Here is a 56,621-nt window from a genome sequence, read left to right as displayed (position 1 = left end):
GGGAGACCGCGTACACGATCGGGATCGTGGCCTGCCCGCCGCACGTGATCATGTTGACGTTGGGTGCGCCGAGGTGTTCGCGCAGATTGGCGGGCGGGACCACGGCCGGTCCGACGGCGGCGGGGGTGAGATCGATGGCGCGGATTCCCGCGGCCTCATACCGTGGTGCGGCCTCACGGTGCACGTACGCCGACGTGGCCTCGAAGACGAGGTCGGGTTTCTCCGGCTGGTTCAGCAACCAGTCGACGCCCTCGGCGGACGTCTCCAGCCCCATCGTGCGGGCCCGTGCCAGGCCCTCGCTCTCGGGGTCGATCCCGATCATCCATCGGGGTTCGAGCCACTCGGATCGCTGCAGCTTGTAGAGCAGGTCGGTGCTGATGTTGCCCGAGCCGACGATCGCCACACTTGCCTTGGTCATGAACAAACTCCTACTTGAACTGCAGGGATACGGTGCCGAGCCCACTGAACTCGGCGCGGAAGTGATCGCCCGGGTGCGCGTCGATGGCGCGGGTGCAGGAGCCGGGCAGCACGATGTCGCCGGCCTTCAACCGCACGCCGAAGCTCTCGACCTTCTGCGCGAGCCAGGCGACGGCGGTCACCGGGTTGCCGAGCACCGCGTCGCTGCGGCCCTCGGCCTTGATCTCGCCGTTGCTCGTCAGGACGGCGTCGATCGCCTTGATGTCGATGTCCGCCGGCCGCACCCGGTTCTTGCCGAGCACGAAGCCGGCGGACGACGCGTTGTCGGCGATCGTGTCCGGCAGGGTGATCTTCCAGTCGGTGATCCGGCTGTCGATCAGTTCGATGGACGGCGCGAACGCCACGGTGGCGTCGAGGACGTCCTGTTCGGTGCAGCCTGCGCCGGGGAGGTCGGCGCCCAGCACGAACGCGACCTCCACCTCGACGCGCGGGAAACAGAACCGGGCGGTGTCGACGGGCTGGTCCTCGAACACTTCCATGTCGGCGAGCAGGTGGCCGTAGTCGGGTTCGTCGACGCCCATCATCTGCTGCATGGCGAGGGACGACAGGCCCACCTTGTGCCCGACGACCTTCGCGCCGTCCTGCAGCCGGCGGCGGATGTTGATGAGCTGGATCTCGTAGGCGTCGACGACGTCGATGTCGGGATGGTCCGCGGTCAGGGGGCCGATGGGAGCGCGGCCGCGTTCCGCGGTGTCGAGCTGATCCGCCAACTCGGTGCGTAGTTGCGTCGAGAGCATGGTGCGAGGCCTTCCCTGAAGTTCGTGTGCGTGCGCACGCCCACCGGTTTCCACTGCAACGTGTTTCGTTCTTCTTCGTTGTCGTCAGTAATACTTCCTGGCAGAAACGATGGACTGACAACCCCATCATTCTATAACGTGTTCTACATGAGCAAGCACGAATACGACATCGTGGTCGTCGGTAGCGGTGCCGGTGGAATGACCGCGGCCCTCACCGCGGCCCACAAGGGACTCAGCGTCGTCATCCTCGAAAAGGCAGCGCACTTCGGTGGCTCCACCGCGCGCTCCGGCGGTGGCGTCTGGATCCCGAACAACGAGGCGCTGATCGCCGCGGGCGTCGAGGACACCACCGACGCCGCGCGGACCTACCTCCACAGCATCATCGGCGACGTCGTCCCGAAGGACCGGATCGACGCCTACATCGACCGCGGCCCCGAGATGCTGTCGTTCGTGCTGAAGAACAGCCCGCTGAAACTGCAGTGGGTGCCCGAATACTCCGACTACTATCCGGAGGCGCCCGGCGGTCGGCTCGGCGGACGGTCCGTCGAGCCGACCCCGTTCGACGGCCGGAAACTCGGCGCCGACCTTGCGAAGCTCGAACCCGATTACGTCAAGGCCCCGTCGAATTTCGTGATCACCCAGGCGGATTACCGCTGGCTGAACCTGCTGATGCGCAACCCGCGCGGTCCGCTGCGGGCCGCCCGGGTCGGGCTCCGGTTCCTCGGCGCCAAACTCACCGGCAAACGCCTGCTCGTCCGCGGTCAGGCCCTCGTCGCCGGATTGCAGGCCGGACTGAAGGCCGCCGGCGTCCCGATCCTGCTCGACACCCCGCTCACCGACCTGTACGTGGAAGACGGTGTGGTCAAGGGCGTCAACGCCACGGTCGACGGACAGCCGCAGGTGTTCCGGGCGCGCCGCGGCGTGGTGATCGCGTCGGGCGGCTTCGAGCACAACGACGAGGCCCGCAAGAAGTACCAGCGGGCGCCGATCGGCACCGAGTGGACCGTCGGCGCGAAAGCCAACACGGGCGACGGCATCTGGGCCGGCGAAAAGCTCGGTGCCGCGCTCGATCTGATGGAGGACGCGTGGTGGGGGCCGTCCATCCCGCTCACCGGCGGACCGTGGTTCGCGCTGTCCGAGCGGAGCCTGCCCGGCTGCATCATGATCAACGAATCCGGCAAGCGCTTCGTCAACGAATCGGCACCGTACGTCGAGGCGACGCACGCGATGTACGGCGGCACGCACGGCCAGGGCGACGGGCCGGGCGAGAACGTCCCGTGCTGGCTCGTCCTCGACCAGCGATACCGCGACCGGTACGCGTTCGCCGGCGTCACCCCGCGGTCCCCGTTCCCCGGTCGCTGGCTGAAGGCCGGTGTCATCGTCAAGGCCGGCACCGTCGCCGAGCTGGCCGGGAAGATCGGCGTGCCCGTCGACGCACTCACCGAAACGGTCTCGCGCTTCAACACTTTCGCCCGGAACGGCAAGGACGAGGACTTCGGCCGCGGCGAGAGCGGATACGACCATTACTACGGGGATCCCCGCAACAAGCCGAACCCGAGCCTCGGCGCGCTCGAGAAGGCGCCGTTCTTCGCCGTCAAGATGGTTCCGGGCGACCTCGGCACCAAGGGCGGGCTCCGCACCGACCGCAACGCCCGCGTGCTCCGGGCGGACGGCAGCACCATCGAGAACCTCTACGCGGTGGGCAATGCCAGCGGTCCGGTGATGGGCCACACCTACGCCGGCCCCGGCGCGACCATCGGTCCGGCGATGACGTTCGGCTACCTCGCGGTTCTCGATATCCTCGAGAAGTCCGCCCAGTCCGACTCGCCGACGTCACTGACCGGAGACGCCACCAATGCCCATTGATCCGAACATCGCCATCGGGGCCGAACTGCCCAACCAGGAGTTCTCCTGGACCAGTTCCGACGTCCAGCACTACCACCTCGCTCTCGGCGCCGGGTCGCGCCCGCTCGACGAGAGGGAGTTGCGCTACCTGACCGACGGGACACCGCAGGTGCTTCCGACGTTCGCCACGGTCGCCGCGAACTTCCACGCCACCGAGGCGCCGAGCGTGTCGTTCCCGGGAGTCGAGATCGACCTCGCCAAGGTCGTCCACGGCACCCAGGAAGTGACCGCGCACCGGCCGATTCCCCCGGAGGGCAAGGCCCGCACCACCACCCGCATCGCCGAGGTGTGGGACAAGGGCAAGGCCGCCGTCATCGTGCAGGAATCGGTGACCACCGACCTCGACGGCACTCCCCTGTGGACCGGGCGGTCGTCCATCTTCGCCCGCGGCGAAGGCGGTTTCGGCGGTGAGCGCGGACCGTCCCAGTCCGTCGCGTTGCCCGACCGGCCCGCCGACGTCGAGGTCGACACCCCCGTCCTCCCGCAGCAGGCACTGATGTACCGGATGTGCGGTGACCGCAACCCCCTGCATTCCGACCCGAAGTTCGCTTCCGCCGCAGGGTTTCCCGCCCCCATCCTGCACGGCCTGTGCACCTACGGAATGGTGTGCAAGGCGGCCGTGGACGCGGTCCTCGACTCCGACGCAGCGCAGGTCGCGGGGTTCCGGGTCCGGTTCGCCGGCGTCGTGTTCCCCGGCGAGACACTGCACACGCGGATCTGGAAGGAACAGGGAAGACTCCTCATCTCGGCGACGGTCCCCCAGCGCGATCACGCCCCGGCCCTGGCCGACGTGGTCCTGACCCTGACCGAGGGGTGACAGTTACCGAAATTTGACCGAATTCGCCCAGTTCCAGCGGATATTCGCAATTGCCAGGCACGACGCCGCAACACTTTGTACGCTGTCCGTGACCTCATCGAGACGTGTCAACCGATGGTCGGGGCGGTTCCACGGCTCTTCACGAGCAGTAGCGAACAAAGGGGGGACCTCGTGTCCCAGCGCAGACCTCTCCGTCCCGTGCGCCGTGCCGCCGTTGCCGGTGCTCTCGCGTTCTGTGCGACCGCTCTCGTCGCTCTTCCCGCGAATGCCGCACCGGTGGCGGGCAGTTCCGACAGCGGCAGCACCGGCGGCAGTTCGATGGGTTCGTCCGTTCTCCCGACGCCCATTCCCACTCCGACGGGGCTGGCCGCGCTCGCGGCCGCGACGACCCAGACGGGCAAGCCATATCTGTGGGGTGGGACGGGTCCGGACGCGTGGGACTGCTCGGGTCTGGTGCAATGGGCATTCCGGCAGGCCGGGGTGAACCTGCCGCGCACTACCTGGGAGCAGGCCGAGGTCGGTGCCCACATTCCGCTGTGGGCGCTGGCTCCCGGCGACATCGTGGTGCTCAACGACGACGCGTCGCACATCGGTATCTACGCGGGCTTCGGTCAGGTCTTCAATGCGTACGGGCGCGGCGTGCCGGTGGGTCTGGCGCCGCTGTCGCAGTTCCACATCTACGACATCCGGCGGTTCTGACGGTCGCCGACGTACGGCCACACCGCGACGACGAACAGCACCACCACCGCGACCGGTCCGAGCAGGGCCGCCCACGCGGGCGCGTCCGGCAGTGCCGCCGCCAGCACGGCCACGGCGCCGGCGGCGACCGCCCCCAGCAGGAGCGTCGGGATTCCCCGGGCGGGGCCGACGTAGGCGACGAGCAGCAGTGCCGTCGCCGCGACGCCGGCAGCGGCCGCCGCGGGCGCGGACGCGTCGCCCAGGACGAGCGCGATGAGCGCCCCCTGCACCGCGAGCACCGCAACCCATCTCATCGGTGCGCTCCCGACAGCCTGCGGGCCCGGTCCGCGAGGGCCAGCGCCAGATCCAGTGCCGAATCGTCCTCCCACTCCACCACCGGGACCCCGAGGACACCCATGTTCCGGTACATGTTCCGGCGCTCGAGCCGCCACATCCGGCCGGTCATCGGATCGAGTTCGTGCTCGAACGGCGGACCGCGGAGGACGTCGACGGCCACGACGACGTGACCGCGCCTCCGCAACTCCAGCAGCGACAGCGCGAACCCGGTGTCCAGCATGGTGGAGAACGCGATGACCACCGCCCGCGGCGGCAACGCGACCCGCGGGACCAGCGTGCCCTCAGCCGCGCCGCCGGCGTCGAGGACGGTGTCGAGGATCCGGTAGAACTGCCTGCGCCCGATGTCGGCGCCGAGCCACCGCAGCCGGAGACCGTGGGCGACGACCCCGGCCCGATCGCCGCGTTGCAGGGCTGTCTGCACCACCTGCGTCGCCCCGCGGACGGTGCGGTGCAGACTCTCCGACGCCGGGCCGGGCGCCTGCGGGGTGGTGTCGAGTACGGCGACGACGTCGGCGGCGCGGTCCATGATCCGTTCGGTCACGTGCAGCCTGCCGCGCCGTGCACTGACGGGCCAGTTGACGCTGCGCAGCGGATCTCCCGGGGCGTGCGGCCGGATGTCGCCGAATTCGACTCCCGAACCGAATCGTCGGGTGCGGTGTGCGCCGATCCGGTCCGGAAGCGGGGAGTGCGGGAGTGGCGTCGGCGTCGGCGGTGCCAGCGGAAAGATCCGCAGTTCCGTGGCGGGAACCCGCGCCGTCGCGGTCAGCAGGCCGCCGCCCGCGCGCGCCGTGACGATCAGTGCGGGTTCGTATCGACCCCACCGGTCCGCGGACAGCAGGTACTCGCCGTCGCCGGTCTGCTCGACCCGGTAGCTGTCGGACGGCGCCGGTGTCACCGTCAGTTCCGCCGCGCCGCCGCACGTCGTCACGTCCACCGAGAACTGCACGGATTCGGATTCGAAGCACCGCACGGTGCCGCCCGAACTGTCGACCCGCACTCCGGTGGCCGGTCGCGGCAACCACGTCAGCGCACCGAGCGCGCCCAGCATCGGGGCGGCGAACACCATCAGTTCCCACCACCGCCCCACGACGCCCACGGTCAGTGCCACGGCCGCGCAGGTCGTCAGGGCGAGGGCCGCCGGCGACGCCCGCCACGTCAGCGGGTGCTCCGTCATCGTTCCCTCGGCGTCATCGTGCCCTCGGCGCGGGGAGGCGGCGCAACAGTTCGGCGAGGACGTCGTCGCTGCGGATGCGGCGCACCCACATCTCCGGCCGCAGGCTGATGCGATGCGCGACGGCGGGAACGGCCAGCGCTTTGATGTCCTCGGGAATGACGAAGTCCCGGCCGGAGAGGAGGGCGCGTGCCCGCGCCAGTTGGACGAGGTCGAGTTCGGCGCGGGGACTGGCCCCGACCTCGACCTGCGGGTGGTGCCGGGTGGCGTTCGCGAGTGCGACGACGTACCCGAGGACGTCGTGATGAACACTGACCTGTTCGAGCGACTCCCGCATCGCCAGGAGGTCGGCGGCATCGACCACCTGCTCGACGACGACGGCGGCGGATCCCCTGTCGAGCCGGCGGCGCAGCATCTCGTGCTCGTCGGTCTCGGTGAGGTACCCCAGTCTCAGGCGGAGCGTGAACCGGTCCAGCTGCGCCTCGGGCAGCGGGTAGGTGCCCTCGTATTCGATGGGGTTGTCGGTGGCGAGCACGACGAAGGGTCGCGGCAGGATCCGGGTGGTGCCGTCCACGCTGACCTGCCCCTCGGCCATGGCCTCGAGCAGAGCGGCCTGGGTCTTGGGCGGGGTGCGGTTGATCTCGTCGGCCAGGAGCAGGTTGGTGAAGATCGGGCCCGGACGAAACTCGAAGCGTCCCGACGGCATGTCGTAGATGGTGGCGCCGAGCAGGTCGGCGGGCAGCAGGTCGGGGGTGAACTGGACGCGTGTGAAGTCGAGTCCGAGCGCGGCGGCGAAAGAGCGGGCCACCAACGTCTTTCCGAGTCCGGGCAGATCCTCGATGAGCACGTGTCCGCCCGCGAGCACAGCGAGCAGAATCGACGTGAGTTCGTCGTGCTTGCCGACCACCGCCCGTTCGACCTCCGCCAGCACGGCGTGGGCGCGCGCGGTGGTGACCTCGGCGGGCATCGTCACAGCTGCTCCAGTCGTTGCAGGATCCGGTCGAGGACGTCCCGGCCCGGACCGGGCTCCGTCCTGTCGACGCGCTGGACGCCGTCGGGATCGACCCACCGCCACAGGTCGCCGAAGAACACTTCACCCGCGGCGGCGGTGTCGGCGGGGTCGAGTCCCTGGCGCTGTCCGGTGGACTGCTGGAATTCGCGCGCCAGCAACGGACGCAGATGGTGATCCCAGTCGCCGCGGGTACCGTCCGCCCAGCTGATCAACGATTCCGTCCGCGCCATCCAGCGGGCCGTCGCCTCGGCCCGTTCCGCTTCCAGACCCGACGTGTCGCCGTCGACGTCTGCCGGTGCCATCCGTCGCCGAATCTCGAAGAGCACCAGCGCCGTCACCGCTCCCGCAATCAGCACGGCGGCGCCGTACCGGCCCGCGGCCACCAGCGGGACCTCCACGGCCAGTACCACTCCGACCCCGATTACCGCGACGGCGAGCACGCATCGCTCCCCAGGTCGGCGAGCACGCGCCGGAGCAGGTCCGCGGCCTCGTCACGGTGCTGTTCGCCCATCGGATGCAGGCTGAACCGCGCCTCCGAGAACAGCCGCACCAGCGGCGCCGCCGCCTCGAAGCGCAGCGCTCCGAGTTGGACTGCGCGAGCCAGTACTTCGGACGGTGTGTCCGAATCCCGCGGCTCGGCGCCCGGCGCCGTCCGCAATGCGTCCTCCATGGCCGCGTAACTGGCGATGATGGCCTCGCGCGGCGGCAGACTCGGGGCCACGACCACGGCGAGACCTTCCTCCGCGGCCCGGGCCAGCGACTGCGCGCCTGCCGGAGCGTCGGGGGAACTCGCCGCGGTCCAGGCGCCGACCCGAGCCCGGAGGGGGCGCCTGGCCACGGCGCCGAGGATCAGCAACGTCACCAGCATCGGCCCGACAATCGCTGCCGCGGTCCATAATTCCGCCAGGTCCTCGCGGGCCTCGGCAACCGTGTCGGGCGGCGGGACCGTCTCGCCGGGCACCACCTGGTCGGTGCGGTCGGCCCCCTCGTCGGCGGCCTGGGTCGCCGTCGGCCGCTGACGGCCCGGGGGTTCGTCGCCACGGACGGATCCGAGGAGGAACGCCGCGGCCACGAGAAGGGAGGCGAACACCGCCCACCCGACCACGTGCCGGCGGGAGACCGAGGACCCGGTGTTCCCGGTCGGCCCGACCGTCGGCGGGTCCGGGGCGACCCGTGGCCGGCCGCCGCGCACGGCCGACGCGAGCGCCACGGCCGCGGCGACGACGGCGATCGCCGAGAGCACGACCAACGCGCGCGTCGCCCCCGCACCCGGCTCCGCCGTGGCGGGGGTGTCGGGCGCGGGGACCGCCCTGACCACAAGGGTGACCGTCACGACGGCCGCCAGCAGGGCGACCGTGTGGACGACCCTGCTCATCACCCGACGGTCCGGCATCCTCACTCCCGAGTTGCCCCTCCATCGTGACACGCGGAGACGAGGAAAATCACTCGTTCACGGCGGCGGACGGCGCAGCATGTTCGGGATGCACCCGTCCACGAAGGAGAGTTACTTGACCATGTCCCCGGTAACCGGAGCCGAACTGGCTCGTTCATTGGAGCCTCTGGGGGTTGCGGTCCCCTCGGCCGTTCCCACGCATTGGTACAACCTGACGGCGGATCTTCCGGAACCCGTTCCGCCGCATCTACATCCGGGCACCCGCGAGCCGCTGGGACCGGAGGACCTGGCGCCGCTGTTTCCGGCGAGCCTGATCGAGCAGGAGGTCGCGACCGACCGCTACATCGAGATCCCCGAGACGGTTCGGGAGATCTACGGCATGTGGCGCCCGTCGCCGCTGGTGCGGGCGCATCGGCTCGAGCGGGTGCTCGGCACCCCGGCACGGATCTACTACAAGTACGAGGGTGTGAGCCCGGTCGGCTCGCACAAGCCGAATACGGCTGTCGCGCAGGCCTACTACAACGCCCTCGAGGGCACCACCAAGCTCACCACCGAGACCGGCGCCGGCCAGTGGGGCGCGTCGTTGTCGTTCGCCGGTGCGCTGCTCGGTCTCGACGTCGAGGTGTGGCAGGTTCGCGCGTCCTACGACGCGAAGCCGTACCGCCGACTCCAGATGGAGGCGTACGGCGGCATCTGCCATCCGTCGCCGTCCGACCTCACCGAGGCGGGACGGGCGATTCTCGCCGAGCACCCCGACACGACCGGTTCGCTGGGCATGGCGATCAGCGAGGCCGTCGAGGTTGCCGCCAAAGACCCGCGCGCACACTACTCACTGGGCAGTGTCCTCAACCACGTCATGCTCCACCAGACCGTGATCGGCCAGGAAGCGATGGCCCAGCTGGAGGAGGCGGGCGAGCCGGTCGCGCACACGGTATTCGGTTGCGCCGGCGGCGGTTCCAACCTTGCCGGCCTGACGTTCCCGTTCCTCGGCCGCAACTTGCGCGAGGGCACCACCACCCGCCTCGTCGCGTGTGAGCCGGCGGCCTGCCCGTCGCTCACACAGGGCGAGTACCGCTACGACTTCGGAGACGTCGCGGGTCTGACTCCGCTGTTGAAGATGTACACGCTGGGCAACGACTTCGTTCCGCCTGCAATCCACGCGGGCGGTCTGCGGTACCACGGCATGTCGCCGATGGTCTCGCACGCCGTCGCCCTCGGACTGATGGAGGCGACCGCGATCGAACAGGACGACGCACTTACCGCGGGCCTGCTCTTCGCCCGCGCCGAAGGCATCATCCCCGCTCCGGAATCCACGCACGGCGTGGCCGCGGCCATCGCGCATGCCCGCACGGTCACCGAACCGGAGGTCGTGGTCATCGGACTGTCCGGCAACGGCCAGCTGGACCTCCCCGCGTACAGCCGGTACGTCTGATCGATGTGCCGAGGCAGACCCCCGGGTCCGCCTCGGCGGTCACCGGCGCAGCGTCGACAACCTGCTCACCAGGCGGTCGACGTCGAGGGTGCCCGCGAGTCCGCTGAACATGCCCTCCCTCGGCGAGTCCGCCACGACGGTCAGCGCGGTGCCGCGGTCGTACAGCACGTCGACGACGTTCGCGAACCGTCGCACGGTGTCCGGGCCGGCCTCCCGCAACCGGGGCACACCGGTGATCACCCAGCAGCCGTACCGCTCGGACAGGTCGAGGTAGTCGGCGGGCGCGGTCGGGGTACCGCACAGCGCCGCGAACTCGAACCAGACCGTCCGGTCGCGTACCGCCGCTGCCGTCACGGTCCGCGTGCCGACGGTCAGGGCGACCCGCTCGCACAGGGCCGGAACCTCCACTTCGGACGCATTGGCGAAGCGGCCGGCGGCGAATCCGGCAGCCGGCGCTCCCGCGGTGCGGTAGTCGACGGGTCCGGCCACCCTCACGACGGTCAGATTCTGCTGCAGCACGGTGATCGTCGGCTCGAACAGGTGATGGAATAGCGGGTTGGGCAGCAGTCCTTCGGGCGGATAGTTCGACGTCACCACCAGCGTGATGCCGCGGGCGAACAGCGCCTTCAGCAGCCGCGCCACCAGCATCGCGTCCCCGACGTCGTGGAGGTGGAACTCGTCGAAGCACAGCAACCGGACGTCACCGAGCGCCGCGTCGATCGCGAGGTCGATGGACCCCAGCGCGTGCGCGTCGGCGTGGAGGCGGCGGAAGAACGAGTGAAAGTGCACGCGCCGTTTCGGGACCTCGGAAGCCGCGTGGAAGCGATCCATCAGCCAGGTTTTGCCACGTCCGACGGGCCCCCACAGGTACACGCCGCGAACCCCGGGTCTCCCCTGCGCCAGGCCGTCGGCGGTCTCGTCCAGGACAGCCGCGGCCGAGCGCTGCGCGTCGTCCAGCAGAACCTCTACATCCACGGAAGGAGACACTACGAACGGGGAGTCTCGGGCGACAAGCAGATGTGAGGAGGGCGACTGCGCGGCGCGACGGCCCGAAGGAGGCAAGTGGGGCGACGAGAAGCCCGCATTTCTGCGAAGATCGTGACGTGAACCCCCAGTACCTCAGCCGTCTCCCCGACAGCGGTTTCGACCGCGTCGACGCACTCCTCGCGCCCGTGGACAGCGACCTCGCGGCGGCGTTTCCGGGTGATCGGCAGCAACCGCAGCCCATCCACACCGTCTACGTGAGCGCGGCGGACGCCGGCCCGGACACCCCGAGGGTGTGGGGTGAGCAGGCTGTCGAACTGCTGGACAGGTACACCGAGGCACTGTCCGAAATCGGCACGACCGGTGCACTTCCCGACGTGCGCGCGACGCTCGAGCGCAGTCCGATCCAGGATCTGCGGATCGACTTCGAGGACGGCTACGGCTGGCGGAGCGACGACGTCGAGGACGCGGCCGCACTGGAGACGGGTCGCACGCTGCGACAGCTGTCGTCCGACCTGTCCGGACCGCGGTCGCTGGGGATCCGCGCGAAGGGCCTGGCGCCGCACGAGCGCCGCCGCGGGATCCGCACGCTCGAACTCGTCCTCGAAGGCGCGGGTGGGGTTCCCGACGGCTTCGTGTTCACCGTGCCGAAACTGCGTGCAGCCCAGCAGGTCACCGCCGTCGTCGCGTTGTGCGAGGAACTGGAGAGCGCGTACGGGCTCCCTGACGGGTCGCTGCGCTTCGAGTTGCAGATCGAGAGCCCGCAGGCCGTCCTCGGGCCGGACGGCACCGTGACCGTCGCGAAGGCGATCCAGCTCGCCGAGGGACGCTGCGCCGGATTGCACTACGGCACTTACGACTACAGCGCGGCCTGCGGAATCGCCTCCCGGTTCCAGTCGCTCGAGCACCCGGTGGCCGACCACGCCAAGTCCGTGATGCTGGTGGCGGCGGCCCAAACCGGGGTGTGGGTGTGCGACGGATCCACCCAGGTGGTCCCGCAGGGCAGCGACGAGGAGATCCGCGCGGCGCTGGCCCGGCACTACCGGCTCGTCACCCGTTCGCTCGAACGCGGGTACTACCAGGGGTGGGACATGCATCCCGGGCATCTGATCACCCGCTGGCTCGCGACGTTCGACTTCTACCGCGACGCCCTGCCCGCCGCGGCCACCCGCCTGCAGGCCTACCTCGACCGCCAGGGCGGCGGGGTGATGGACGAACCGGCCACCGCGCAGGCCCTCGCGACGGTGGTGCTGCGGGGGCTGGCGTGCGGAGCGTTCGACGAGGACGCGGTCCGCGCGCAGGCCCCCGGATGCACGGTGGACACGCTCCGCGACCTCCTCACCCGGGCGGTGGTCGCGGAGAGCTGACCGCCTCCCCGCCCACGAGGACCACCCGCACCACCCCCTCCGAGGTCCTACACTTGGCCCACGCCCGATCAGGAGGTACCAGCGCCCGTGACCCCGAACGCCTTGACCCCGCCCAGCTTCCGGAGTCTGCCGGACCTGGCCGTACGCACACTCGGCGGCGCCGTCGTGTGGGCCAACGACGAGCTGTTCGCCGAGCGGGAGAACCTCATCCGCCCGACGGCCGCCGTGTACCAGCCGGCGACGTTCGGGCACAAGGGTCAGGTGTACGACGGCTGGGAGACCCGCCGCCGCCGGGTGGCGGGCACGGACGAGGCGATCGTCCGGCTCGGGGTTCCCGGTGTGGTGCGCGGCGTCGTGGTCGACACCGCCTGGTTCAAGGGCAACTACCCACCGGAGATCTCCGTGCAGGCCGCGTCCGTCGACGGCTACCCGTCCGCCGACGAACTGGTCGGCGCCGACTGGACCACGATCGTCGAGCGCAGCCCCGTTCAGGGTGACACCGAGAATCCGTTCGCGGTCGACTCCGGCGCTCGGTGGACGCACGTGAAGCTCACGATGCACCCGGACGGCGGTGTCGCCCGGCTCCGGGTGCACGGTGAGGGCCGTCCCGACCCCCGTTTCCTCGACGCGGGCCCCGTCGATCTCGCGGCCCTCGAGAACGGCGCCCGAGTCAGGTCCTGTTCCAACATGTTCTACGGGTCGCCGCAGAACATGCTGCTCCCCGGTCTCGCCCGGGTGATGGGCGACGGCTGGGAGACGTCCCGCCGCCGCGACGACGGCAACGACTGGGTCGAGATCCGGCTCGCCGCCCAGGGCACGGTGTCGCTGGCCGAACTCGACACCTCCTACTTCCTCGGCAATGCCCCCGGTGAGGCGAGCCTCCTCGGCCGGGACGGCGACGGCGAGTGGACGGAACTGCTCCCGCGGACGCGCCTGCAGCCCGACACGAGGCACCGCTTCGTCATCGACAGCGACCGGCCCGTCACGGAGGCCCGGCTCGACATCTTCCCGGACGGCGGCATGGCGCGGTTGCGGTTGTGGGGTTCCCTGACCGACGCGGGTCGGGCAGGGTTGACGGCATGACCCACGGTTTCGATGACAGCTATCCCCGTGACCTGGTCGGATACGGGCCGCACCCGCCCGATCCGCAGTGGCCGGGCGGGGCGAAGATCGCTGTCCAGTTCGTCCTCAACTACGAGGAGGGCGCCGAGAACAACGTCCTCCACGGCGACGACGCGTCGGAGACGTTCCTGTCGGAGATGGTCGGTGCGCAGCCGTTCCCGAACCGGCACATGAGCATGGAATCGATCTACGAATACGGTTCCCGCGCCGGGCTGTGGCGGGTGCTCCGGGCGTTCGAACGGCGCGGACTGCCGCTCACGATCTTCGCGGTGGCCAAGGCCATGCAGCGGAACCCGGAGGCCGTCAGCGCCTTTCGCGAACTCGGTCACGAGATCGCCTGCCACGGCCTGTGGTGGAAGTCGTACCAGCTGTCCGACGAGGACGCCGAACGCAGGGACCTGGCCGAGGCGGTGGAGATCCTGCGGGACCTCACCGGCGAGGCCCCGCTGGGCTGGTACACCGGCCGCGACTCCCCGCTCACCCGCCGACTGGTGGTCGAGCACGGCGGCTTCGAGTACGACTCCGACTCGTACGCCGACGACCTGCCGTACTGGGTGAAGGTCGACGCCCCCGGGAAGGGCCTCGTCGACCACCTGGTGGTGCCGTACACCCTCGACACCAACGACATGCGGTTCGCGTCGCCTGGCGGTTTCCCGAGCGGCGAGCAGTTCTTCGCGCACCTGCGGGACGCCTTCGACGTCCTGTACGCGGAGGGCACGGCCGGGGCGCCGAAGATGCTGTCCGTGGGTCTGCACTGCCGCATCGTCGGCAGGCCCGCCCGCACCGCGGCGCTGGAGCGTTTCCTCGACCACGTGCAGTCCCACGACGACGTGTGGGTCGCCCGGCGCATCGAGATCGCCCGCCACTGGCGCGCCGTCCACCCCGCCTGAGGACGGACCGATGCCCCCGCGAAGACCGTCCTTGCTGGTCACGAACCTGGCCAACCGGGATCCCGGCAGCTCGCAGACCGTGATCCTGGAGGAACTGCGCCGAGTGATCCTCAGCGGCGGCGCCCCGCCGGGCACCCCGATTCCGGTGGACGAGGTGGCCGAGCACTTCGGTGTCAGCCGCATCCCGATCCGGGAGTCGCTGAAGACGCTGATCGGTGAGGGTCTCGTCGATCACCGGGCCAATGCCGGATACACGGTTGCCCGGCTGACCGTCGACGAACTCGAGGAGCTCTACCTGGTGCGGGGCGTCCTCGAGTCGGCGGCGCACTCGGTGGCCATCGCCCTGGCCGACGACGCCGACGACACGAGGGCCCGGGAGACGTACGCCGCGCTCGACCGCTCGGTTCTCGAGGACGACCTGACCGCGTACCACCGGGAGAGCCGCAACTTCCACCTCGCCCTGGCGTCGCCGTGCCGGATGCAGCGGCTGCTGCACATGTTCGAGGCGGCGTGGAACATCACCGAGCCGGTGCAGCCGATGTCGCAGGTCGACACCCCGGAGCGGCTGCGGCTGCACCTCGGGCATCGCGACATGCTCGCGGCGTTCCTCGCCCGGGACGCCGCCGCGCTGAAGGCGGCCACCGATCGGCACAACGAACAACTCGACACGGTGATCGCCGCCCTGCCGACGGACACCGGGATCTTCCGGGACACGCCCGGGTAGGCCGTGCGGCAAGATATATTCTCGGCCCGATCGGGTGCCCGCGAGAATATATCTTCGCCGTCACAGTCAGGAAATATCCGAAAACTACTTTTGCTCCCAGCGCTTCGGTGGTGTGCTTTTCACCGAGGCACCCTCACGTCGAAGCAGTCGTCTCCGGACTGCACCAGGGAGCAAAACGATGACTCAGACAGCGCCCTCCTCCTCCGAAGGGGACACCGTCCCCGGTGCACACCTGGCCGGCGCCGGGCTGATCAAACCCGGCTACCACCCGCGACTGACCAACGACGACCTCGCGCCGCTGAAGACCCAGTCGTGGTCGTCGTACAACATCTTCGCGTTCTGGATGTCCGACGTGCACAGCGTCGGCGGGTACGTCACCGCGGGCAGCCTGTTCGCGCTCGGGCTGACCAGCTGGCAGGTCCTCGTCGCCCTCGTGGTCGGCATCGCGATCGTCAACGTGTTCGCGAACCTGGTGGCCAAACCCAGCCAGGTCACCGGTGTCCCCTACCCGGTCATGTGCCGCAGCGCCTTCGGCGTCCTGGGCGCGAACGTCCCGGCCGTCATCCGCGGCCTCATCGCGGTCGCCTGGTACGGAATCCAGACCTACCTGGCGTCGCACGCGTTCGTGATCCTCGGCCTGAAGATCTGGCCGGGCCTGGCGCCCTGGGCGGACGTGCACGAGCACGGATTCCTCGGCCTGTCGGCGCTCGGCTGGGCCGGGTTCATGACGATGTGGGTGCTGCAGGCGCTGGTCTTCTGGCGCGGCATGGAAAGCATCCGCAAGTTCATCGATTTCTGCGGCCCCGCCGTCTACGTCGTGATGTTGATGCTCGCCATCTACCTGATCAGCGAAGCCGGCTGGTCGAACATCAGCCTGAACCTCGGCGAGGTGAACTACACCGGCTGGTCGGCGGTGCCCGTGGTGCTGGGTGCGATCGCCCTTGTCGTGTCGTACTTCTCGGGCCCGATGCTCAACTTCGGCGACTTCTCCCGGTACGGAAAGACGTTCGCCGCGGTCAAGCGCGGCAACTTCCTCGGCCTCCCGGTGAACTTTCTGTTCTTCTCGATCCTCACCGTCGTCACCGCGTCGGCGACCCTGCCCGTGTACGGCCGCCTGATCACCGATCCGGTCGAGACGGTCGCGCAGATGGACAACCTGTTCGCCGTCGTCCTCGGCCTGCTCACCTTCATCGTCGCCACCATCGGTATCAACATCGTCGCCAACTTCGTGTCCCCGGCCTTCGACTTCTCGCACGTCAGCCCGCAGCGCATCAGCTGGCGGACCGGCGGAATGATCGCCGCCGTCGGATCGGTCCTGATCACCCCGTGGAACCTGTACAACAACCCGGAGGTGATCCACTACACGCTCGAAACGCTCGGTGCCTTCATCGGGCCGCTGTTCGGAATCCTCATCGCGGACTACTACCTGGTGCGCAGGCAGCGGATCATCCTCGACGACATGTTCACCATGTCGCACGACGGAACATACTGGTACAAAAAGGGTTACAACCCGGCCGCGATCATCTCCACCGTCGTCGGCGCGCTCGTCGCGATGGTTCCCGTGATCCTCAAGGCCCAGCCGTTCGGACTCGACGTGTGGGGCATGGCCGGCGCCGCCCAGTACTCGTGGTTCCTGGGCATGGGCATCGGATTCCTCTGCTATTTCGCGCTGTCCACCGGCGCGCGTCGTGCGCACCGCACGGGCCCGGCCGAGGTGTAGGTCGAGGAACGTGCACATCAAGATCGTCAATCCCAACACCACCCGGGCGATGACCGACAAGATCGGCGACTGCGCCCGCTCCGTCGCCGGGCCCGGGACGCTCGTCGAGGCGGTGAGCCCGCAGATGGGCCCCGCCTCGATCGAGAGTCATTACGACGAAGCACTCAGTGTCCCCGGGCTTCTCGAGGAGATCGCGCGCGGCGAGGAGGCCGGAGTGGACGGGTACGTGATCGCCTGCTTCGGCGATCCGGGCCTCGACGCGGCCCGGGAACTGGCCTCCGGCCCCGTGCTCGGCATCGCCGAGGCGGCCATGCACACCGCGAGCTTCCTCGGCCGCGGGTTCAGTGTCGTCACCACACTGGGACGCACCCGGGGGCGGGCGTGGGAACTCGCCGAACGGTATGGCATGCAACGCTTCTGCCTCGGGGTGCACGCGTGCGAGATCGCGGTCCTCGACCTCGACCGGGACCCGGACGCGGTGAAGGTGATCACCGAGGCCTGCCGCGTCGCCCTCGACCGGGACGGTTCGGACGCGATCGTGCTGGGCTGCGCGGGCATGGCGGACCTGTGCGCGGTCATCTCGGCGGAACTCGGCGTGCCGGTGGTCGACGGCGTGGCGGCGGCGACCCTCATGGTGCAGTCCCTCGTGACGCTCGGTCTGCGGACCGGCGCGCGCGGCGAGTTCGCGGCTCCCCTGCCCAAGAAATACACCGGACTGCTCGAGGGTTTCGGTCGCTGACCCCGAATGGCTGCGCCCTGTGCGCCATAGTGGTAGCCAGAGATACCGAAAAGGCGCACGAGCGAGGAGCCGTCATGACCGAACCGCCCGGCCTGATCGCGTTCAACGCGCTGAGCGACGCGCGGGCCGCCGACCTGCTGGTGCAGTGCTGTGCGTCGACGGTGTGGGCGCAGCGGATGGCCGCCGGGCGGCCGTTCCCGTCCGCCGACGCGCTGCACACCGTCGCCGACAACGTGCTGGCCGACCTGAGCGAGTCCGAGGTCGACGCGGCCCTGGCCGGTCATCCGCGGATCGGCGACCGCGCGGACAACCCGTCGTCGGCGCGCGAACAGTCGGCGGTCGCGTCCGCCGACGACGACGTCCGCGCGCGCCTGCGGGCGGGCAACGAGGAGTACGAGCAGAGGTTCGGGCACGTCTACCTGGTGTGCGCGTCGGGTCGGTCGGCGCAGGAACTACTCGACGTGCTGCACGCGCGTCTCGGCAACGACGCGGCGACGGAACGCAAGATCCTGCGGACCGAACTCGCCGCCATCAACCGGTTGCGCCTGGAACGCCTTCTCGGCGAGATCGGAGACACGGTCCCCTGATGTCCAAGATCCTGAGCACCCACGTACTGGACGCCACCGACGGCACACCCGCAACGGGGGTGAACGTCCAGCTGGTGTCCCCGGCCGGCGACGTCCTCGCGAGCGCGACGACCGATTCGGACGGCCGCATCGCCGAGATCGCGCCGGACGGTCTGACCGCGGCCACCTATTCGCTGGTCTTCGCCACCGGCGACTACTTCGCCGCCCGCGGCCGGGAGACGTTCTACCCGGAGGTGACCGTCACGTTCGTCCTCGACGACCCGCAGCAGGGGTATCACGTCCCGTTGCTGTTGTCCCCGTTCGCCTATTCCACCTACCGCGGGAGCTGAAGAATGACCGACCTCACCGGCGCCATCGTCCTGGGCGAGCACCAGTACGGCAAGGCCGAGAACCGCATCGTGCGGATCTACCGCGACACCCCGCGGCACGAGATCCGGGACGTGAGCGTGTCGACGTGCCTGCGCGGCGACTTCTCGGCCGCGCACCTCGCCGGCGACCAGAGTTCGGTGCTGCCCACCGACACCCAGAAGCAGACGGCGTACTCCTACGCGAAGGAGAAGGGACTCGACTCCATCGAGGAATACGGGCTGACGCTGGCACGGCACTTCGTGGACGATGTGGCCCCGGTCGCGGGTGCCCGCATCGAGATCGAGGAGTATGCCTGGCAGCGCGCGGTGGTCGACGGGGCGGAACACGACCACACCTGGGTGCGCAAGGGTGAGGAGGTGCGCACCGCGGCGATCACCGTCGACGGCGACGGCACGTGGGTGGTCGGCGGGCTGAAGGATCTGGTGATCCTCAAGTCCACGGGCAGCGAATTCTTCGGATTCCTGAAGGACGAGTACACGATCCTCGAGGAGACCCACGACCGGGTGATGGCGACGTCGCTGGTCGTGCAGTGGCGGTTCGTCACCACCGACGTGGACTGGAACAGCGTCTACGCCGGCATCAAGGAGCAGATCGTCGCGACGTTCGCGACCGTCCATTCGCTCGCCCTGCAGCAGACGCTGTACGAGATCGGCAAGGCGATCCTGGAGCGCTACCCCGTGCTCGCGGAGGTGCGGCTGTCCGCCCCGAACAAGCACCACTTCGCACACGACCTCGCGCGTTTCGGCGTGGAGAACGACAACGAGGTCTTCCACGCCGCCGACCGCCCGTACGGCCTGATCCAGGCCACGGTGCAGCGTTCCGACGCCCCGAACCCCGGGCCCGCGTGGTCCGCGTACGCGGGGTGGCTCAGCTGATGTCCGAGGGCCCCGGCACGGTCGTCGTCGCCGGTGCGTACGTCGCCACGGTCGACACGTCGGGTACCGAGCATCCGGACGGCTACGTCGTCGTCCGGGGCAACCGCATCGTCGACGTCGGTGCCGGTCCCGCGCCGGAGATCGAGGGCGCACGGGTCGTCGACGGACGCGGCTGCCTGCTGACACCCGGACTGGTGAACACCCACCACCACCTGTACCAGTGGATCACCCGCGGGCTCGCCGCCGACGACAACCTGTTCGGCTGGCTGACCACCCTCTACCCGATCTGGGCGGGCATCGACGCCGACGCCGTCCGGACCGCGGCCACCGGCGGTCTCGCCTGGCTGGCGAAACACGGGTGCACGACCACGACCGACCACCATTACGTCGTGCCCCGCGACGGCGGCGACGTATTCGGTGCCGAGATCGAGGCCGCCCGGACCGTCGGGCTGCGGTTCCACCCCAGCCGGGGGTCGATGGACCTCGGCCACAGCCGGGGCGGGTTGCCACCAGACTCCGTGGTGGAGCGTCTCGACGACGTCCTCACCGGCACCCAGGACGTCATCGACCGCTGGCACGACCCGGCGCCCGACTCGATGCTGCGGGTCGCGGTGGCGCCCTGCTCCCCGTTCTCCGTCACCGCCGACCTGCTGACCGAGGCCGCGGCCCTCGCCCGGTCCGCCGGCGTGCGACTGCACACCCACCTCGCGGAAACCGTTGACGAGCAGGACTTCTGCCTCGACCGGTTCGGCTGCACCCCGGTTCAGTACATGGAGCGACTCGGCTGGGTGGGTCCCGACGTCTGGTACGCCCACGCCGTCCATCTCGACGACGTCGCGATCACCACCCTGGCCGGCACCGGCACGGGCGTCGCCCACTGCCCCACGTCCAACGCCCGCCTCGGCGCCGGGATCGCCCGGGCCCGGGACCTCCATGCGGCCGGGGTCCCGCTGGGGCTCGGTGTCGACGGCGCCGCCAGCAACGAGGCGTGCAACATGCTCGAGGAGGCCCGCCACGCCGTGCTGTTCGCCCGGGCACGCGGCGGCCCGCGCGAGATGACGGTGCGCACCGCGCTCGAACTCGCCACCATCGGCGGGGCCCGGGTGCTCGGCCGGGACGACGAACTCGGCTCCCTCGAACCCGGCAAACTGGCCGACCTCGCACTGTGGCGGGTCGACACCCTCGCACATTCCGGCATCACCGACCCGGTGGCGGCTTTGGTTCTCGGGGCCACGGCGCCGCTGGAGTTGCTTCTGGTGAACGGGCGCGCCGTCGTCGAGCGTGGAAGAGTGATCACCGTGAACGAGGACGACGTCGCCGCGGAGGTCGAGCAGGCCCACCGGGCCCTGGTGCGCAAGGCGGGGTGAGACCATGGATCTGTCGTTCGTGACGGAGATCTCGGCGCCGCGCAGCCGGGACGACCTGCCCGCCCCGGAACCCGGAACGGCGTACCTGGCGGGCGGCACCTGGCTGTATTCGGAGCCGCAACCGACGGTCACCCGGCTGGTCGACCTGGCCACCCTCGACTGGTCTGCGATCACCGTCCACGACGACGGACTCGAACTCGCCGCGACGTGCACCATCGAGAACCTCTGCAATGCACCGCTTCCCGCCGAGTGGTCGGCGAAGAACCTGTTCCGGCCGTGCGCCGAGTCGCTCGCCGCGTCGTGGAAGATCTGGCACACCGCGACCGTCGGCGGCAACCTCGCGCTGGCGCTGCCTGCCGGCGCGATGATCACGCTGTGCTGCGCGCTCGACGCCGAACTCCTGATCTGGTCCGCCGACGGCAGTGAACGCCGGGTTCCGGTAGAGCGGTTCGTCACCGGGGCCGGCCGCACGACGCTGGGGGCCGGTGAACTGATCCGCAGCATCCACCTCCCCGCCGCCGCATTGCGGGGCCGCACGGCGCTGCGGAAGATCGCGTACTCGCCGCTCGGACGGTCCGGTGCCCTGCTCGCCGGACGCGTCGGCGCGGACGGATTCACGCTGACCGTCACCGCGTCGACCGTCCGCCCGTTCGTCCTGCGCTTCCCCGCCGTTCCCGGCACCGATGCGTTGAGCGCCACTCTGGCCGAACGGATCTCCCCCGACGACTACCTGACGGACGCGCACGGCGCCGCGGACTGGCGTCGTCACGTCACGGGCGTCCTCGCCGAGGAGATCCGGAGGGAGCTGGAATGAAGTTGACGGTCGACGGTCAGTCGGTGGACGCCGACGCACGGCCCGGTCAGTGCCTACGCACCTTCCTGCGGGAACAGCAGCGGTTCGCGGTCAAGAAGGGCTGCGACGCCGGGGACTGCGGCGCCTGTTCCGTGCTGCTCGACGGCGCCCCGGTGCACTCCTGCGTGGTGCCGGCGCATCGCGCGGAGAACCGCGAGGTGACCACCGCCGCCGGTCTCGGCAGTCCCGACCAACTCCATCCCGTGCAACGGCAATTCGTCGACGCGGCGGGATTCCAGTGCGGGTTCTGCACACCCGGGATGGTGGTGACCGCGTCCGCGCTCGACTCCGCGCAACGCGCCGACCTGCCGCGCGCGCTGAAGGGAAATCTCTGCCGCTGCACCGGTTATCGCTCCATCCGCGACGCCGTCGGCGGCGTGTGCACCACCGAATCGGACAGTGCCGGTGAGTCGTTCGGACGGTCGATTCCCGCACCCGCGGCCACCCGGGTGGTGTGCGGCGCCGAACCGTACACGCTCGACCTGGCCGTCGACGGGCTGACGCACATCCAGATCCTCGGCAGCCCGCACCCGCACGCCCGCATCACCCGTCTCGACACGTCTGCCGCCGAGCGACTGCCCGGCGTCCACGGGGTGCTCACCCACCGCGACAGTCCGGGCGTGGCCTTCTCCACCGCGCGTCACGAGTTCCGCACCGACGACCCCGACGACACCTACGTGTTCGACACGATCCTCCGGTTCCGCGGGCAGCGCGTCGCCGCGGTCGTCGCGGACTCCGTCGACATCGCCCGGCGCGCACTGCAGTTGATCGAGGTGGAGTACGAAGTCCTCGAACCGGTCTTCGACCCCGACCTGGCGCGCCGCCCGGGTGCACCCCTGCTGCACGGCGACAAGGGCACCGAGTCCCGGATCGCGGACCCGGCCCGGAATCTGGTGGCCGAGGTCCACGGCGAGACCGGCGACCTCGCCGCCGGACTGGCGGCGGCGCGGGACACGGGTGCGGTGGTGGAGGGCACGTGGCAGACCCAGCGCGTGCAGCACACGCATCTCGAAACCCACTCGGCCATCGGCTGGCTCGACTCCGACGGTCGCCTCACCCTCCGCAGCAGCACCCAGGTGCCCTTCCTCGTCCGCGACGAACTCGCTCACCTGTTCTCACTCGACCGCGCGCAGGTCCGGGTGTTCACGGCCCGCGTCGGGGGCGGCTTCGGCGCGAAGCAGGAGATGCTGGTGGAGGACCTCGTCGCCCTCGCCGTGCTGCGCACCGGCCGACCGGTGCAGTACGAGTTCACCCGTTCCGACCAGTTCACGATCGCCCCGTGCCGGCATCCCATGCGGGTGTCGGTGAAGGTCGGTGCCGACGGCGACGGAAGGCTGACGGCACTCGCCGTCGACGTGCTGTCGGATGCCGGTGCGTACGGCAATCATTCGGTGGGCGTGATGTTCCACGGTTGCAGCGAATCCGTTGCGCTGTACCGGTCGCCGAACAAGCGGGTGGACGCTCAGGCCGTCTACACCAACAACCTGCCGTCCGGGGCGTTCCGCGGCTACGGGCTGGGGCAGATCATCTTCGCGGTGGAGTCCGCGCTCGACCAGCTGGCCGCGGAGCTGGGGATCGACCCGTTCGAGTTGCGTCGTCGCAACGTGGTCGTCCCGGGCGACGACTTCGTCGATTTCGAAGTCGAACACGGCGACCTCACGTACGGCAGTTACGGACTGGACCAGTGCCTCGACCTGGCGGAGGCCGCCCTGCGCCGCGGCAACGACGCGCTTCCGCCGGACGGGCCGCAGTGGCGGGTCGGTGAGGGCATGGCGGCGTCCATGATCGCGACCATCCCGCCGCGGGGGCACTTCGCGGACGTGTCCTGCACCCTCGTCGAGGGCAGCCGGTACGAACTGCGGGTGGGCACAGCCGAGTTCGGGAACGGCACCACCACCGTGCACGCGCAGCTCGCCGCATCCGCGCTCGGCACCACCGCCGACCGGATCACCGTGATCCAATCCGACACCGACGTCGCCGGGCACGACACCGGAGCATTCGGTTCGGCAGGCACGGTCGTCGCCGGGAAGGCGGTACATCTCGCCGGAACCCGGCTGCGGGAGCTGTTGTTCGAGGTCGCCCGTCGCGTCGCCGGCGCCGCCGAGGACAGCGACTGCGCGCTCACACCCGACGCGGTCGTGGTCGCCGGGCGGACCGTCGAACTCGACAAGCTGGTACCCGAGGGACCGCTCCGGGCCGAGGGCCACCACGACGGCACCCCGCGGTCGGTGGTGTTCAACGTGCACGCCTTCCGGGTCGCGGTCGACACCGTCACCGGGGAGGTCCGGATCCTGCAGTCCATCCAGGCCGCGGATGCCGGCACGGTCCTCAACCCGCAGCAGTGCCGCGGGCAGGTCGAGGGCGGCGTGGCGCAGGCCATCGGCAGCGCGCTGTACGAGGAGATCCTGCTCGACGGCGCCGGGACCGTCCTCAACCCGCAGCTGCGGAACTATCACATCCCGCAGCTCGTGGACGTGCCGGACACCGAGGTCTACTTCGCGGACACCTACGACGAGCTGGGCCCGCACGGCGCCAAGTCGATGAGTGAGTCCCCGTACAACCCGGTCGCCCCGGCCCTGGCCAACGCGATCGCGGACGCCACCGGCGCCCGGCTTCGGCGGCTCCCGATGACCCCCGCCGCCGTGTGGCGTGCGGCTTCGCCGCCCGTGAGTACTTGTTAACCGCCCGACGTTAATAAGTACTCACGGGCGGCGAAGCCGCAGCAGTGCCTCGACGATGGGACGCTGCCCATTGACCAGCTTCCTTTCGGCGACATCCGACGGGAACCAGCGGGCGTCGTCGACCTCGGGAAACTGCTGAATCTTCCCGGACCGCGGCGGCCATTCCAGTTCGAACGTGTTGCTCTCGACGAAGGCGACGTCTTCGCTCACCTCTGCCGCGTACACGGTGATCACCTTGCGTGAGGGCTGCCGGAATTCGCCGAGCAACTCGTACTCGACCGCGGGCGGCGGCGCGCCGATCTCTTCCTCGTACTCGCGCAGCGCGGCCGCGTACGGATCCTCGCCCTCGACGTATTCGCCCTTGGGGATCGACCACGCGGCGTCGTCCTTGCGCGCCCAGAACGGGCCACCCATGTGCACGATCCACAACTGGAGCACCCCCGCATCGTCTGTGCGATACAGGAGTACTCCAGCGCTGGTGACGGTCATGGGACCACGTTAGGCTGCGGCGTCCTCCCGCTGGTCGCTCAACTCGATCGTTTCGATCTCCTGGGCGTAGTGGAAGTGCGGGCGGCGGTGTCCGAGGAACGAACCGCACCACGACATCACCGCGACGTACCGGTTGCGGAATCCGACCAGGTAGACGAGGTGCACGGCGAGCCACAGGAACCAGGCGAGCACACCGGTCAGCTCGACCTTGCCGACGCGGGTGATCGCGCGGAACCGGTTGATGATCGCCATGCTGCCCTTGTCGCGGTACGTGAACGGCGTGCCGAGGGCGCGTTTCCCGGTGATGATGGCCGCGACGTGGCGTCCACCCTGCATCGCGAACGGCGACTGCGCGGGCAGGTTGTTCAGCGACGCCATGTCGCCGATCGCGTAGACGTCGTCGTAGCGGCCCACCGTGAGGTCCTCGTCGACCAGCAGCCGGCCGCCGCGGCCGGTCTCGCAGCCGGTCCGGTCCGCGAGCACTGCCGCGAAGTCGTTGGCCTGGATCCCCGCCGACCAGATGATGGTGTCCGCCGTGAGGCGCTTCTCGAAACCGGTGCTCGGCGACGACAGGGTGGCGCCGTGGTCGTCGATGTCGGTGACCATCGTGCCGAGAACCACCTCGACACCCGCCTTCTCCAGCGAGTCCTGCGTGTACTTGCTGAGCTTGCCGCCGAAGACCGGTAGCGTCTCGTTCGCACCCTCGACGAGCGTGACGGTGACCTCTTCGGACGTGATGTCGCGAAGCGACTTCTCGAAGTAGCGGCCCGCCAGTTCCTTGATCTGACCTGCCAGTTCGACACCGGTCGGGCCGGCACCGATCACGATGAAGTGCAGCAGGTCGCGACGACGCTCCGGGTCGGAGGTGGTGTGCGCCTCCTCGAAGCAGCGGACGATCTGCCTGCGCAGCCGGTCGGCGTCGGCGACGGTCTTGAGCGCGTACGTGACCTCGGCGAACTCGTCGCGCCCGAAGTAGGCCTGCCGGGCGCCCGTCGCGGCGATGAGGCTGTCGTAACCGATGGTGTGGCGGATGCTGCCGGCCTCGTAGACGACCTCTTTCTTGTCCGGGTCGACGTCGACGACGCGGCCCAGGCGGACGTCGCCGCTGGGGTACTTGGCGAGGATCGCGCGGATGGACGGGGCGATCTCGCCGGGCGAGATGACACCGGTCGCGACCTGGTACAGAAGGGGCTGGAACAGATGCTCGGTGGTCTCGGAAATCAGCACGAACGGCGTGCCGGCCTTGCCGAGCTTCTTCGCCGCCGCGAGTGCGCCGAATCCCGATCCCACGATGACGACCTGTGTGCGATCCACCGAAAACCTCCTACTGCTTCATGCGTCTACTTAGCTCCGCGTATGAGCTCCACATTAGGGATCGACCGTTGTTAATTGCCAGTAAGCTGGGGAAATCGAAATAGTGTTATCTCGATTGCTCATAAGTCTTCCCCGAAGGACGTAACCTCAGGTCATGGAGTTCCGACAGCTTCGCTACTTCCTCGCGGTCGGCGAGGAGGGCAGTTTCTCGCGCGCGGCACAACGCTGCTTTATCTCCCAGTCGGCGATCAGCCATCAGATCGCCAAACTCGAAACCGAGTTGGGCACCACCCTGCTGGAACGCTCGACACGCGCCACCCGGCTCACCGCGGCGGGCGAACGACTGATGCCCATTGCCGCCGAGATGATGGGCCTCGAGGCGCGCGCGCTGTCGGTGGGACTCGACCCCCGCAACCGGCTCCGGATCAGCGCGAGCATGAGCTTCGCGACGCAGAGCCTGGAGGCGATATCGGCTGTCCGCGAAGACTTCCCGCAGCTCGACATCGAATTCGTCATCAAGGATTTCACCGACCGGATGACCGCCGTCGCGTCGGGTGACGCCGACCTCGCACTCATCCGCGGCGGCGTCGACCGGCCGGGCCTCGAAACCGTCGAATTCGGGCTCGAAGACCTGGTGATCGTGACGTCGAGCAAACACCCACTCGCCGGGGTCTCGACCGTCGACCTCAGCGAACTGGCGCCCTACCCCCTGCTGCTGCCGCCCCGCAGCAGTCAGATCCTGATCCACAACGTGGTCGAGGACGCATTCCGGCAGGTCGGGCAGCGCGTGATGCTCGGACCGTCGATCCCCAGCGACCACACGGCCACCCTCGACGTCCTCACCACCCCGCGGTCGTGGACGGTGCTGTACGCCGACACCGCCGACGCGACGCCCCGCCGCGGGCTGAGCTTCCTGCGCGAGGCGCACGATCGACTGCGCATCCCGGTGTGCGGGGTCGTCCGCAGCGGAACTGCGACGCGGCCCGAACTGACGCACCTGTTCCGTGCGCTCGCGCAGTCGATCGCCGGGACCGGCGGAGCGGCCGAAACCTAAACGTCGATCAGACCGTGCCGGTCGACCCACGTCAGCACACGGTCGAGCATCGTGTCGGGGACCTCGAGCTGCGGAGTGTGCCCCACATCCGCGAGAATCACGCTGTCCCACCGCGGATTCGCGGTCGCCACCTTGCGGGCCGCCGCGACCGGAACCAGCCGGTCGCGGTCGCCGTGGAGCAGGAGGACGGGCTGCGCGATCGACCGCATGGTGTCGAGGTACCGGCGCGGGCGGGCCAGGACCCGCATCAGTGAGCGGCTGGCCTGGAGGAACGCCGCGTCCTCGGACGGCAGCCCGCGCCGGTAGCCCGCGAGAGCCGCTGCGGCGTCGAGGGAATCTTCCGACGCTCGGCTCGGATCGGCGAAGCACAGGTCGATCATCCGCTCGACCAACTGCCGGTCCGTCAACTTCCGGCTCGAGTACTGCAGGAACCGCTCCCCCACGAACGGGGTGAAGTACATCGCGAACTGTGCGGCGATCCGCGGATCCGGGATCCGTTGCGCGACAGGCAGTGCGGGGTCGACCAGGACCAGCGCCGAGACCGTCTCCGGGTGCGCCGCCGCCTCGAACAGCGAGATCATGCCGCCCATCGAGTTGCCCATCAAAATCACGGGACGGCCGACGACGTCGCGCAGGAAACGGTGCAGCACCTTCGCGTTGGCGCCGACCCCTGTGCGGCGTCGTCCGGACGGGCTGAGCCCGAACCCGGGGAGATCGACGGTGAGCACGCGGGTGCGCTCGGCGAGGACCGGTGCGATCCGCACCCAGTTCAGGTGCGAGCCGCCGAGCCCGTGGACCATGACCACCGGAGGGAACTCGGTCTCCTCGCCGTATTCGACCCAGTGAACGGGACCGTCGAGGTCGACGATGCTGCCCGCGCCACCCCATCGCTGCGCGAACTCCTGCTGGGCAGGTTCGCCGACTCTGTTCGGATCAACCATGCGTCCGTCCGTTCCGACTGTTGGGCGTGCCGTCTGTTGGGCCTGCCGAGGCCACCGGCCAGTCTACGGCCGTACCGTCGTATGTTTGAACGCATGCAGCGTGGGACGGTGAGAGTTCGATGACGATCGGGGGCGTGCTGCTCGCGGCCGGGGCCGGTTCGCGCATGGGCATGCCGAAGGCGCTCGTCGTCGGCGCGGACGGAGAACCGTGGCTCGCGCGCGGGGTCCGGGTGCTGTCGGAGGCCGGATGTGAGCCGACCGTCGTGGTGCTCGGTGCCCGCGCCGACGAGGCCGAGCACCTCCTGCCCGGCGGTGTCCCCGTCACCGTCGGGATCGCGGACGACTGGCAGTCGGGAATGTCCGCGTCCCTGCGTCGGGGGCTGGAGGTCGCGGCGACGTTCGACGACGTCGACGCCGTCGTCATCACCCTCGTCGACCTCCCCGACCTCGGTGTCGACGCCGTCCGGCGGATCGTGTCGGTGCCGCCCGGCGACGCCCGGTCGGCGCTGCGCCAGGCCCACTACGGCGGACGTCCGGGGCATCCGGTTCTGATCGGCCGGGACCACTTGCTCCCGTTGCGGCACAGCCTCACCGGGGACTCCGGCGCGCGGAAGTACCTCGCGGCACACGGCGCCGAGGCGGTCGACTGCTCCGATCTGGGCTCGGGACGCGACGTCGATTCGCCGCGCGAACTCCACTAGCGCCTCGGACGAACGGGACGCTCGTTCGATCTGACGCAACGAGCGTCCCGTTCGTCCGGCGACAGCACGGCCGCGACCGTTCACCGGCTGACCGCCTTCTTGTACCGCCGGATCGCGAACGGTACGAAGATCACCAGCAGGACCGCCGACCACAGGAGTGAGGCGATGACCGGGTGCTGCAACGGCCAGGCGTCGGGAACGGTCATGGCCGGGTTGGTGTTTCCGAACAGTTCCCGCACGGCCTGTGTCACCGCGGACACCGGGTTCCATTCGGCGATCACCTTGAGCGGGCCGGGCAAGTTGGTGGTCTCGACGAACGTGTTCGCGATGAACGAGAGCGGGAAGATGACGATGAAACTGGCATTGTTGAACACTTCCGGGGTGCGGATCCAGAGTCCGACCACCGCCATCACCCAGGACAGGGCGTAGGCGAACAACAGCAGGAGCAGGTAGCCGAGAACTGCTTCGCCGAGACTCGAGTGGATGCGCCACCCGATGATCAGACCGGTCAGCGACATCACGACGAGGCTGACGATGTTGATCAGGACGTCGGTGGACGTGCGGCCGAGGAGGACGGCGGACGGGGCCATCGGCAGCGACCGGAATCGGTCGATGATCCCCTTCTGCAGATCCTCGACCATCCCGAGGCCCGTCCATGTGGCCCCGAAGATGACTGTCTGCGTGAAGATCCCGGCGATCAGGAATTCGCGGTACGACATTCCGGGAACCTGGATCGCGCTGCCGAAGACGTACGCGAACAGCAGCACGAACATGATCGGCGACAACGTGGTGAACACGATGAGGTCGGGGACGCGCTTGATCTTGATCATGTTGCGTTTGGCGATCGTGAGCCCGTCCGCGAGCGCGGTGTGCACGGACGCCGTCTGTGGTGCGCTCATGAGACGTGCTCCTCTTCGGCTTCGTGTCCGGTCAGGGTGAGGAAGACGTCGTCCAGGGTCGGTCTGCGCAGACCGACGTCGAACACTTTCACTCCTCGATTGGAGAGTCGGCCCAGCGCTTCGACGAGGGCGTCCGCACCGCCGGTCACCGGCACCGTCACCCGGCGGACGTTCTCTTCCAGCAGGATCTCGCCTGCGGCGAGCGGGGCCAGTTCGTCGCGCACGACGGAGAGGTCGATGCCCTCCCGGACGCTCAACTCGATGCGCTCACCGCCCACGCGATCCTTCAATTCGTCGGCGGTTCCGCGGGCGATGACCGAACCGTGGTCGATCACCGCGATCTGGTCGGCGAGGCGCTCGGCCTCCTCCATGTACTGGGTGGTCAGGAGCAGCGTGGTGCCCCGGGCGACCAGATTGTCGATGACGTCCCACAGAGCCAGCCGGGCGCGGGGGTCGAGCCCGGTGGTCGGTTCGTCCAGGAACAGCACCTCCGGCTCGGCCACCAGCGCTCCGGCGAGGTCGAGACGCCGGCGCATGCCGCCCGAGTAGCCCTTGACGGGGCGATCTCCCGCCTCGACCAGGTCGAACTGTTCGAGCAGTTCGCGGGCTCGCGCCTTACTGCGTTTGGCCCCGAGGTGGTAGAGCCGACCGACCATCTCGAGGTTCTCGAAACCGGTGAGGTACTCGTCGACGGCCGCGTACTGACCCGACGCGCCGATCCGGGACCGGAGCACCCGCGCGTCGTGGACGACGTCGAGACCGGCGACCTCTGCCCGGCCGGCGTCGGGGACGAGGAGGGTGGTGAAGACCCGCACCGCCGTCGTCTTGCCTGCGCCGTTCGGGCCGAGCAGCGCCATCACCGTTCCCGCGGGGACCGCGAGGTCGACCCCGTCCAGCGCTGTGACCTTGCCGTACTTCTTGACCAGACCCTCTGCCGTTATCGCATCGACCATCAGAAGTTCCCATCCGTTGGCGTGTCGACCCAGTGTGACTCGAGGCACCGACAGGTACAGCGGAATATTCGACGTTCCGGGCAGGCCCTGTGCGGCGGTAGTCTGAAATTCGGGCAGGTCAGCGTGCAGATCTTCGGCAGGAGACCATGATGTCGGATGCGGCGTCGGAACTCCGGACGGGCCGTGCGGCCTTCGAGCGGCGAGACTGGCGCGACACCTACACCCGCCTGTCGAGCGCCGATCGGCGGGACCCGCTGCCGGGTGACGACCTCGAACTGCTCGCCACCGCCGCCTACCTGCTCGGTGAGGACGACGCCAGCACCGAATGGTGGGAGCGGGCGGTGCACGAGTGGACCCGCACGGGTCGACCGGTGCGCTCGGCGCGGTGCGCGTTCTGGCTCTCGTTCGGCCTGCTCATGCGGGGCGAGCACGCCCGCGGCGGCGGTTGGCTGGGCAAGGCCCAGCGACTTCTGGACACCGCGGGCGTGGACTGCGCGGAGCGTGGCTACCTGCTGGTGCCGCAGGGGCTACGCCGGATCGACGACGGCGACGGCACCGCGGCCCAGGACATCTTCCGCACGGTGACGGACGTGGGCATCCGGTTCGCCGACCCGGATCTGACGACGCTCGGGGTGCTGGGCACCGGCCATTCGCTCGTCCTGCTGGGGCACGTCGCGGAGGCGGTGTCCGCTTTCGACGAGGCGATGGTCGGGGTGACGTCCGACAACGTGTCCCCGGTGGTCGCGGGGATCGTGTACTGCGCCGTGATCGAGCAGTGCCAGAACATCTGCGACCTCCGCCGGTCCCGGGAATGGACTGTGGCGCTGGAGGAATGGTGCTCTTCGCAACCCGGCCTCGTCCCCTACCGCGGCCAATGCCTCGTCCACCGTGCCGAGATCCTGCAACTGCAGGGCGAGTGGCCGACGGCGATGGACTCGGCGCGGCGGGCGCACGAACGACTCGCCTCGCAACCCGCGGCCGGGTCCGCCGCCTACGTGATGGCCGACCTCCACCGCCTGCGCGGCGAGGTCGCCCAGGCCGAGAAGTTGTTCCTGGAGGCGAACCGCTTGGGCAGGCGCCCGCAACCCGGACTCGCGCTGCTGCGGATGGCGCAGGGGCGGGTCGGCAGTGCGGCCGCGTCGATCCGCTGCGCGCTGGACGAAGCCACCGGCGCCGTGGAACGCGCCCGGCTGCTGCCCGCGTGCGTGGAGATCTTGCTCGCCTCGGGCGACGTCCCGGCGGCGAGATCGGCCGCGGACGAACTCGACTCGACGGCAACCGGGTTCGCGATTCCCTATCTGTGTGCCCTGGCGGCGCAGGCTTCGGGATCGATGCTGCACGCCGAGGGCCGGGGCAGTGACGCGCTGACCGTTCTGCGCGACGCGTGGCGGCGCTGGCAGGAGATCGGCGCGCCCTACGAGTGCGCGCGGGTCCGGGAGTCGGTCGCGCTGGTCTGCCGCGACCTCGGCGACGACGACACCGCGCAGATGGAGCACGACCTCGCGTCCGCCACGTACCGGCAACTGGGCGCGCTCCCCGACCTCGAACGACTACGGGCGGAGTTCCGTCCCGGCTCCGCGGACTCCACTCCGCTGACCCCGCGTGAAGTGTGCGTGCTCCGCCTCGTCGCGGCGGGCAAGAGTAACCGGGCGGTGGCGACGGAACTGTTCCTCAGCGAGAAGACGGTCGCCCGGCACCTGAGCAACATCTTCGTCAAGCTGGGAATCTCGTCGCGGTCGGCGGCCACGGCCTATGCCTACGAGCATCACCTCGTCGGCCCGGCTACATGAAAGTACCCATACGGTCGTACGTATCTGCGCCTTTCTCCCGACGCGCCCGGGTCGGCCTCGCTCCTAGCGTTGAGCACAACCACCGAACGCCGAGGGAAGAAGGCACCCGATGTCCACAGAACGTTTCGACACGATCGTGATCGGTGCCGGGCAGGCCGGCCTCGCCACCGGCTACCACCTCGCCCAACGCGGGCAGCACTTCGTGATCCTCGACGCCCACGACCGCGTCGGGGACGTGTGGCGGGAACGGTTCGACTCGCTCCGGCTCTACAGTCCGGCCCGGTACGACGGGCTGCCCGGCTGGGGAATTCCCGCCCCCGCCTGGTCCTGGCCGGGGAAGGACGAGGTCGCCGACTACTTCGAGGCCTACGCGGAGCGGTTCGCGCTGCCGGTCCGGACCGGCGTCACCGTGGACGGACTGTCCCGTCTCGGCGACCGCTACGTCGTCACCGCCGGAACGGACCGATTCGAGGCCGGCAACGTCGTCGTCGCGTCCGGCACCTGGCAGACCCCGGTCATCCCCGACCTCGCCGACCGCCTCGACCCCCGGATCCGGCAACTGCATTCCAGCGACTACCACAATCCCTCCCAACTGCAGGACGGGCCGGTGCTGGTGGTCGGGTGCAGCCACTCCGGCGCGGACATCGCCCTGGAGGCCTCCCGTTCGCATCGCACCACGATCTGCGGTCCCGTCCGCGGTGAGGTGCCGTTCGACCTCGAGGGGCGCGCCGCGCACGTCGCGATCCCGATCATGTGGTTCATGGCGAATCACGTTCTGACCGAACGCACCCCCATCGGCCGGAAGATGCGCACCCACGTCCGCTCGGGTGGCGGCCCACTGCTCCGGGTCAAGCGCGCCGACCTGGCCGCGGCTGGTGTGGAGCACTTCCCGGCGAAGGTCACCGACGTGCGCGACGGCACACCGATCCTGGACGACGGCACCGCTCTCGACGTCCGCAACGTGATCTGGTGCACCGGGTTCCGCAAGGACACGACCTGGATCCAGATCCCCGTCACCGGTGCGGACGGGTGGCCCGAGCAGTCCCGCGGAGTCTCACCCGACCATCCCGGACTGTATTTCGTCGGTCTGCCGTTCCTGCAGGCATTCGCGTCGATGCTCACCGGCGGGGTGGGCCGCGACGCCGCCTACGTCGCGAAACACATCGCGCGCAGGCAGTCCCGGGCCGGTGTCAGGCCGTCAGCACCAACCCTGACGTAGGCACTCCGGTGCCTGCGGTGACGAGGACGTTCTGCGCACCGGAGACCTGGTTGACGGACGTGCCGCGGATCTGCCGCACCCCCTCGGCGATGCCGTTCATGCCGTGGATGTAGGCCTCCCCGAGCTGGCCTCCGTGGGTGTTGAGCGGCAGGCTGCCGTCGAGATCGATGGCGCCGTCGGCGATGAAGTCCCTGGCCTCGCCGCGACCGCAGAAGCCGAGCTCTTCGAGCTGCATCAATACGTATGGTGTGAAGTGGTCGTACAGGATCGCCAGATCCATGTCCTGCGGGCCGAGTCCGGCCTGATCCCACAGTTGCCTGCCGACCAGTTCCATCTCGGGCAGTCCCGCGAGCTCGGGCCGGTAATAGCTGGTCATGATGTACTGGTCGCTGCCGCTCCCCTGCGCCGCCGCCGCGATCACCGCCGGCTTCTGTTTCAGATCCTTCGCCCGCTCCGGCGACGTGACCACGATCGCGATGCCGCCGTCGGACTCCTGGCAGCAGTCGAGCAGGTGCAGCGGTTCGGCGATGAAGCGGGAATTCTGGTGGTCCTCGAGGGTGATCGGCTTGCCGTGGAAGAAGGCGTTCGGATTGGTGGCCGCGTGCTTGCGGTCGGTGACCGCGATCCGTCCGAAGTCCTCACTCGTGGCGCCGTATTCGTGCATGTACCGCTGCGCGACCATCGCGACGAACGCCGCAGGCGTCGACAGGCCGTGCGGGTAGGAGAACGCGTTGTCGGTACCGGACGAGTTCGCCTGCTGCACCAGACCGGAGTTCACCTGCCCGAACCGCATCCCCGACCGCTCGTTGAACGCCCGGTACGCCACCACCACGTCGGCGACGCCGGTGGCGACGGCCATCGCGGCCTGCTGCACGGTCGCGCACGCCGCGCCCCCGCCGTAGTGGATGCGGCTGAAGAACTTCAGATCCGGGATGCCGACCGAACGGGCCACGGCGGCTTCGGTGTTGGTGTCCATCGTGAAGGACGTCAGCCCGTCGACGTCCGCCGGTGTCAGCCCGGCGTCTTCGAGCGCCGCCGTCACGGCCTCCGCCGCCAGCCGCAATTCGCTCCGGCCCGAATCCTTCGAGAAGTCGGTGGCGCCGATCCCGGCGATGACAGCCTTGCCCGACAGCCCGCTCATGCACCCGCTCCGTTCGTGCGTCCGTCCAGGACGAGGGTCACCTTCGACGTGATGTGGTTGCCGAGACCGTTCTTCCCGACGACGTCGAGCGTGACGACGCCGTCGTCCACCGACGCCACCGTGCCGCTCAGCGTGAGCGTGTCGTAGGCGTACCACGGCACCCCCAGGCGCAGCGCGATCGACGTGATCACCGCGGTCGGTCCCGCCCAGTCGGTGACGAACCGCTGCACCAGACCGGTGTCGGTGAGGATGTTGACGAAGATGTCCTTCGATCCGCGCTGCTGCGCCAGGTCGCGGTCGTGGTGGACGTCCTGGAAGTCGCGCGTCGCGAGTGCGGCCGAGACGACGAACGTCGGGTCGCCGGTGACGGACAGTTCCGGAAGCGACGTTCCCACGACGACATCGAGGGTGGACGTCATGACTGCTCCTTCGCTCCGCGCTGCCACGCGTACAGGGTCCACGGCGCGCCGCCCGTCTCGTCGTCACCGGGAAAGTCGAGGTAGGTCGCCTCCACCGGCATCCCGATCGTCACGTCGGCGGGCTCGACCCCGCGCAGTTCGCCGAGCATGCGGACGCCTTCCTCCAGTTCGACCAGCGCCACCACGAACGGCAGCGAACGTCCCGGGACCTTCGGCGCGTGGTGGACGACGTAACTGAACACCGTGCCGCGGCCGGACGCGACGACATAGTCCGTCGCCTCCGACTTGTCCTTCCACAGCGCGGGCACCGGCGGGTGCTGCAGCGACCCGTCTTCGCGTTGCTGGATCCGCAGTTCGTGCGCGGCCACGCCGTCCCAGAAGAACTGGGTGTCCGGCGAGGCGCTGGGCCGCATCATCCTCGACGGGTCCAGGTCGTCGTAGGACGCACCCTGCCCGTTCCCCGACGGCCCGGGCCGGTCGGTCTTCGGCATGAATTTCAGAATCCGGAACAGCATCTCGGCCACCGGTTCGCCTGCGGCGTCGCGCCACACACTGCGGGTGTTGAAGAACCATCCCTCGCCGAGGCCCGTCTTCTTCGGGCCCACCACATCCTCGAGGGTCGTGGTGATGGTGACCTCCTCCCCGACCTTCAGGTAGCGGTGATAGATCTGATCGCAGTTGGTGGCGACGACGGACGTGAACCCGGCCTCGTCGAGGATGGTCGTCATGCGCCCGAGCGGGTCGTCGGTTTGCCGAACGGCGTTCAGGCCCTGCATCGTCCACACCTGCGCCATCGCGGGCGGGGCGACGATGCCGTCGTGTCCCGCTGCCCGCGCGGCCGCCTCGTCGACGTAGATCGGATTCTTGTCGCCGATCGCCTCCACCCAGTTGCGGATCATCGGCAGGTTGATCGGGTCCCGTCCGGGCCGGGGAGCGCTCGGGCCCGCCGACCGGACCTCCTCTGCGGCAGCGAGAATCTGTTCGGAACTCATATCGCGCGGCGCTCCTATCGCGGGACTCGGGGAAGTTTCAGGCCGGCTGTCGCGATCAGTTCGCGCATCACCTCGTTGACGCCGCCGCCGAACGTGATGACGAGGTTGCGTTTCACCTGCATGTCGAGCCACGTCACGAGGTCGGCGGTCGCCGGCTCGGACGGGTCGCCGTAACGTCCGACGATCTCCTCCGCGAGCCTGCCGATGCGCTGAATGCGTTCGGTGGCGAACACTTTCGTCGCGGACGCGTCGGCGATGTCGACGGCGTCCGACTCACTGGACGCCACCTGCCAGTTGAGGAGTTCGTTGAGGCGGTACGTCGCGTGGATCTCGCCGAGCGCGCGCCGCACGTCCGGTTCGCCCAGGAGGTCGTGCGCGATCGCCCAGTTGCGGATGCGGTCGTACAGTCCCCCGACCCGGCCTGCCGGTCCGAGCATGACGCGTTCGTGGTTGAGCTGGGTGGTGATCAGGCGCCAACCCTGATTCTCCTCGCCCACCAGCATGTTCGCGGGCACCCGGACGTCGGAGTAGTAGGTGGCGTTGACGTGGTGCGCGCCGTCGCACGTGATGATCGGTGTCCAGCTGTAGCCGGGGTCCTTGGTGTCCATGATCAGGATGGAGATGCCGCGGTGCCGCGAGTCGGCCGAACCGGTGCGGACGGCGAGCCACAGGTAGTCGGCGTCGTGGCCGCCGGTGGTGAAGATCTTCTGGCCGTTGACGATGTACTCGTCCCCCACCCGGGTGGCCGTGGTCCGCAGCGCCGCCAGATCGGTTCCCGCCTCGGGTTCGGTGTAGCCGATCGCGAAGTGCACCTCGCCCGCCAGGATCGCGGGCAGGAACTTGCGCTTCTGCTCCTCGGTGCCGTAGGTCTGCAGCGTCGGCCCGACCGTCTGCAGCGTCACCGAGGGCAGCGGAACATCGGCGCGCACAGCCTCGTTCACGAAGATCTGCTGCTCGATCTCTCCGAAGCCGCGACCGCCGAACTCCACCGGCCAGCCCACCCCGAGCCAGCCGTCCTTGCCCATCCGGCGGATGACCTCGCGGTAGGTGGCGCCGTGGCGCTCGGTGCGCATCACCTCGGCCTCGGCCGGGGAGATCAGCCCGGAGAAGTAGCGCCGGAGTTCCGCCTGCAGCTCACGCTGCTCGTCGGTCAGATCGATGAACACCGGGCCCCCACGAGGTCGAGTCGATACGAGGCGCCGCCGACGAGGCGGGCCAGGTCTTTGGCGGTCGAGTAGTAGCGGTGCAGCGGGTACGTCACGTCGACGCCGATCCCGCCGTGCAGGTGGTGCAGCACCTGCATGGCGGCGGGCACCTCGGCGGCGATCCAGTAGGCCATCACGTCCAGATCGTCCTGGGCGTCCAGGCCCTCGGACACCCGCCACGACGCCGCGAGCGCCGACACGTGCAGGGTGCGGGACGTGACGTAGACGTCGGCGATCTGCTGCGAGACGGCCTGGAACGTCGCGAGCGGCTTGCCGAACTGGTGCCGGGTGGCCAGGTGCTCGCCCGCCAGAACCGTTGCACCGGAGAGCAGTCCGTCGGCCACCGCCCCGATCGAGGCCAGCGCGATCCGGTACAGCGTCTGCACCGCGTTGTCGCCGGCCGCGAGCAGATCGCCCCGCGCCCGGTCGAACGTGATCGCGAATTCGGGGCTGCCCGACGCCGAGGGCGTCGGTGTGAGCGCGACGCCGTCCGCGCCCGGATCCACCAGCACCACCCCGGCGTCCGTCGGCACCAGGATCCGGTGCGCCCGCTCGGCGTACGGGACCGCGAGCACGCGTCCGGTGACGGAGTGGCCGTCGCCCTCCGCGACCGCCGTCACCGACGGCCGTGCCGGGAACTGCGCCCCGGGTTCGGCGAGCGCCGCCGTGAACGTGCGACCGTCGGCGAGACCGGTGAACAGGGCGTCCTGTTGCGCGTCGTCGCCCAGCGCGACGATGGGCAGCACCCCGAATCCGAGCGTCGCGAGGGCCGGGACCTGCGCCGCCTTCCGCCCGACCTCGGTGAGCAGCGCACCGACGTCGGTGACCGAGAGCCCTTCGCCACCGAGACGTTCCGGCAGTGCGAGGGTCAGCAGGTCGGCGTCGGCGAAGGCGGCCCAGAGGGCGTCGCCGTCGAGGTCGCGGGCCAGCAGTCCGGCCGCGACCTGGGCCACGGCCTCCTGGGTTTCGTCTCGAGTGAAGTCCACGCTGACAATCCCACTTTCGATTTAGAACGTGTTCTAGTTGTATCACCATCCCGGACCCCGCGAAAGGCCGAGCGCGGCCCGGCTCAGCCGCGCGGCAGCCCCAGAATCCGCTCGGCCGCCACGGTCAGCAGGATCTGCGTCGTTCCGCCCGCGATGGAGAGGCAGCGGGTGTTCAGGAACTCGCGCGCGAGCGGTCCCTCCACCCAGCCGTCCGTGCCGCCGAGTTCCATCGCGAATTCCGCGACCGCCTGCCGTTGACGGACGCCCACCAGCTTGCGGACGCTCGATTCGGGCCCGGGGTCCTGGCCGTCCAGCTGCCGGAGGGTGGTGCGCAGTTCCAGTTGCGAGCCGACGAGCGCGTTGCCGATGAGCCGGCCGAGCGTGTCGTCGGTGACCGGGTCGCCTTCGCCCGCGAGCGCGAGCAGTTCCTCCATCGCCGCACCCAGCGAGGAGCCCCCGCCCATCGCGACCCGCTCGTTCGCCAGCGTGGTGCGGGCCAGCTTCCAGCCGTCGCCGAGATTCCCGACCACCAGGTCGTCCGGCACGAACACGTTCTCGAGATACACCTCGTTGAACAGGGCGTCGCCAGTGATCTCGCGCAGCGGCGAGACGGTGATGCCAGGGCTCGTCATGTCGACGAGGAAGTAGCTGATGCCCTTGTGTTTGGGCGCCTCCCGATCGGTGCGGGCCAGGCAGATCGCCCAGTCCGCCTCCTGCGCCCTCGACGTCCACACCTTCTGGCCGTTCAGCCGCCACCCGCCGTCCACCTTCTCCGCCGACGTCCGCAGCGCCGCCAGGTCGGAGCCGGCGCCGGGTTCGCTGAACAGCTGGCACCAGATGATCTCGCCGCGCAGCGTCGGGGTGGCGAAACGCTCGATCTGCTCGGCGCTGCCGTGCTCGAGGATGGTCGGCACGGCCCACCAGCCGATCACGAGGTCGGGTCTGCCGATCCCGGCGGCCGCCAGTTCCTCCTCGATCAGGATCTGCTCCGCGGCGCGCGCACCTCGCCCGTAGGGCGCGGGCCAGTGCGGGGCCAGGTAGCCCGACTCGGCCAGGGCCGCGCGTCGCTCCGGCTCCGGCCGGGCCACCAGCGCGGCGATGTCGGCGCGGATCCGGGCCCGCTCCTCACCCAGGCTCGAAAGGTCGATCGACAGGTGCCTGCGAGCGCCCGCCCGGGTCAGTTCCGTGACCCGCGACCGCCAGCGGGCGGAGCCGCCCAGCAGCTGCCGCAGCGACGTCGCCCGGCGCAGGTAGAAGTGGGCGTCGTGCTCCCACGTGAAGCCGATTCCGCCGAGCACCTGGATGCAGTCCTTGGCGGTCTCGACGGCGGCGTCGAGCGTGATCGTCGCCGCCACCGCCGCCGCCGCCGGGAGCTCGCCACCGTCCGCATTCCACGCGTCCTCCGCCGCAACGGCCGCGTCCCACGCCGCGGCCCCGGACTGTTCGACGCGGCACAGCATCTCCGCGCACAGGTGCTTGATCGCCTGGAACGATCCGATCGGTTTTCCGAACTGCTCGCGAATCTTGGCGTACTCCACCGCCGTTCGCAGACACCAGGCCGCGATGCCGGACGCCTCCGCGGCGGCCAGGGTCGCGGCGAGGTCGGACACCAGCCCGTCCCGCACCCCCGTGACCACGCGGTCGGCCGCCACCGCCACCCCGTCGCACCGCACCCGCGCGAGCGGACGGCTCTTGTCGATCGTGTCGGCGACCGCGATGTTCAGGCCGTCGGATTCACCGTCGACCAGGCACCACACGACCTGCTCGCCCGTGTCGGCCGGCAACAGCACGGCGACGCCCGCGTCGCCGCCGATCGCGAAGCCGGCGTCGCCGGTGACCGTCAACCCGCCGTCGGCCCCGAGGGTCGCGTTCACCGGGGAGTTGCCGAGAGCCACCGCGCACGGCATCGCGCCGTCGGCGAGATCCTCGGACCATCGTTTCGCGGCGGCGCCGGAGCTGCGCCCGACGACGAGAGCGGCCAGAGCGGTGGAGAGAACAGGACCCGGGGCGAGTTCGGTCGCGGCCTGTTCGAGCATCGCGGCGAGATCGACGATCTCCGCCCCCGACCCACCGACCTCTTCGGGCACGGCGACCGAGAAAATTCCGAGCGAAGAGAAGGACGGCCACGACGTGTGCCACGAATCTGCTGGTCCTTGCCGTACTGTGACCAGCGGGTCCGTCGACCGCGCCCAAGCCTGGATCGCACCCGCTGCAGCTCTCTGTTCCTCGGTGGTGGCGATAGTCACAACGGGTATCCGCCTCTCCTGAATGACACATTCGTCTAGAACGTGTTCTAATATGACACCTGGCCATGAGTCAAGGCGCGAAGGAAAACAGGTAATGACGACCAGCTCTCGATCACGGTCCACGACGGTCGCTGCGGCGACGCTGGGCGAGGACGATCTCAGTTCCAACGCGCAGAAGGAACGGCGCAAGCGGATCCTCGACGCGACCCTGGCCCTGGCGTCCAAGGGCGGATACGAAGCCGTGCAGATGCGGGCCGTCGCCGAACGCGCCGACGTCGCCGTGGGAACGCTGTACCGCTACTTCCCGTCCAAGGTGCACCTGCTGGTGTCGGCGCTCGCCCGCGAGTTCGAGCGGATCGACTCCCGCGGAAAGAACCCGCCGGGCCGGAACCCCCTCGAGCGGATGCAGCTGATCCTCAGCCAGATCACCCGGGCCATGCAGCGCGACCCGCTGCTGACCGAGGCCATGACGCGCGCGTTCATGTTCGCCGACGCGTCCGCCGCCGCCGAGGTCGATCAGGTGGGCAAGCTGATGGACCGGCTGTTCGCCCGCGCGATGACGGACACCGAACCCACCGAGGACCAACTGGCCGTCGCCCGCGTCATCTCCGACGTGTGGCTGTCGAACCTGGTGGCCTGGCTCACACGCCGCTCGTCGGCGACCGATGTCGCGAATCGGCTCGAACTCACCGTCGAACTGCTGCTCGGTGACGGGAGCCGCAGACCCGAGTAGGACGCGATCGGGGCACAGCCCCGGCCGAGAACGCGCTCACATCCGTCACATCCCCTAGATTTGAACGTGTGAGCGCCCATGATCTGCCCATCGAACTTCGTCGTGCCCTCTCCCGGGTCGCGCGGACCCCTCGTCTGCTCGTCGCGTCCGATTACGACGGCACGATGGCCCCCATCGTCTCGGACCCCGAAAAGGCGTTTCCCCACGCCGAATCGGTGCGTGCTCTCCGCGCCCTGGCCAGCCTCGCCGGAACCACGGCGGCCGTGATCTCGGGCCGGGCACTCAAAGACCTCGCCGCGCTGTCGCGGCTGCCCGCCGAGGTTCAACTCGTCGGCAGCCACGGCTCGGAATTCGACATCGGGTTCATCCATGCGATCGACGCCGACGCCAAGAAACTTCTCGGAGAGATCACCGAGGAACTCCGGCGGATCTCCGCCCTGCACGCCGGCACGTCGGTGGAGGCGAAGCCGGCGAGCGTCGCCCTGCACGTCCGCAACGCCGACGCCGAGGAAGGCGCCCGCGCACTGGCCGCGGTGCGCGCCGACGCCGGGCAGCGGGTGGGCGTGCAGGTCACCGAGGGCAAGTCCGTCATCGAACTGGCCGTCGTCGCCACCGACAAGGGCCATGCCCTCGACCTGATCCGCCACCAGGACGGCGCGACCGCGGCAGTGTTCGTCGGCGACGACGTCACCGACGAGAAGGCGTTCGCACGCCTCCAGGGCCCCGACCTCGGCGTGAAGGTCGGCCCCGGCGACAGCCTCGCCGAATTCCGGGTGTCGAGCACCGAAGATGTCGCCGCGGCCCTTGCGTTCCTGCTCGAGGAGCGCCGCACCTGGCTGTCCGGGGCCCACGCGCCGCCGATCGAGCGCCTCACCATGCTCGCCAGCCCGCGGACCGTCGCCCTCGTCACGCCGGACGCGACCCTCACCTGGTTGTGTCATCCCGAACCCGACTCGGCGTCCGTGTTCGCGCACCTGCTCGGTGGACCGGAAGCCGGCCACTTCAGCGTCGGCCCGCACCGCAGCGCCCTGCCGCTGAGCCAGCGGTACATCGACAGCACGATGACCGTGCAGACCCGGTGGGCCAGCCTCTCCGTCACCGACTACCTGCCGCACGACGTCCGTCTGGGCCGCACCGACCTGACCCGGGTGATCAGCGGGCAGGCCGCCGCCGTCGTGACGTTCGCACCGCGGCCCGAATTCGGTCAGGGCCAGGTCATCCTCGAGGCGGTCAGCGAGGGACTGCGGGTGCACGGCACCAACGAGCCGATCGTGCTGCGCTCCCCCGGCGTGCAGTGGAACGTCACCTCCGACGGCAACCAGCAGACCGCGCATGCCGTCGTCGATCCGTCCGGTGGCGACGTCGTCCTGGAATTGCGGTGCGGCACCGAAGAACTCGGACCGTCGGAGACGCCCGAGCAGGAGCGTCGCGCACTGGCCGAATCGTACTGGTCGGACTGGGCGAAGAGCCTCACCCTGCCCACGCTCAAACCCGACCTGATGAAGCGCTCCGCGCTCACCCTCCGCGGTCTGGTGCACGTCGACTCCGGAGCGATCATGGCGGCCGCCACCACCTCGCTGCCCGAGGAGATCGGCGGCGTCCGCAACTGGGACTACCGCTACTGCTGGCTCCGCGACGCGGCGCTCACCGCGTCCGCGCTCGTGAGCCTCGGCTCCCTCAGCGAGGCCGAGGGCTACCTCGACTGGGTGCACGACGTCCTCGAGACGCTACCCGGCCCCGAACGCCTGCACCCTCTCTACACGCTGCACGGTGGCGGTCTGCCGCCCGAGGCCGTCATCGACTCGCTGCCCGGCTACGCGGGCTCGCGGCCGGTCCGCATCGGCAACGCGGCCAATCAGCAGGTCCAACTCGACGTGTTCGGACCCATCGTCGAGCTCATCCACGACCTGTCCCACGCCCGCGAGAAGCAGGGCGCCGAGGTGGCGCTCAACGACCGGGACTGGGAACTGGTCTGCGCCATGGTCGAGGCCGTCGAACGTCGCTGGTTCGAACCCGACCACGGCATCTGGGAGATCCGCGACAACCCCCGGCACCACGTGTATTCCAAGGTGATGGGGTGGGTCACCATCGACCGTGCGGTGGCGTTGGCCGAGCACTTCGGCCGCGACATCGAGCCCGGGTGGACGCCGTTGCGCGACAAGATCGCGGACGAGGTGCGCGAGAAAGGCTGGAAGGACGAGGTCCGCTCGTACACCGCCGCCTACGACGGCACCGACCTCGACGCCGCCACCCTGTACATCGGACTGTCCGGGCTGATCGACCCGTCGGACGAGAAGTTCGCGGCCACCGTCACTGCCACCGAGGCGGAACTGCGCAGCGGTTCCACCGTGTACCGGTACCACCACGACGACGGACTGCCCGGCACCGAGGGCGGGTTCCACCTCTGCGCCGCCTGGCTGGTGGAGGCGTACCTGCTGATCGGTCAGCGGTCGCAGGCGGAAGCGTTGTTCGCGCAACTGGTCGACGCCGCCGGACCGACCGGACTGCTCAGCGAGGAGTACGACCCCGTCGCCGAGCGGTCGCTGGGCAACCACCCCCAGGCGTACAGCCACCTGGGACTGCTGCGCTGCGCTCAGCTCCTGGCCTGAGCCGGCGGCCGGGTCAGCGTCTGGCGGGCCCGGCCGTCGAACCGCGCAGCAGTTCGGTCTCGAGCATTTCGACGGTCGCGACCCCGGAGTGCGACGGCGACATGAGCAGGGCCCCCGCGCGGCGGCCCTTCTCCTCCTGAGGTTGCCGCACGGTGGTCAGGCCCTCGCGCAGTGCGTCGTCGACGCCGTCGAATCCGGTGACCGACAGCTGTCCGGGCACGTCGATGCCCTGCCAGCGCGCCCAGTCCAGTGCGCCGAGAGCGAGGACGTCGGTGGTGCACACGAGCGCGGTGATCCGGGGATTCACGGCGAGCGCCTGTGCGGCACCGGCGTGCCCCGACTTCCCGGTGTGCTCGAACCGCTCGATGACGGTGAGGGTGGCGGGGTCCAGGCCGGCGTCGGACATGGCGTCGCGCACGCCCTCGATGCGTTCGCGCTGGACGTGGAAGTTCGGCGACCGCAGGCGCTCCGCGTCGGCGACCCCGTCCGCGCGGTCGCGCCCCAGCCTCATGCTCAGCACGCCGATGTCGCGGTGGCCGAGGCCGATCAGGTAGTCGGCGAGTCCGCGCATCGCGCCGCGGTCGTCGATGCCGATGAGCGACGCACCCGGGATTTCCCGCGGCTGATCGCACACGACCATCGGCAGGTGCCGCTCGCACACCGCCGCGAGGTACGGGTCGTCGTCCGCCACCGAGTACACGACGAACCCGTCGACGCCCGCCTGCTGCACGACCGCGGCGGCGTCCGCCTCCTCGCGACCCGGACCCGCCGGAATCAGGAGCAGCCCCTGCCCGGCGGCCTCGCACGACTCGGCCAGTCCGGACAGAAAGCTCATCGCGGCCGGGTCGCGGAAGGAGTAGCTGAGGGCCTCGGTGAGCAGCAGTCCCACGGCCCCGGCCTTGCGGGTGCGCAGGGATCGGGCCACCGGGTCGGGGCCGGGATAGCCGCGGCGCTTGGCCGCCTGCAGCACCCGGTCGCGGAGTTCCGCGGAAAGTTGATCGGGCCGGTTGTAGGCGTTGGACACCGTCGTTCGCGAAATATTGAGCTCGGCCGCGAGCGACGCCAGCGTGGCTTGGCGACGAGGCTGTCGAGACCTGGGCATAGGGGGACGTTAGTACCTGGCCCGCGTTCGGGCGCGTCGGGGCTGCACCGAAAGTGCACTACCAGGACCTATCCGCTAAAGTGCAACGGTAACGGTTTCCAATAGCGTTTAGCGTTCGTATTCGGTCAGGAGTTTTCTGTGCGCGCTTCCTCGTGTTTTCGTGCCGTCACGGCGGCCGTCGGGCTGTCGTTCGCCGCGGCGCTCACCCTCACCGCGTGCGGCTCCGACACGACCGGCGACGGCACCCTGACCGTCGTCGCGTCGACGAACGTCTGGGGCAGCGTCGCCCAGGCCGTCGCCGGCGACAAGGTGGACGTCACCTCGATCATCACCGAACCGTCGTCCGACCCGCACTCCTTCGAGGCGAGCCCCACCGACGCCGCCAAGCTCACCGACGCCTCGCTGATCGTCTACAACGGCGGCGGATACGACCACTTCGTCGACGACATCATCGGCACCGGCAACAGCGACCAGCTCACGGTCAACGCGTTCGACCTCCTCGAGGGCGGCGCGCACGCGGGCGAGGGCGGCGGTGACTCGCACGAGGGCCACGACCACGGCGACGTGAACGAACACGTCTGGTTCGACGTCGACACCGTCGACGCCGCCGCGCAGTCCATCGCGGACAAGCTCGGCCAACTCGACCCCGACAACGCCGACGCCTACAAGGCCAACGCCGCCACCTTCCACGGTCAGCTCGAGCAGATCTCCGCGATCACCGACGGCATCGCGGCCGCCCACAAGGACGCGCCCGTCGCCCAGACCGAACCGATCGCCTACTACCTGCTGCAGTCCGCGGGCCTGAAGGACGTCACCCCGCCCGACTTCACGAGCGCCATCGAGAACGGCAACGACCCCGCGCCCGCCGCCATCGCCGCCACGCGACAGCTGCTCACCGGCAAGCAGGTGCAGGCCCTCGTCTACAACGTGCAGACGCAGGACCGGGTCACCCAGGACGTGCGGGCCACGGCCGAGTCGGCGGGAATCCCCGTCGTCGAGGTGACCGAAACCCTCCCCGAAGGCCTGGACTACATTCAGTGGCAGACCAACACCGCCGAGTCGCTCGCCGCGGCTCTGCAATAGAACTGATCGGCTTGTGACAGAACCCACTTCGAAGAACGCCGGCAACGGTCGCGTCCCCGCACTGGAACTGACGGGGGCGCGACTGTCCTTCGGCGAACGCACACTTTGGCAGGACCTCGACCTCACCGTGGAACCCGGCGAATTCGTCGCCGTCCTCGGACCCAACGGGTCGGGCAAGACGTCGCTGCTCAAGGTGCTGCTCGGTCAGCTCGCCCTCAGCTCCGGCACCGCGCGCATCGCCGGAACCCCGGCGCGAAAGGGCAATTCGCACGTCGGGTACATCCCCCAGCAGAAGTCGCTCGACGACGGGTTGCCGCTCCGCGGCCGCGACCTCGTCGGGCTCGGCGTCGACGGCCACCAGTGGGGAACCGGTCTCCTCCGGCGAGGCCGGCGCCGGGCCATCGTCGACGCGGCGATCGCCGAAGTCGGCGCCCAGCACTACGCGGACGCGCCGATCGGTTCCATGTCCGGCGGCGAGCAGCAGCGGCTGCGGATCGCGCAGGCCCTCGTCGGCAACCCGCAGATCCTGCTGTGCGACGAGCCGCTGCTCAGCCTCGACCTGGCCAACCAGAACCTCGTGTCCGGACTCATCGACCGGCGGCGCCGCACCCACGACACCGCGGTCCTGTTCGTCACCCACGAGATCAACCCGATCCTCCCCCTCGTCGACCGCGTGCTCTACCTCGTCGACGGCCAGTTCCGGATAGGCAAACCGGAAGAGGTCATGACGTCGGAGGTGCTGTCCGAGCTGTACCGCACCGACGTCGAGGTGCTGCAGGTGCGCGGCCGCCTCGTCGTGATCGGCACCGGCGACGCCATCGACGCCCTCGGCAGCGCGGGCGGCCTCCGCCCCGGCGAGGGTGTGCACCACACCGACGAGGGACACGCATGAGCAACAAGTTCACCGACGCCATGTCACGCATGTTCGACGTCTCTGCCACCGTCGACCTCCTGCAGTACGACTTCGTGCAGCAGGCATTGATCGCGGGCGCCATCCTCGGCCTCCTCGCGGGAGCCATCGGACCGCTGATCGTGAGCAGGCAGATGTCGTTCGCCGTGCACGGCACGAGCGAGCTGTCGCTGACCGGTGCGTCGGCAGCCCTGCTCATCGGCGTCAGCGTCGGGGCAGGCGCCATCGCCGGTTCGGTGGTCGCGGCCGTCCTCTTCGGGCTGCTCGGCGCGAAGGCCCGCGACCGCGACTCGGTCATCGGCGTCATCATGGCGTTCGGCCTCGGCCTGTCGGTGCTGTTCATCTGGTCGTACCAAGGGCGCACCGGCACCAGTTTCTCGCTGCTGATCGGCCAGATCGTCGCACCCGGCGACAGCGGCCTGCAGTTGCTGCTGCTCTGCGCCGTGCTCGTCATCGGAGTCCTCGGCCTGATCTACCGTCCCCTCCTCTTCTCGAGCACCGACCCCGACGTCGCCGAAGCCCGCGGAGTCCCCGTGCGCGCCCTGTCGATCGTGTTCGCCGTCCTCGTCGGCATCACCGCCGCCCTCGGCGTCCAGATCGTCGGCGCACTACTCGTCATGGCACTGCTCATCACCCCCGCCGCAGCCGCCGCCTACGTCACCGCCAGCCCCCTCAAGGCGACCGTCCTGTCGATCGTGTTCGCCGAACTCGCCGCCGTCGGCGGCATCCTGCTGTCCCTCGCACCCGGCGTGCCCGTGTCCAGCTTCGTCACCACGATCTCGTTCGTCATCTACCTCGCCTGCCGACTCAGCGGGTCCTCACGACGCAAGAACGCCGGACGCATCGCCCACACCCACGCACACACGCACTGAGCCGCCATTATTCGCCGCTCAGCGGCCGAATCGGCCCTCACACGCCGAAGGGTGGCGGCTCAGTGCAAGCGGGCCTAGAGGTGGTCGGGGAAATACGGCGCCAGCGCCGTCGCCACCTTCGTCGCCTGATCGCACGCCGCATTCGCCGTGGTGAATTCCGGGCTTCCCTCGCTGTAGAGAATTTCGAAGTCGAGGACTCCCGGCGCAATGTCGACCGCGACACTGCACGATCCACCGAGGAAAAGCCCCACTATCGCGTGACGGCCGCCGATCTCGGTTTCGTTGACGACCTCGAAGCGGTCATCTTGCCGAATGTCCTCGATCGTGTCGCCGCGAGCAGCGATCGTGATCCCGTAATAAGGATCGTGCGACGTGAACATGCACGCAAAATTCGATGTCGACTCATGATCCGCGCGACTAGAGGGGCGAGCGTCAATCCGCGCCTCCTTGATCGCCTCTATGGGCAGGTCGTCGCACGGGTGGAAACCGATAGTCGGAGCGGGGTCGGCTGTTGCTTCGCCGTCTGAGGATTGCTCGCAGGAAGTAGCGAATCCCAACAAGGCCAGTGCCGACATTGCAGTCGCTGCGGCTCGCTTGCCGTTCACAGTTCGGTTCCCGCGGCGCCCAGGTTTCCTGCGATCTGCGCATCCTGCTCCTGATATCGGGCAAGCACAGCCTCGAACATCGATTTCATATCTCGCGCATACGTTTGATGAGCGGTGAAGAGCCCGCGCGCAGTGTTGGCGAATTCGATGTCCTTGCCGCTGATCGCCTTCTCATCGAACTTGCGCGCAAGCTCGGCTGCAGAAGCAATGTCCTTCTCTCCGATCCCGAGAGTGGTGGCGCGTAGTTCCTCATTTGCCCGGCGGGCGAGATCACCCATGCGATCCGCATGGTCCTGGCACAGCTTGATGCACTGTTCCAAGCCAGCCGGGTCGAGTTCGAGCCTGCCTCCCCCGACGATGTTCTCGGTGAAAGCCTTCCAACCGGCTTCCGGTGCTTCTGGCCCCGCCATGTTCGTGCCCCCTCCGTGTGTCCTGCTGTGTCCCCACCTGTGCAAATCGCCGGCGCGTGGCAATCTACCAACCGCGGGCACCGACCGAGCCTGCCCGAGGAGTCGTACCGACCCTGATCAGGGTGTCGAGCGAGGATACGAGCTGGTCGGGACCTGCCGGGTGCGCGGCGGCGGGATCGTGCGGGCCGATCACGTAGCGGCCGTCGCCGGCGATGTCGATCCACTGCATGACGCCGACGTCGCGGCCGGCGCCGTAGCGGGGGCCGCGGAAGACTCGGATCTTGCCGCGGCCCGCGTATCCCTTCTGCACGGCGGATTCGAGTCTGGGGACGGGAGCCGCCCGGTTGACCTCCTGCAGGATTCCCTGGGAGAAGTGGGCATCTTCGTCGTCCCGTCGCTGGAACCGGCGCCTGCCGGCGGCGTTCTGCGGGATGAGGCCGATCAGTTGCGCGCCCAATTTTCCGGCCTGCCCGGCGCCGATCACCACGTCGCCGCCGATCCGCGGTGCCCGGCCGGGGAGTTGTGACGCGATCACGACCCACTGCCGGTGCTGGGCACCGATGATGCGGATCTGTGTCTCGTCGGCGGTGGAACCGGAGATCTCTACATACACGTCGGGCTCGGCGAGCACGCCCAACGCCGACTTCACGTCGTCGTGCTCGGCTCCCGCGAAGGCTTCTCGAATCCGGTTCTGCTCTGCCACATAGGCGTTGAGCCCGGGGTGTGCACTCACGATCCGGAACGGGTACGGGATGCGGTCCTGCCCGGTGCCTGCCCACAGGGCTTCGAACAGTTCGGGACGCAGCCGCCAATTGCGCATGCTCATGCGCCGATCACCGGCGGCGAGACGAGGGGCAGTTTGCCGATCAGCTCGTTGCCGTTGTCGAGGGTGATCAGGTAGTCGGGCGTCTTGTGTTCCTTGTCCTCGCCGCCGCCCTTGGCAGCCCCGGGGGCGCCGCCCATCATTCCGCCGCCCATCGGGCCGGTACCTCGAATCCCGGCGCCCGTGCGACCACCGGCTGCGGCCCCCGCGACCCCGGGTGTGGAGCCCGACCGGGCACCGGCACCCGCCCGACTTCCGGCACCGACGCCGCTGGCGCCGCCGAGCCCGCCGACGCCGAATCCGCCCGCACCGGCACCCCCACCCGCACCCACACCCGCAGATCGTGAACCGGCGCCCGAGGACGAGTCGGCACCCGGCGGCAGGACCGATCGGCTCTGCGCCTGATCACCCGACACCGAGGCCGGGGCCGTCGCCGCGGGCGCGGTGGCCGACGACGGCGCGGTTTCCGCATTCTGCTGCGCGCCGTCCGCTGCGGGGGTGCCGGGCGCAGCGGACGCGTCGCTGGCGGGACTGTCGATATCCGGAGCGTCGCCGGAACTCGGCCGGCCGGCGCTCGGTCCCCCGAACCGCTCGCTCGAGCTGGGGGCGCCGCTCGAGTAATCGACGCCGGGCGCGGACGGACCCGAAGGAACATCGACCCGGCTCTCCGGTCTCGTGAACGCCGGGACGTTGCCGTCCGAAGTCGCGAGCCCCGGGTTGTAGATCGTGGCCATCTTCTCGCGCGCTTCGCCCTCGCGCCGGTAGTACTCGTCCTCGGTGTCCGTGTCCCAGGGGGTCAGCTTGTCCCACAGTCCGGTGCCGATGGTTTCGGGGACCTGCGACCGCAGCGACGCGACCGTCTCCGCCAGCGGGGTCAGCGCCGCCGCCACTCCGTGAAGTTGATCCTGTGCCTCCGGCGCGGACGTCGAGTACCGCTCGGTCTCGCCATAGGCCGCCGACGCGGCAGCCCCCTGCCAGCTCTCGCTGATCGCCTTCTTGATCGCGTCGCTGAACTCGACGATCGCGTCGTGGGCCGTCGTCCCCAGTTCGGTCCAGGCTCGCGCGATGCCGCTCACGTGCTCGACGTCCATGCCGGCGACGGCACTCGCGATCCTCGCGTGGTCCCACTGGTCCGAGTGGAAGTTCTCGGGATCCTTGATGTATGCCGGGTCGGTCACGTTTCCCCCTCCGATGGCGCGGTCCGCCACACACGGTCAATTGTTCTGACGCAGCAGGACCCTCACCGGTTCCGCCCGCCCCCGCGAGAGAATCTACAAGACGGCATTCGGAACCCTAGTATCGAATATGTGCCGGCAATCGATCTGAACAGCGACCTCGGCGAGAGCTACGGTGCCTGGACCCTCGGCGACGACGTGGCGATGCTGAACCTCGTGACCAGCGCCAACGTGGCCTGCGGTTTTCATGCGGGCGACCCCGCGACGCTGTGGGCCTGTTGTTCCGCGGCGTCCGAGTTGACGGTCCGGATAGGCGCGCAGGTGGGCTATCACGACCTCGCCGGGTTCGGGCGCCGGTTCATCGACGTCGCCCCGCGTGATCTGACGGCCGACGTCGTCTATCAGATCGGCGCACTCGACGGTCTAGCCCAGGTCTCCGGGTCCGCGGTGGCGTACGTGAAACCGCACGGCGCGCTGTACAACGCGATCGTGCATCACCGTGAGCAGGCCCGCGCGGTGGTCGCGGCGGTGACCGCGTACGACGACACGCTTCCGGTTCTCGGTCTGCCCGGTTCGGTGTTCCTGGAGGAGGCCGAGAAGGCCGGGCTGCGGACGGTCATCGAGGCGTTCGCGGACCGCGCGTACACGCCCGACGGAACGCTGGTGCCCCGCACGACGGACGGCGCGGTCCTGCGCGATCCGGCGGTCGTGGCGGAGCGGGTCCGCAGACTCGTCGTCGATCACACCCTCGAAGCCGTCGACGGCACCGTCCTCGCGGTCACCGCCGAATCCGTCTGCGTACACGGCGATACGCCCGCCGCCGTCGAGATGGCCACCGCCATCCGGTCGTTGCTCGACGCCGAGGGCGTCACGGTGGAGCCGTTCGTGTGATGCGCATCCTCGACGTCGGAGAAAGCGCGATCCTCGCCGAGTTCGAGGACCAGGGCACCGTGCTCGCGCACTTCCGTGCTCTGGACGACTCCCGGCCACCCGGGGTCCGGGAGGTGATACCGGCGGCGCGCACCATCCTGGTGCGGTTCGACCACGGCGCGACGAGCCGCGACCGCGTCGCCAAGTGGGTGCGGACGACGGAACCGGCGGCGGCGGTCGCCGAGGGCGCCCCGGGGGAGGTCCGGATCGCCGTGCGCTACGACGGCCCCGACCTCGAGGACGTGGCCGAACTGACCGGGCTCGGTGTCGACGGCGTCGTCGCGGCGCACACCGGAACGCCGTGGACGGTGGCGTTCTGCGGCTTCGCCCCCGGTTTCGGTTATCTCACCGGCGGTGCACCCGACTTGCACGTGCCGCGCCGCGCGACGCCCCGAACCTCGGTCCCCGCCGGGACGGTGGCGCTCGGAGGGGAGTTCACGGGAATCTACCCCCGCTCCTCGCCCGGCGGATGGCAGCTCATCGGAACCACGGACGAATCGATCTGGGATGCCGGGCGCACTCCGCCAGCCCTGCTCCGTCCCGGCGTCGTCGTGCGCTTCGCGCCCGTGAGTACTTATTAACCGCCCGCGGTTAATAAGTACTCACGGGTGGCGGAGCCGCATCACAGGTCCAGGACCAGACGATCACCCCTCGCCCGGGACACGCAGATCATCATGCTGTTGCATTGCGCGCGTTCGCTTTCGGTGAGGAGGTCGTCGCGGTGGTCGACGTCGCCGCTCAGGACCTTCACCTCGCAGGACCCGCAGATGCCCATCTCGCACGACGACGGATGGTCGATGCCGGCGTCGCGGACCGCTTCGAGCACGGTCTGGTCGGGACGCACCGGAACCACCTTCTCGCTGCGGGCGAGTTCGACCTCGAACTCACCACTCGACCCGACCGCCGGGGCCGCCGCGGCGAACCGTTCGAGGTGGAGATCGGCGGCGCGACCCGCCTGCGACATCCGTTCCACCAGCGCGTCCATGAGCGGTGTGGGCCCGCAGCAGTAGACCGCCGCCCCCGACGAGGACGCCACGACGGACGCCAGATCGAGGTGACCGTCCGTGTCCTGCGGCACCAACCGCACCGCGGACGCGTCCAGCTCGCTCACGAACGCGAAGTGCTCGGCGGTGCGCGCTCCGTACACCAGTTCCCAGGTTCCGCCGCGCCGTTGCACTTCCCGGATCATCGGCAGCATCGGGGTGATGCCGATGCCGCCGGCGACGAACACGTACCTGTCCGCCTCGGTCAACGCGAAATTGGAGCGGGGACGACCGATCTCGACCACGCGACCCGGGCGCAGCTCGCGATGGACCTCCACCGAGCCGCCCCGGCCCGCGGGCAGTTCGAGGACGGCGATGCGGTAGCGGCTCGAGTCGGCGGGATCGCCACACAGCGAGTACTGCCGGACCGTCCCCGACGGCAGGTGCACGTCGACGTGCGCGCCCGGTTCCCAGGCCGGCAGCTCGCCGCCGTCGGAACGGGCGAACTCGTACGACGTGATCGACTCCGCCTCCCAGCGGGCGGCGACGACGCGCAGCGGGAGGGTCTGCCGATCAGACGAACTCGTTGACATGACTGCCGTCCTTGACGCGGTTCATCAGCTCGGTGAACGAGCGCCGGTAGTTGAGGGTGAACAGGTCGGCGGGTACGGAGAATTCCTGGAACTCGGAATCCCACGGGATTTCACGGGGTTCGATGAATTCGACGATCGGGATGTCTTCGAGGTACACCATCTCCTCGACGCGCAGGCACTCCTCGAGGTCCGCGCCGCGGTAGCCGACCTCGTTGGCGACGCCCCAGAAGATCTTGACGTGCTCGTAATCGATCGGCGACGGGAACCCGGCGACGACGCGGCGGCCCAGCTTCTCGTAGTGGTAGGTGATGGATGCGAGACCCGGTGCGGAGCAGCGGTACCGCATCATGCAGTCGCCGTCGTTGGCCCAGTCGCCGGAGCCGGCGTCGAGTGGCCGGTCCATCCAGACGTCGAGTCCGTCCCGGTTGACGTTCAGCGGTTCGACGACCTCCGGTGTCGGGCCCATCGACACCTTGTGGACGAAGGGGAAGTGCGCGACGTCGCGGAAGTTCTCGATCGTCACCCCGACTCCGACCGACGAGTCGATCGGGTCGGCGGCCAGCCATTCGAGGTCGAGGCCCTGCCACTCCTCGATCTCGTACATGTCGCGGATCGGGTCTTCGAGCACCGTCCAGACGTGACCGAACCGTTCGACGGCGGGGTAGGTGGCGATCGACGCGCGCGGTGGGATCTTGCCCTGATCGGCAAGGGACGGGATGCGGCTGCAGCTGCCGTCGGTGCTGGAGAACTCCCAGCCGTGGTAGGGGCAGCCGATGGAGCTCTGGTGCACTTCGCCCATCGACAGGTCGCCGCCGCGGTGCGGGCAGCGCCGCGACTGCACCGAGATCCGCCCCTCGCCGTCGCGGTAGATCACCAGGCTGACGCCGAGAAGCGTGGCCGTCTGGGGCTTGTCGAGGTCGCAGAGGCGGGCGACGGGGAACCAGGAGCGGCGCATCGACGCTTCGGCCAGTTCGCGTTTGGTGGGGGTGGGGATCGAGGTGGTCACGAGGGTCCTTTCGGGGAGATCAGGCGCCGACGACGAGCGCTCCACCGTTGACCGCGAGGGTCTGTCCGGTGATGAAGGCGGCTCCGTCGGAGGCGAGGAAGGCGACGGCCGCGGCGATTTCGTGGGCGTCGCCGAGACGGCCGAGGGGGACGGCGGCAAGTTCTTCGGCATAGACGTCGTCGGGGACCATCCGGGTGTGGATCGCGCCCGGTGCGACGGCGTTGACGAGGATCTTCTGCGAGACGAGTTCGGAGGACAGCGCCTTCATCAGCCCGAGTTGCGCCGTCTTGGACACCATGTAGCCGTAGGAGTGGCCGCCGGGGACCTGCCCCCACTGCGAGGAGATGAAGATGACGCGCGGTGCCTCGCTGCGGGCGAGGAGCGGCGCGGCGGCGCGGGTGATGGCGTACGGCCCGAGGACGTTGACGTCGAGGTACGGCCGCAGGTTCGCGACGGGTGTCTCGGCGAGGGTCTTCCAGTCGTGCATGATGCCGGCGTTGTGGACCAGGATGTCGAGGCGGCCCCAATTGTCGTTCGCGACGGCGACGACCCGTTCGCCGGCGTCCGCAGCGGTGACGTCGAGGTCGAGGCATTCGACGCGACGGCCGGTGCTGTCGCGGATCTCCTTGGCGACCGCCGACAGTTCCGCGGCGTCGAGATCGGCGATGATCAGGTCGGCTCCGCGGGACGCGAGGGTCCGCGCGTGTGCGGCGCCCATGCCCCGAGCCGCGCCGGTGACCAGCGCGACGCGGTCGTCCAGCCGAACACTCGGAATCGCGGTGACACTCATGCGCCCGGTCCCACGATGTGCGGCTCGGTGACGTACAGCATGTTGCCGTCGGGGTCGAAGAACGGGCGGTACTGGTACCAGGTGCCACTGGGGTGCTTCCACTGAATCCGCTCGTCGACCCATTCGACGCATCCGTCCAGCGCGGCCTCGGCCTCGTCGAGGCTGTCGACCTCGAACGCGATCGAATCGTAGCCGGGTGCGTTGTCGGGGTTGACCGCGGTGCGTCGCGGAGCGTGTTCGCCCACTTCGGATTTGAAGATGTAGAGCGTCACGTTGCCCATGTCGATCGCCGCCCACTCCTCGTCCTTCTCGTACGGGAGGTGGAAGGGCAGCCCGAGGACGCTGTGGTAGAACTCCACGAGGGCGTCGACATCGCGCGTGAGGATATCCATGTTGTCGATGCGCTTCAGTTTCAGCACGGTGTTCTCCTTGGTCGGTGCCGCGAAATCGGCAGGAATGGTGCAGGGCCCACCGGAATGGGCGGTCAGGGTTCCGTTCTCGACGTCGAGCGAGACGGTGGCGAGGGTTTCGAAGCGTGCCGACGCCGGCAGGGCCGGGTCGACGTGGCAGCACGTCGCTCCGCCGCCGAGCAGGTGCGACGTCATCGCCTCGACAACCGCGGGGGCGTCGACGTCCGGTCTGCCGGCCAGTCGACGGCGGAGCATGTCGAACCGGATCACGGTGTCCGGTCCGTCCCGGAGTTCCCTGTCGTGCAGGTTCGCTGGGCTGCTGAGGAAATGGTTGGTGTGGACGAGGAGGCCGTCGGGGTCCGGCAGTGCGTACCCGATCCCGCCGGGGTTGAGTTCGACGCTCACGGCCGCGGATTCACCGCCGGTGCTCGCGACGAGCGTCAGCGACGTCGACGCCGTGACGTCCGCCTGGGCGAGCCGGACGAGCGCGTGGTTGAGATCGCGCGACTCGTCGAGCACGGCGCGGGCGAGCACGTGCACCGGAACGCCGATCCCGTTTCCGTCCCCGGTGTGGTGGAGGATGTTGAAGTGCACGCCCAGGCCGCGGTCGTTGACGCCGATCTTGCCGACGATGCCGTATTCGGTGACGGTGGTGGTCACGTGACCGTTCTCGTGCGGGATCTCCCAGACGAGCCACAGGTCGGCGAGTTCGGCGAACCAGTCCCACGCCTGGACGGAAACCGGCGGCGCCCCGTCCCGGAGCCGGACGACGGTCGAGCACTCACTCGGCGTGATCGAGCCTACCGCCGCAAGCACTTCGGTCCGTGCGTTGATCGCCGCGACCGCGGCCACCGGCAGACCGGCGCCCTCCGCGATGCCGGCGATCTCGTCGGCGAGCGCGGGTGCGGCCGCCGTGATCCGCTCGAGGGCGAGGGTCCCCCAGCGGTCGAGGTCGACGGCCGAGCCGGCAGCGCGGTCGAA

Annotated in this window: 55 protein-coding genes (2 of these 55 cut by a window edge); 27 read left to right on the top strand and 28 right to left on the bottom strand. The window is 69.4% G+C overall.

What is annotated here, in order from left to right; all coding sequences use genetic code 11:
• Positions 1-418, bottom strand: partial view of an acetaldehyde dehydrogenase (acetylating) gene (locus tag JWS14_RS24460; protein ID WP_206014581.1) — the beginning only. The gene continues 485 nt to the left of window position 1, outside the view; only the first 418 of its 903 coding nucleotides appear in the window; the start codon lies at positions 416-418; its stop codon lies beyond the left edge, outside the window.
• 10 nt (positions 419-428) lie between these two features.
• A complete protein-coding gene (locus tag JWS14_RS24455; RefSeq protein ID WP_072939366.1) occupies positions 429-1,214 on the bottom strand; it encodes a 2-keto-4-pentenoate hydratase in 786 nt (261 codons plus the stop codon).
• Positions 1,215-1,361: 147 nt separating this feature from the next.
• Here JWS14_RS24455 and kstD point away from each other — a divergent pair, with 147 nt between their 5' ends.
• From kstD to JWS14_RS24440, 3 genes are all read left to right on the top strand, one after another.
• Entirely contained in the window at positions 1,362-3,080 is a 1,719-nt protein-coding gene (gene kstD / locus JWS14_RS24450; protein ID WP_095863592.1) for a 3-oxosteroid 1-dehydrogenase, read from the top strand.
• Positions 3,070-3,936 (top strand): MaoC/PaaZ C-terminal domain-containing protein, encoded by an 867-nt coding sequence (locus JWS14_RS24445; RefSeq protein ID WP_206014580.1) that lies wholly within the window; start codon positions 3,070-3,072, stop codon positions 3,934-3,936. The genes kstD and JWS14_RS24445 overlap by 11 nt, the downstream gene beginning before the upstream one ends.
• A 198-nt stretch (positions 3,937-4,134) precedes the next feature.
• Complete coding sequence (locus JWS14_RS24440) at positions 4,135-4,635, top strand: C40 family peptidase (RefSeq protein WP_244163854.1); 501 nt, start codon at positions 4,135-4,137, stop codon at positions 4,633-4,635.
• On the opposite strand, the gene JWS14_RS24435 is transcribed toward JWS14_RS24440, so the two are convergent.
• Genes JWS14_RS24435 through JWS14_RS24415 form a run of 5 tightly spaced genes read right to left on the bottom strand, consistent with a single transcriptional unit; the run spans position 4,614 to position 8,547 of the window.
• Entirely contained in the window at positions 4,614-4,928 is a 315-nt protein-coding gene (locus JWS14_RS24435) for a hypothetical protein (protein ID WP_072939376.1), read from the bottom strand. The two genes, JWS14_RS24440 and JWS14_RS24435, sit on opposite strands and share 22 nt — an antisense overlap.
• A complete protein-coding gene (locus tag JWS14_RS24430; protein ID WP_206014579.1) occupies positions 4,925-6,145 on the bottom strand; it encodes a DUF58 domain-containing protein in 1,221 nt (406 codons plus the stop codon). The genes JWS14_RS24435 and JWS14_RS24430 overlap by 4 nt, the downstream gene beginning before the upstream one ends.
• Before the next feature lie 13 nt (positions 6,146-6,158).
• The gene (locus JWS14_RS24425) at positions 6,159-7,115 is read right to left on the bottom strand and encodes an AAA family ATPase (protein ID WP_072939382.1); all 957 of its coding nucleotides are present in this window, start codon (positions 7,113-7,115) and stop codon (positions 6,159-6,161) included.
• Positions 7,112-7,594, bottom strand: a complete 483-nt coding sequence (locus JWS14_RS24420; protein WP_072939384.1) for a hypothetical protein — start codon at positions 7,592-7,594, stop codon at positions 7,112-7,114. The genes JWS14_RS24425 and JWS14_RS24420 overlap by 4 nt, the downstream gene beginning before the upstream one ends.
• Positions 7,576-8,547, bottom strand: coding sequence for a DUF4129 domain-containing protein (locus tag JWS14_RS24415; protein ID WP_206014578.1), 972 nt, complete (start codon positions 8,545-8,547; stop codon positions 7,576-7,578). The genes JWS14_RS24420 and JWS14_RS24415 overlap by 19 nt, the downstream gene beginning before the upstream one ends.
• Before the next feature lie 115 nt (positions 8,548-8,662).
• Here JWS14_RS24415 and JWS14_RS24410 point away from each other — a divergent pair, with 115 nt between their 5' ends.
• Positions 8,663-9,979: a TrpB-like pyridoxal phosphate-dependent enzyme gene (locus JWS14_RS24410; RefSeq protein WP_206014577.1), complete on the top strand. Its 1,317-nt coding sequence runs from the start codon at positions 8,663-8,665 to the stop codon at positions 9,977-9,979.
• 39 nt (positions 9,980-10,018) lie between these two features.
• Here the strand turns inward: JWS14_RS24410 and zapE are convergent, their stop codons facing one another.
• Complete coding sequence (gene zapE / locus JWS14_RS24405) at positions 10,019-10,936, bottom strand: cell division protein ZapE (protein ID WP_206016175.1); 918 nt, start codon at positions 10,934-10,936, stop codon at positions 10,019-10,021.
• Between the two features lie 146 nt (positions 10,937-11,082).
• Here zapE and JWS14_RS24400 point away from each other — a divergent pair, with 146 nt between their 5' ends.
• From JWS14_RS24400 to JWS14_RS24345, 12 genes are all read left to right on the top strand, one after another.
• Positions 11,083-12,330, top strand: coding sequence for a DUF6986 family protein (locus tag JWS14_RS24400; RefSeq protein ID WP_206014576.1), 1,248 nt, complete (start codon positions 11,083-11,085; stop codon positions 12,328-12,330).
• Positions 12,331-12,417: 87 nt separating this feature from the next.
• The gene (gene alc / locus JWS14_RS24395) at positions 12,418-13,413 is read left to right on the top strand and encodes an allantoicase (protein WP_206014575.1); all 996 of its coding nucleotides are present in this window, start codon (positions 12,418-12,420) and stop codon (positions 13,411-13,413) included.
• On the top strand, positions 13,410-14,342 hold the full coding sequence (puuE, locus tag JWS14_RS24390; RefSeq protein WP_072939415.1) for an allantoinase PuuE: 933 nt from the start codon (positions 13,410-13,412) through the stop codon (positions 14,340-14,342). Before alc ends, puuE begins: the two co-directional genes overlap by 4 nt.
• Positions 14,343-14,352: 10 nt before the next feature.
• A complete protein-coding gene (locus JWS14_RS24385) occupies positions 14,353-15,066 on the top strand; it encodes a GntR family transcriptional regulator (protein ID WP_206014574.1) in 714 nt (237 codons plus the stop codon).
• Positions 15,067-15,244: 178 nt separating this feature from the next.
• Positions 15,245-16,786: an NCS1 family nucleobase:cation symporter-1 gene (locus tag JWS14_RS24380; RefSeq protein WP_206014573.1), complete on the top strand. Its 1,542-nt coding sequence runs from the start codon at positions 15,245-15,247 to the stop codon at positions 16,784-16,786.
• Positions 16,787-16,796: 10 nt separating this feature from the next.
• On the top strand, positions 16,797-17,525 hold the full coding sequence (locus JWS14_RS24375) for an aspartate/glutamate racemase family protein (protein WP_072939425.1): 729 nt from the start codon (positions 16,797-16,799) through the stop codon (positions 17,523-17,525).
• A 74-nt stretch (positions 17,526-17,599) separates the two neighbouring features.
• The gene (gene uraD, locus JWS14_RS24370) at positions 17,600-18,112 is read left to right on the top strand and encodes a 2-oxo-4-hydroxy-4-carboxy-5-ureidoimidazoline decarboxylase (protein ID WP_206014572.1); all 513 of its coding nucleotides are present in this window, start codon (positions 17,600-17,602) and stop codon (positions 18,110-18,112) included.
• On the top strand, positions 18,112-18,441 hold the full coding sequence (gene uraH / locus JWS14_RS24365; RefSeq protein WP_206014571.1) for a hydroxyisourate hydrolase: 330 nt from the start codon (positions 18,112-18,114) through the stop codon (positions 18,439-18,441). Before uraD ends, uraH begins: the two co-directional genes overlap by 1 nt.
• Before the next feature lie 3 nt (positions 18,442-18,444).
• Positions 18,445-19,356, top strand: a complete 912-nt coding sequence (gene pucL / locus JWS14_RS24360) for a factor-independent urate hydroxylase (RefSeq protein WP_206014570.1) — start codon at positions 18,445-18,447, stop codon at positions 19,354-19,356.
• The gene (locus JWS14_RS24355; protein ID WP_206014569.1) at positions 19,356-20,723 is read left to right on the top strand and encodes an 8-oxoguanine deaminase; all 1,368 of its coding nucleotides are present in this window, start codon (positions 19,356-19,358) and stop codon (positions 20,721-20,723) included. Before pucL ends, JWS14_RS24355 begins: the two co-directional genes overlap by 1 nt.
• A 4-nt stretch (positions 20,724-20,727) precedes the next feature.
• Entirely contained in the window at positions 20,728-21,537 is an 810-nt protein-coding gene (locus JWS14_RS24350; protein WP_206014568.1) for an FAD binding domain-containing protein, read from the top strand.
• Positions 21,534-24,257 carry a molybdopterin-dependent oxidoreductase gene (locus tag JWS14_RS24345; protein ID WP_095863042.1) on the top strand — a complete coding sequence of 908 codons (2,724 nt, stop codon included), beginning with the start codon at positions 21,534-21,536 and terminating at the stop codon, positions 24,255-24,257. The genes JWS14_RS24350 and JWS14_RS24345 overlap by 4 nt, the downstream gene beginning before the upstream one ends.
• A gap of 21 nt (positions 24,258-24,278) precedes the next feature.
• Here JWS14_RS24345 and JWS14_RS24340 read toward each other — a convergent pair whose 3' ends face one another.
• Together JWS14_RS24340 and JWS14_RS24335 are read right to left on the bottom strand one after the other, a co-directional pair.
• Positions 24,279-24,746 carry an NUDIX hydrolase gene (locus JWS14_RS24340; RefSeq protein WP_206014567.1) on the bottom strand — a complete coding sequence of 156 codons (468 nt, stop codon included), beginning with the start codon at positions 24,744-24,746 and terminating at the stop codon, positions 24,279-24,281.
• A gap of 9 nt (positions 24,747-24,755) precedes the next feature.
• Complete coding sequence (locus tag JWS14_RS24335) at positions 24,756-26,060, bottom strand: NAD(P)/FAD-dependent oxidoreductase (RefSeq protein ID WP_072939443.1); 1,305 nt, start codon at positions 26,058-26,060, stop codon at positions 24,756-24,758.
• Positions 26,061-26,214: 154 nt separating this feature from the next.
• On the opposite strand from JWS14_RS24335, the gene JWS14_RS24330 reads away from it, so the two are divergent.
• Complete coding sequence (locus JWS14_RS24330; RefSeq protein WP_072939445.1) at positions 26,215-27,114, top strand: LysR family transcriptional regulator; 900 nt, start codon at positions 26,215-26,217, stop codon at positions 27,112-27,114.
• Here JWS14_RS24330 and JWS14_RS24325 read toward each other — a convergent pair.
• Positions 27,111-28,055: an alpha/beta fold hydrolase gene (locus JWS14_RS24325; RefSeq protein ID WP_072939447.1), complete on the bottom strand. Its 945-nt coding sequence runs from the start codon at positions 28,053-28,055 to the stop codon at positions 27,111-27,113. The genes JWS14_RS24330 and JWS14_RS24325 overlap by 4 nt on opposite strands.
• A gap of 119 nt (positions 28,056-28,174) precedes the next feature.
• Between JWS14_RS24325 and JWS14_RS24320 the strand changes: the two genes are divergently transcribed.
• Positions 28,175-28,756 (top strand): nucleotidyltransferase family protein, encoded by a 582-nt coding sequence (locus tag JWS14_RS24320; protein WP_206014566.1) that lies wholly within the window; start codon positions 28,175-28,177, stop codon positions 28,754-28,756.
• A gap of 80 nt (positions 28,757-28,836) precedes the next feature.
• Here JWS14_RS24320 and JWS14_RS24315 read toward each other — a convergent pair whose 3' ends face one another.
• On the bottom strand, positions 28,837-29,655 hold the full coding sequence (locus JWS14_RS24315) for an ABC transporter permease (RefSeq protein ID WP_072939452.1): 819 nt from the start codon (positions 29,653-29,655) through the stop codon (positions 28,837-28,839).
• Entirely contained in the window at positions 29,652-30,608 is a 957-nt protein-coding gene (locus JWS14_RS24310; protein WP_072939455.1) for an ATP-binding cassette domain-containing protein, read from the bottom strand. Before JWS14_RS24310 ends, JWS14_RS24315 begins: the two co-directional genes overlap by 4 nt.
• A 149-nt stretch (positions 30,609-30,757) precedes the next feature.
• On the opposite strand from JWS14_RS24310, the gene JWS14_RS24305 reads away from it, so the two are divergent.
• Positions 30,758-32,398: a helix-turn-helix transcriptional regulator gene (locus tag JWS14_RS24305; protein ID WP_206016173.1), complete on the top strand. Its 1,641-nt coding sequence runs from the start codon at positions 30,758-30,760 to the stop codon at positions 32,396-32,398.
• 109 nt (positions 32,399-32,507) lie between these two features.
• Positions 32,508-33,617: a flavin-containing monooxygenase gene (locus tag JWS14_RS24300; RefSeq protein ID WP_072939456.1), complete on the top strand. Its 1,110-nt coding sequence runs from the start codon at positions 32,508-32,510 to the stop codon at positions 33,615-33,617.
• Here the strand turns inward: JWS14_RS24300 and JWS14_RS24295 are convergent.
• The 6 genes from JWS14_RS24295 to JWS14_RS24270 all read right to left on the bottom strand — a co-directional run bounded on the left by JWS14_RS24295 (position 33,589) and on the right by JWS14_RS24270 (position 40,606).
• Entirely contained in the window at positions 33,589-34,758 is a 1,170-nt protein-coding gene (locus JWS14_RS24295; protein WP_206014565.1) for a lipid-transfer protein, read from the bottom strand. The two genes, JWS14_RS24300 and JWS14_RS24295, sit on opposite strands and share 29 nt — an antisense overlap.
• Complete coding sequence (locus JWS14_RS24290) at positions 34,755-35,177, bottom strand: MaoC family dehydratase (RefSeq protein ID WP_206014564.1); 423 nt, start codon at positions 35,175-35,177, stop codon at positions 34,755-34,757. Before JWS14_RS24290 ends, JWS14_RS24295 begins: the two co-directional genes overlap by 4 nt.
• Entirely contained in the window at positions 35,174-36,169 is a 996-nt protein-coding gene (locus JWS14_RS24285; RefSeq protein WP_206014563.1) for a bifunctional MaoC family dehydratase N-terminal/OB-fold nucleic acid binding domain-containing protein, read from the bottom strand. The genes JWS14_RS24290 and JWS14_RS24285 overlap by 4 nt, the downstream gene beginning before the upstream one ends.
• 14 nt (positions 36,170-36,183) lie before the next feature.
• On the bottom strand, positions 36,184-37,335 hold the full coding sequence (locus JWS14_RS24280) for an acyl-CoA dehydrogenase family protein (RefSeq protein ID WP_206014562.1): 1,152 nt from the start codon (positions 37,333-37,335) through the stop codon (positions 36,184-36,186).
• A complete protein-coding gene (locus JWS14_RS24275) occupies positions 37,320-38,360 on the bottom strand; it encodes an acyl-CoA dehydrogenase family protein (RefSeq protein ID WP_206014561.1) in 1,041 nt (346 codons plus the stop codon). The genes JWS14_RS24280 and JWS14_RS24275 overlap by 16 nt, the downstream gene beginning before the upstream one ends.
• An 83-nt stretch (positions 38,361-38,443) precedes the next feature.
• On the bottom strand, positions 38,444-40,606 hold the full coding sequence (locus JWS14_RS24270) for an acyl-CoA dehydrogenase family protein (protein WP_206014560.1): 2,163 nt from the start codon (positions 40,604-40,606) through the stop codon (positions 38,444-38,446).
• Between the two features lie 94 nt (positions 40,607-40,700).
• On the opposite strand from JWS14_RS24270, the gene kstR reads away from it, so the two are divergent.
• Complete coding sequence (gene kstR / locus JWS14_RS24265; protein WP_005566090.1) at positions 40,701-41,339, top strand: cholesterol catabolism transcriptional regulator KstR; 639 nt, start codon at positions 40,701-40,703, stop codon at positions 41,337-41,339.
• A 68-nt stretch (positions 41,340-41,407) separates the two neighbouring features.
• Positions 41,408-43,948 carry a trehalose-phosphatase gene (gene otsB, locus JWS14_RS24260; RefSeq protein WP_072939471.1) on the top strand — a complete coding sequence of 847 codons (2,541 nt, stop codon included), beginning with the start codon at positions 41,408-41,410 and terminating at the stop codon, positions 43,946-43,948.
• 13 nt (positions 43,949-43,961) lie between these two features.
• On the opposite strand, the gene JWS14_RS24255 is transcribed toward otsB, so the two are convergent.
• Positions 43,962-45,050, bottom strand: coding sequence for a LacI family DNA-binding transcriptional regulator (locus tag JWS14_RS24255; protein WP_072939473.1), 1,089 nt, complete (start codon positions 45,048-45,050; stop codon positions 43,962-43,964).
• A 138-nt stretch (positions 45,051-45,188) separates the two neighbouring features.
• Here JWS14_RS24255 and JWS14_RS24250 point away from each other — a divergent pair, with 138 nt between their 5' ends.
• The 3 genes from JWS14_RS24250 to JWS14_RS24240 are packed head-to-tail and all read left to right on the top strand — an operon-like array spanning position 45,189 to position 47,915.
• Positions 45,189-46,133, top strand: coding sequence for a metal ABC transporter solute-binding protein, Zn/Mn family (locus JWS14_RS24250; RefSeq protein ID WP_206014559.1), 945 nt, complete (start codon positions 45,189-45,191; stop codon positions 46,131-46,133).
• 13 nt (positions 46,134-46,146) lie between these two features.
• Positions 46,147-47,025, top strand: coding sequence for a metal ABC transporter ATP-binding protein (locus tag JWS14_RS24245; RefSeq protein ID WP_206014558.1), 879 nt, complete (start codon positions 46,147-46,149; stop codon positions 47,023-47,025).
• Positions 47,022-47,915 carry a metal ABC transporter permease gene (locus tag JWS14_RS24240; protein ID WP_095863032.1) on the top strand — a complete coding sequence of 298 codons (894 nt, stop codon included), beginning with the start codon at positions 47,022-47,024 and terminating at the stop codon, positions 47,913-47,915. Before JWS14_RS24245 ends, JWS14_RS24240 begins: the two co-directional genes overlap by 4 nt.
• A 74-nt stretch (positions 47,916-47,989) precedes the next feature.
• Here the strand turns inward: JWS14_RS24240 and JWS14_RS24235 are convergent, their stop codons facing one another.
• From JWS14_RS24235 to JWS14_RS24220, 4 genes are all read right to left on the bottom strand, one after another.
• Positions 47,990-48,520 carry a DUF3558 domain-containing protein gene (locus JWS14_RS24235; RefSeq protein ID WP_241031453.1) on the bottom strand — a complete coding sequence of 177 codons (531 nt, stop codon included), beginning with the start codon at positions 48,518-48,520 and terminating at the stop codon, positions 47,990-47,992.
• Positions 48,517-48,930: a hypothetical protein gene (locus JWS14_RS24230; protein WP_095863030.1), complete on the bottom strand. Its 414-nt coding sequence runs from the start codon at positions 48,928-48,930 to the stop codon at positions 48,517-48,519. The genes JWS14_RS24235 and JWS14_RS24230 overlap by 4 nt, the downstream gene beginning before the upstream one ends.
• A gap of 64 nt (positions 48,931-48,994) precedes the next feature.
• Positions 48,995-49,756 (bottom strand): ESX secretion-associated protein EspG, encoded by a 762-nt coding sequence (locus tag JWS14_RS24225; RefSeq protein ID WP_095863029.1) that lies wholly within the window; start codon positions 49,754-49,756, stop codon positions 48,995-48,997.
• Complete coding sequence (locus tag JWS14_RS24220) at positions 49,753-50,931, bottom strand: hypothetical protein (protein WP_095863587.1); 1,179 nt, start codon at positions 50,929-50,931, stop codon at positions 49,753-49,755. Before JWS14_RS24220 ends, JWS14_RS24225 begins: the two co-directional genes overlap by 4 nt.
• Positions 50,932-51,060: 129 nt before the next feature.
• Between JWS14_RS24220 and JWS14_RS24215 the strand changes: the two genes are divergently transcribed.
• Together JWS14_RS24215 and JWS14_RS24210 are read left to right on the top strand one after the other, a co-directional pair.
• Positions 51,061-51,819 carry a LamB/YcsF family protein gene (locus JWS14_RS24215; protein ID WP_206014557.1) on the top strand — a complete coding sequence of 253 codons (759 nt, stop codon included), beginning with the start codon at positions 51,061-51,063 and terminating at the stop codon, positions 51,817-51,819.
• Positions 51,819-52,439, top strand: coding sequence for a 5-oxoprolinase subunit B family protein (locus JWS14_RS24210; RefSeq protein ID WP_206014556.1), 621 nt, complete (start codon positions 51,819-51,821; stop codon positions 52,437-52,439). The genes JWS14_RS24215 and JWS14_RS24210 overlap by 1 nt, the downstream gene beginning before the upstream one ends.
• Before the next feature lie 41 nt (positions 52,440-52,480).
• Here JWS14_RS24210 and JWS14_RS24205 read toward each other — a convergent pair whose 3' ends face one another.
• The 4 genes in view from JWS14_RS24205 to JWS14_RS24190 are tightly spaced (at most 19 nt apart) and all read right to left on the bottom strand, a layout consistent with a single transcriptional unit that may run on beyond the window.
• A complete protein-coding gene (locus tag JWS14_RS24205) occupies positions 52,481-53,434 on the bottom strand; it encodes a PDR/VanB family oxidoreductase (RefSeq protein ID WP_206014555.1) in 954 nt (317 codons plus the stop codon).
• Positions 53,415-54,440 (bottom strand): aromatic ring-hydroxylating oxygenase subunit alpha, encoded by a 1,026-nt coding sequence (locus JWS14_RS24200; protein WP_206014554.1) that lies wholly within the window; start codon positions 54,438-54,440, stop codon positions 53,415-53,417. The genes JWS14_RS24205 and JWS14_RS24200 overlap by 20 nt, the downstream gene beginning before the upstream one ends.
• A gap of 19 nt (positions 54,441-54,459) precedes the next feature.
• Positions 54,460-55,230, bottom strand: a complete 771-nt coding sequence (locus tag JWS14_RS24195) for an SDR family NAD(P)-dependent oxidoreductase (RefSeq protein ID WP_206014553.1) — start codon at positions 55,228-55,230, stop codon at positions 54,460-54,462.
• On the bottom strand, positions 55,227-56,621 hold the 3' portion of the coding sequence (locus JWS14_RS24190) for a C45 family autoproteolytic acyltransferase/hydrolase (RefSeq protein ID WP_206014552.1). 111 nt of this gene lie beyond the right edge of the window; only the last 1,395 of its 1,506 coding nucleotides appear in the window; the start codon falls outside the window, past its right edge; the stop codon is at positions 55,227-55,229. Before JWS14_RS24190 ends, JWS14_RS24195 begins: the two co-directional genes overlap by 4 nt.

Origin of the sequence: Rhodococcus koreensis (assembly GCF_017068375.1) — a bacterium.
GTDB lineage: Bacteria > Actinomycetota > Actinomycetes > Mycobacteriales > Mycobacteriaceae > Rhodococcus_F > Rhodococcus_F koreensis.
This window is presented reverse-complemented; position numbering and strand designations above follow the sequence as displayed.

What these genes read in the sequence shown, in the direction of transcription:
- JWS14_RS24455 (WP_072939366.1), bottom strand. Translation starts at nt 1,214, where the DNA reads ATGCTCTCGACGCAACTACGCACCGAGTTGGCGGATCAGCTCGACACC.
- kstD (WP_095863592.1), top strand. Translation starts at nt 1,362, where the DNA reads ATGAGCAAGCACGAATACGACATCGTGGTCGTCGGTAGCGGTGCCGGT.
- JWS14_RS24445 (WP_206014580.1), top strand. Translation starts at nt 3,070, where the DNA reads ATGCCCATTGATCCGAACATCGCCATCGGGGCCGAACTGCCCAACCAG.
- JWS14_RS24435 (WP_072939376.1), bottom strand. Translation starts at nt 4,928, where the DNA reads ATGAGATGGGTTGCGGTGCTCGCGGTGCAGGGGGCGCTCATCGCGCTC.
- JWS14_RS24430 (WP_206014579.1), bottom strand. Translation starts at nt 6,145, where the DNA reads ATGACGGAGCACCCGCTGACGTGGCGGGCGTCGCCGGCGGCCCTCGCC.
- JWS14_RS24415 (WP_206014578.1), bottom strand. Translation starts at nt 8,547, where the DNA reads ATGCCGGACCGTCGGGTGATGAGCAGGGTCGTCCACACGGTCGCCCTG.
- puuE (WP_072939415.1), top strand. Translation starts at nt 13,410, where the DNA reads ATGACCCACGGTTTCGATGACAGCTATCCCCGTGACCTGGTCGGATAC.
- JWS14_RS24385 (WP_206014574.1), top strand. Translation starts at nt 14,353, where the DNA reads ATGCCCCCGCGAAGACCGTCCTTGCTGGTCACGAACCTGGCCAACCGG.
- JWS14_RS24380 (WP_206014573.1), top strand. Translation starts at nt 15,245, where the DNA reads ATGACTCAGACAGCGCCCTCCTCCTCCGAAGGGGACACCGTCCCCGGT.
- uraD (WP_206014572.1), top strand. Translation starts at nt 17,600, where the DNA reads ATGACCGAACCGCCCGGCCTGATCGCGTTCAACGCGCTGAGCGACGCG.
- uraH (WP_206014571.1), top strand. Translation starts at nt 18,112, where the DNA reads ATGTCCAAGATCCTGAGCACCCACGTACTGGACGCCACCGACGGCACA.
- pucL (WP_206014570.1), top strand. Translation starts at nt 18,445, where the DNA reads ATGACCGACCTCACCGGCGCCATCGTCCTGGGCGAGCACCAGTACGGC.
- JWS14_RS24355 (WP_206014569.1), top strand. Translation starts at nt 19,356, where the DNA reads ATGTCCGAGGGCCCCGGCACGGTCGTCGTCGCCGGTGCGTACGTCGCC.
- JWS14_RS24350 (WP_206014568.1), top strand. Translation starts at nt 20,728, where the DNA reads ATGGATCTGTCGTTCGTGACGGAGATCTCGGCGCCGCGCAGCCGGGAC.
- JWS14_RS24345 (WP_095863042.1), top strand. Translation starts at nt 21,534, where the DNA reads ATGAAGTTGACGGTCGACGGTCAGTCGGTGGACGCCGACGCACGGCCC.
- JWS14_RS24340 (WP_206014567.1), bottom strand. Translation starts at nt 24,746, where the DNA reads ATGACCGTCACCAGCGCTGGAGTACTCCTGTATCGCACAGACGATGCG.
- JWS14_RS24330 (WP_072939445.1), top strand. Translation starts at nt 26,215, where the DNA reads ATGGAGTTCCGACAGCTTCGCTACTTCCTCGCGGTCGGCGAGGAGGGC.
- JWS14_RS24325 (WP_072939447.1), bottom strand. Translation starts at nt 28,055, where the DNA reads ATGGTTGATCCGAACAGAGTCGGCGAACCTGCCCAGCAGGAGTTCGCG.
- JWS14_RS24320 (WP_206014566.1), top strand. Translation starts at nt 28,175, where the DNA reads ATGACGATCGGGGGCGTGCTGCTCGCGGCCGGGGCCGGTTCGCGCATG.
- JWS14_RS24315 (WP_072939452.1), bottom strand. Translation starts at nt 29,655, where the DNA reads ATGAGCGCACCACAGACGGCGTCCGTGCACACCGCGCTCGCGGACGGG.
- JWS14_RS24310 (WP_072939455.1), bottom strand. Translation starts at nt 30,608, where the DNA reads ATGGTCGATGCGATAACGGCAGAGGGTCTGGTCAAGAAGTACGGCAAG.
- JWS14_RS24305 (WP_206016173.1), top strand. Translation starts at nt 30,758, where the DNA reads ATGTCGGATGCGGCGTCGGAACTCCGGACGGGCCGTGCGGCCTTCGAG.
- JWS14_RS24300 (WP_072939456.1), top strand. Translation starts at nt 32,508, where the DNA reads ATGTCCACAGAACGTTTCGACACGATCGTGATCGGTGCCGGGCAGGCC.
- JWS14_RS24295 (WP_206014565.1), bottom strand. Translation starts at nt 34,758, where the DNA reads ATGAGCGGGCTGTCGGGCAAGGCTGTCATCGCCGGGATCGGCGCCACC.
- JWS14_RS24290 (WP_206014564.1), bottom strand. Translation starts at nt 35,177, where the DNA reads ATGACGTCCACCCTCGATGTCGTCGTGGGAACGTCGCTTCCGGAACTG.
- JWS14_RS24285 (WP_206014563.1), bottom strand. Translation starts at nt 36,169, where the DNA reads ATGAGTTCCGAACAGATTCTCGCTGCCGCAGAGGAGGTCCGGTCGGCG.
- kstR (WP_005566090.1), top strand. Translation starts at nt 40,701, where the DNA reads ATGACGACCAGCTCTCGATCACGGTCCACGACGGTCGCTGCGGCGACG.
- JWS14_RS24255 (WP_072939473.1), bottom strand. Translation starts at nt 45,050, where the DNA reads ATGCCCAGGTCTCGACAGCCTCGTCGCCAAGCCACGCTGGCGTCGCTC.
- JWS14_RS24240 (WP_095863032.1), top strand. Translation starts at nt 47,022, where the DNA reads ATGAGCAACAAGTTCACCGACGCCATGTCACGCATGTTCGACGTCTCT.
- JWS14_RS24230 (WP_095863030.1), bottom strand. Translation starts at nt 48,930, where the DNA reads ATGGCGGGGCCAGAAGCACCGGAAGCCGGTTGGAAGGCTTTCACCGAG.
- JWS14_RS24225 (WP_095863029.1), bottom strand. Translation starts at nt 49,756, where the DNA reads ATGAGCATGCGCAATTGGCGGCTGCGTCCCGAACTGTTCGAAGCCCTG.
- JWS14_RS24210 (WP_206014556.1), top strand. Translation starts at nt 51,819, where the DNA reads ATGCGCATCCTCGACGTCGGAGAAAGCGCGATCCTCGCCGAGTTCGAG.
- JWS14_RS24205 (WP_206014555.1), bottom strand. Translation starts at nt 53,434, where the DNA reads ATGTCAACGAGTTCGTCTGATCGGCAGACCCTCCCGCTGCGCGTCGTC.
- JWS14_RS24195 (WP_206014553.1), bottom strand. Translation starts at nt 55,230, where the DNA reads ATGAGTGTCACCGCGATTCCGAGTGTTCGGCTGGACGACCGCGTCGCG.